The 47,572-nt window shown below is 35.9% G+C and carries 54 protein-coding genes, 1 pseudogene, 1 riboswitch and 1 other annotated feature (1 of these 57 cut by a window edge); of the genes and pseudogenes, 41 read left to right on the top strand and 14 right to left on the bottom strand.

Annotation, left to right across the window (positions count from 1 at the left end; translation table 11 throughout):
* Nucleotides 1-252 precede the first annotated feature (252 nt).
* From JOC77_RS07920 to JOC77_RS21840, 5 genes are all read left to right on the top strand, one after another.
* Nucleotides 253-591 carry a DUF5655 domain-containing protein gene (locus JOC77_RS07920; RefSeq protein WP_204541238.1) on the top strand — a complete coding sequence of 113 codons (339 nt, stop codon included), beginning with the start codon at nt 253-255 and terminating at the stop codon, nt 589-591.
* A 615-nt stretch (nt 592-1,206) separates the two neighbouring features.
* Complete coding sequence (locus JOC77_RS07915; protein ID WP_204541236.1) at nt 1,207-1,695, top strand: BsuPI-related putative proteinase inhibitor; 489 nt, start codon at nt 1,207-1,209, stop codon at nt 1,693-1,695.
* A 1,486-nt stretch (nt 1,696-3,181) separates the two neighbouring features.
* Nucleotides 3,182-3,658: a hypothetical protein gene (locus tag JOC77_RS07910; RefSeq protein ID WP_204541233.1), complete on the top strand. Its 477-nt coding sequence runs from the start codon at nt 3,182-3,184 to the stop codon at nt 3,656-3,658.
* Between the two features lie 169 nt (nt 3,659-3,827).
* Nucleotides 3,828-3,989 carry a hypothetical protein gene (locus JOC77_RS07905; protein ID WP_204541230.1) on the top strand — a complete coding sequence of 54 codons (162 nt, stop codon included), beginning with the start codon at nt 3,828-3,830 and terminating at the stop codon, nt 3,987-3,989.
* A gap of 7 nt (nt 3,990-3,996) precedes the next feature.
* Nucleotides 3,997-4,287, top strand: coding sequence for a DUF4362 domain-containing protein (locus JOC77_RS21840; protein ID WP_204541281.1), 291 nt, complete (start codon nt 3,997-3,999; stop codon nt 4,285-4,287).
* An 82-nt stretch (nt 4,288-4,369) separates the two neighbouring features.
* On the opposite strand, the gene JOC77_RS07895 is transcribed toward JOC77_RS21840, so the two are convergent.
* Entirely contained in the window at nt 4,370-5,191 is an 822-nt protein-coding gene (locus tag JOC77_RS07895; RefSeq protein WP_204541227.1) for an STAS domain-containing protein, read from the bottom strand.
* A gap of 448 nt (nt 5,192-5,639) precedes the next feature.
* Between JOC77_RS07895 and JOC77_RS07890 the strand changes: the two genes are divergently transcribed.
* A complete protein-coding gene (locus JOC77_RS07890; protein WP_204541224.1) occupies nt 5,640-6,017 on the top strand; it encodes a RidA family protein in 378 nt (125 codons plus the stop codon).
* 332 nt (nt 6,018-6,349) lie between these two features.
* Here the strand turns inward: JOC77_RS07890 and JOC77_RS07885 are convergent, their stop codons facing one another.
* The gene (locus JOC77_RS07885; protein WP_204541221.1) at nt 6,350-6,511 is read right to left on the bottom strand and encodes a hypothetical protein; all 162 of its coding nucleotides are present in this window, start codon (nt 6,509-6,511) and stop codon (nt 6,350-6,352) included.
* A 629-nt stretch (nt 6,512-7,140) separates the two neighbouring features.
* Between JOC77_RS07885 and JOC77_RS07880 the strand changes: the two genes are divergently transcribed.
* Together JOC77_RS07880 and JOC77_RS07875 are read left to right on the top strand one after the other, a co-directional pair.
* Nucleotides 7,141-7,488, top strand: coding sequence for a VOC family protein (locus tag JOC77_RS07880; protein WP_204541218.1), 348 nt, complete (start codon nt 7,141-7,143; stop codon nt 7,486-7,488).
* Between the two features lie 302 nt (nt 7,489-7,790).
* Entirely contained in the window at nt 7,791-8,267 is a 477-nt protein-coding gene (locus JOC77_RS07875; protein ID WP_204541215.1) for a GNAT family N-acetyltransferase, read from the top strand.
* A 47-nt stretch (nt 8,268-8,314) separates the two neighbouring features.
* Here the strand turns inward: JOC77_RS07875 and JOC77_RS07870 are convergent, their stop codons facing one another.
* Complete coding sequence (locus JOC77_RS07870; protein WP_204541213.1) at nt 8,315-9,322, bottom strand: IS1595 family transposase; 1,008 nt, start codon at nt 9,320-9,322, stop codon at nt 8,315-8,317.
* Between the two features lie 367 nt (nt 9,323-9,689).
* On the opposite strand from JOC77_RS07870, the gene JOC77_RS07865 reads away from it, so the two are divergent.
* The 7 genes from JOC77_RS07865 (at nt 9,690) to JOC77_RS07835 (ending at nt 14,877) form a co-directional block, all read left to right on the top strand.
* The gene (locus JOC77_RS07865; RefSeq protein WP_204541210.1) at nt 9,690-10,172 is read left to right on the top strand and encodes a DUF2975 domain-containing protein; all 483 of its coding nucleotides are present in this window, start codon (nt 9,690-9,692) and stop codon (nt 10,170-10,172) included.
* A gap of 10 nt (nt 10,173-10,182) precedes the next feature.
* Complete coding sequence (locus JOC77_RS07860; RefSeq protein WP_204541207.1) at nt 10,183-10,404, top strand: helix-turn-helix domain-containing protein; 222 nt, start codon at nt 10,183-10,185, stop codon at nt 10,402-10,404.
* 602 nt (nt 10,405-11,006) lie between these two features.
* Nucleotides 11,007-11,216, top strand: a complete 210-nt coding sequence (locus JOC77_RS07855) for a hypothetical protein (RefSeq protein ID WP_204541204.1) — start codon at nt 11,007-11,009, stop codon at nt 11,214-11,216.
* 582 nt (nt 11,217-11,798) lie between these two features.
* Nucleotides 11,799-12,263, top strand: coding sequence for a hypothetical protein (locus JOC77_RS07850; RefSeq protein ID WP_204541202.1), 465 nt, complete (start codon nt 11,799-11,801; stop codon nt 12,261-12,263).
* A 181-nt stretch (nt 12,264-12,444) separates the two neighbouring features.
* Nucleotides 12,445-13,020 carry a hypothetical protein gene (locus JOC77_RS07845; RefSeq protein WP_204541199.1) on the top strand — a complete coding sequence of 192 codons (576 nt, stop codon included), beginning with the start codon at nt 12,445-12,447 and terminating at the stop codon, nt 13,018-13,020.
* Between the two features lie 264 nt (nt 13,021-13,284).
* On the top strand, nt 13,285-13,782 hold the full coding sequence (locus JOC77_RS07840) for an AAA family ATPase (protein ID WP_204541196.1): 498 nt from the start codon (nt 13,285-13,287) through the stop codon (nt 13,780-13,782).
* 771 nt (nt 13,783-14,553) lie between these two features.
* Nucleotides 14,554-14,877, top strand: coding sequence for a hypothetical protein (locus JOC77_RS07835; protein WP_204541193.1), 324 nt, complete (start codon nt 14,554-14,556; stop codon nt 14,875-14,877).
* Between the two features lie 366 nt (nt 14,878-15,243).
* Here the strand turns inward: JOC77_RS07835 and JOC77_RS07830 are convergent, their stop codons facing one another.
* Complete coding sequence (locus tag JOC77_RS07830; RefSeq protein WP_204541190.1) at nt 15,244-16,686, bottom strand: alkaline phosphatase PhoX; 1,443 nt, start codon at nt 16,684-16,686, stop codon at nt 15,244-15,246.
* 439 nt (nt 16,687-17,125) lie between these two features.
* On the opposite strand from JOC77_RS07830, the gene JOC77_RS07825 reads away from it, so the two are divergent.
* Nucleotides 17,126-17,326 (top strand): twin-arginine translocase TatA/TatE family subunit, encoded by a 201-nt coding sequence (locus JOC77_RS07825; RefSeq protein WP_204541187.1) that lies wholly within the window; start codon nt 17,126-17,128, stop codon nt 17,324-17,326.
* A gap of 99 nt (nt 17,327-17,425) precedes the next feature.
* Nucleotides 17,426-18,178, top strand: coding sequence for a twin-arginine translocase subunit TatC (gene tatC, locus JOC77_RS07820; protein ID WP_204541184.1), 753 nt, complete (start codon nt 17,426-17,428; stop codon nt 18,176-18,178).
* Between the two features lie 213 nt (nt 18,179-18,391).
* Here the strand turns inward: tatC and JOC77_RS07815 are convergent, their stop codons facing one another.
* The gene (locus JOC77_RS07815) at nt 18,392-18,565 is read right to left on the bottom strand and encodes a hypothetical protein (RefSeq protein WP_204541181.1); all 174 of its coding nucleotides are present in this window, start codon (nt 18,563-18,565) and stop codon (nt 18,392-18,394) included.
* A gap of 216 nt (nt 18,566-18,781) precedes the next feature.
* Between JOC77_RS07815 and JOC77_RS07810 the strand changes: the two genes are divergently transcribed.
* The 4 genes from JOC77_RS07810 to JOC77_RS07795 all read left to right on the top strand — a co-directional run bounded on the left by JOC77_RS07810 (nt 18,782) and on the right by JOC77_RS07795 (nt 21,616).
* Nucleotides 18,782-19,183 (top strand): hypothetical protein, encoded by a 402-nt coding sequence (locus JOC77_RS07810; protein ID WP_204541178.1) that lies wholly within the window; start codon nt 18,782-18,784, stop codon nt 19,181-19,183.
* Nucleotides 19,184-19,431: 248 nt separating this feature from the next.
* Entirely contained in the window at nt 19,432-19,641 is a 210-nt protein-coding gene (locus tag JOC77_RS07805; protein WP_204541175.1) for a hypothetical protein, read from the top strand.
* A 238-nt stretch (nt 19,642-19,879) separates the two neighbouring features.
* Nucleotides 19,880-20,221 carry an HIT domain-containing protein gene (locus JOC77_RS07800; RefSeq protein WP_377336914.1) on the top strand — a complete coding sequence of 114 codons (342 nt, stop codon included), beginning with the start codon at nt 19,880-19,882 and terminating at the stop codon, nt 20,219-20,221.
* 582 nt (nt 20,222-20,803) lie between these two features.
* Nucleotides 20,804-21,616: an STAS domain-containing protein gene (locus tag JOC77_RS07795; RefSeq protein ID WP_204541169.1), complete on the top strand. Its 813-nt coding sequence runs from the start codon at nt 20,804-20,806 to the stop codon at nt 21,614-21,616.
* Nucleotides 21,617-21,774: 158 nt separating this feature from the next.
* Here JOC77_RS07795 and JOC77_RS07790 read toward each other — a convergent pair whose 3' ends face one another.
* A complete protein-coding gene (locus JOC77_RS07790) occupies nt 21,775-22,587 on the bottom strand; it encodes an STAS domain-containing protein (RefSeq protein ID WP_204541167.1) in 813 nt (270 codons plus the stop codon).
* Nucleotides 22,588-22,896: 309 nt separating this feature from the next.
* Between JOC77_RS07790 and JOC77_RS07785 the strand changes: the two genes are divergently transcribed.
* Nucleotides 22,897-23,160 carry a hypothetical protein gene (locus JOC77_RS07785; RefSeq protein WP_204541164.1) on the top strand — a complete coding sequence of 88 codons (264 nt, stop codon included), beginning with the start codon at nt 22,897-22,899 and terminating at the stop codon, nt 23,158-23,160.
* A gap of 51 nt (nt 23,161-23,211) precedes the next feature.
* Here JOC77_RS07785 and JOC77_RS07780 read toward each other — a convergent pair whose 3' ends face one another.
* The gene (locus JOC77_RS07780) at nt 23,212-23,610 is read right to left on the bottom strand and encodes a DUF2243 domain-containing protein (RefSeq protein WP_204541161.1); all 399 of its coding nucleotides are present in this window, start codon (nt 23,608-23,610) and stop codon (nt 23,212-23,214) included.
* A gap of 359 nt (nt 23,611-23,969) precedes the next feature.
* On the opposite strand from JOC77_RS07780, the gene JOC77_RS07775 reads away from it, so the two are divergent.
* The 3 genes from JOC77_RS07775 to JOC77_RS07765 all read left to right on the top strand — a co-directional run bounded on the left by JOC77_RS07775 (nt 23,970) and on the right by JOC77_RS07765 (nt 27,290).
* A complete protein-coding gene (locus JOC77_RS07775; protein ID WP_275585060.1) occupies nt 23,970-24,620 on the top strand; it encodes a Type 1 glutamine amidotransferase-like domain-containing protein in 651 nt (216 codons plus the stop codon).
* Between the two features lie 1,221 nt (nt 24,621-25,841).
* Nucleotides 25,842-26,720: a phosphatidylinositol-specific phospholipase C/glycerophosphodiester phosphodiesterase family protein gene (locus JOC77_RS07770; protein ID WP_204541155.1), complete on the top strand. Its 879-nt coding sequence runs from the start codon at nt 25,842-25,844 to the stop codon at nt 26,718-26,720.
* 441 nt (nt 26,721-27,161) lie between these two features.
* Entirely contained in the window at nt 27,162-27,290 is a 129-nt protein-coding gene (locus JOC77_RS07765) for a hypothetical protein (protein WP_204541152.1), read from the top strand.
* 197 nt (nt 27,291-27,487) lie between these two features.
* Here JOC77_RS07765 and JOC77_RS07760 read toward each other — a convergent pair whose 3' ends face one another.
* The 3 genes from JOC77_RS07760 to JOC77_RS07750 form a co-directional block, all read right to left on the bottom strand.
* Nucleotides 27,488-27,838 (bottom strand): hypothetical protein, encoded by a 351-nt coding sequence (locus tag JOC77_RS07760; protein WP_204541149.1) that lies wholly within the window; start codon nt 27,836-27,838, stop codon nt 27,488-27,490.
* Nucleotides 27,839-27,995: 157 nt separating this feature from the next.
* Nucleotides 27,996-28,187 (bottom strand): hypothetical protein, encoded by a 192-nt coding sequence (locus JOC77_RS07755; protein WP_204541146.1) that lies wholly within the window; start codon nt 28,185-28,187, stop codon nt 27,996-27,998.
* A 76-nt stretch (nt 28,188-28,263) separates the two neighbouring features.
* A complete protein-coding gene (locus tag JOC77_RS07750; RefSeq protein WP_204541143.1) occupies nt 28,264-28,638 on the bottom strand; it encodes a Na-translocating system protein MpsC family protein in 375 nt (124 codons plus the stop codon).
* A gap of 211 nt (nt 28,639-28,849) precedes the next feature.
* A riboswitch (cyclic di-AMP (ydaO/yuaA leader) is annotated at nt 28,850-28,988 on the top strand.
* A gap of 501 nt (nt 28,989-29,489) precedes the next feature.
* On the opposite strand from JOC77_RS07750, the pseudogene JOC77_RS07745 reads away from it, so the two are divergent.
* The 3 genes and pseudogenes from JOC77_RS07745 to JOC77_RS07735 all read left to right on the top strand — a co-directional run.
* Nucleotides 29,490-29,693 (top strand): annotated as a pseudogene (locus JOC77_RS07745) (hypothetical protein); the annotation flags it as partial.
* 27 nt (nt 29,694-29,720) lie between these two features.
* On the top strand, nt 29,721-31,067 hold the full coding sequence (locus JOC77_RS07740) for a TrkH family potassium uptake protein (RefSeq protein WP_204541140.1): 1,347 nt from the start codon (nt 29,721-29,723) through the stop codon (nt 31,065-31,067).
* A 23-nt stretch (nt 31,068-31,090) separates the two neighbouring features.
* Nucleotides 31,091-31,747, top strand: a complete 657-nt coding sequence (locus JOC77_RS07735; RefSeq protein WP_204541138.1) for a potassium channel family protein — start codon at nt 31,091-31,093, stop codon at nt 31,745-31,747.
* 345 nt (nt 31,748-32,092) lie between these two features.
* Here JOC77_RS07735 and JOC77_RS07730 read toward each other — a convergent pair whose 3' ends face one another.
* The gene (locus JOC77_RS07730; protein WP_204541135.1) at nt 32,093-32,455 is read right to left on the bottom strand and encodes a VOC family protein; all 363 of its coding nucleotides are present in this window, start codon (nt 32,453-32,455) and stop codon (nt 32,093-32,095) included.
* Between the two features lie 535 nt (nt 32,456-32,990).
* On the opposite strand from JOC77_RS07730, the gene JOC77_RS07725 reads away from it, so the two are divergent.
* The 6 genes from JOC77_RS07725 to lysS all read left to right on the top strand — a co-directional run bounded on the left by JOC77_RS07725 (nt 32,991) and on the right by lysS (nt 39,798).
* The gene (locus JOC77_RS07725) at nt 32,991-33,398 is read left to right on the top strand and encodes an NUDIX hydrolase (protein ID WP_204541132.1); all 408 of its coding nucleotides are present in this window, start codon (nt 32,991-32,993) and stop codon (nt 33,396-33,398) included.
* Nucleotides 33,399-34,307: 909 nt separating this feature from the next.
* The gene (locus tag JOC77_RS07720) at nt 34,308-35,336 is read left to right on the top strand and encodes a serine hydrolase (RefSeq protein WP_204541129.1); all 1,029 of its coding nucleotides are present in this window, start codon (nt 34,308-34,310) and stop codon (nt 35,334-35,336) included.
* A 131-nt stretch (nt 35,337-35,467) separates the two neighbouring features.
* Nucleotides 35,468-35,560 (top strand): putative holin-like toxin, encoded by a 93-nt coding sequence (locus tag JOC77_RS21245; protein ID WP_239558655.1) that lies wholly within the window; start codon nt 35,468-35,470, stop codon nt 35,558-35,560.
* Nucleotides 35,561-35,870: 310 nt separating this feature from the next.
* Entirely contained in the window at nt 35,871-36,185 is a 315-nt protein-coding gene (locus JOC77_RS07715) for a hypothetical protein (protein ID WP_204541126.1), read from the top strand.
* A 473-nt stretch (nt 36,186-36,658) separates the two neighbouring features.
* Entirely contained in the window at nt 36,659-37,660 is a 1,002-nt protein-coding gene (locus tag JOC77_RS07710) for an LLM class flavin-dependent oxidoreductase (protein ID WP_204541123.1), read from the top strand.
* A gap of 319 nt (nt 37,661-37,979) precedes the next feature.
* Nucleotides 37,980-38,246, top strand: a binding site (T-box leader).
* 91 nt (nt 38,247-38,337) lie between these two features.
* Nucleotides 38,338-39,798 (top strand): lysine--tRNA ligase, encoded by a 1,461-nt coding sequence (lysS, locus tag JOC77_RS07705; protein WP_204541120.1) that lies wholly within the window; start codon nt 38,338-38,340, stop codon nt 39,796-39,798.
* Between the two features lie 257 nt (nt 39,799-40,055).
* Here the strand turns inward: lysS and JOC77_RS07700 are convergent, their stop codons facing one another.
* On the bottom strand, nt 40,056-40,253 hold the full coding sequence (locus JOC77_RS07700) for a hypothetical protein (RefSeq protein ID WP_204541117.1): 198 nt from the start codon (nt 40,251-40,253) through the stop codon (nt 40,056-40,058).
* Between the two features lie 379 nt (nt 40,254-40,632).
* On the opposite strand from JOC77_RS07700, the gene JOC77_RS07695 reads away from it, so the two are divergent.
* Nucleotides 40,633-40,914 (top strand): hypothetical protein, encoded by a 282-nt coding sequence (locus tag JOC77_RS07695; protein ID WP_204541114.1) that lies wholly within the window; start codon nt 40,633-40,635, stop codon nt 40,912-40,914.
* A gap of 195 nt (nt 40,915-41,109) precedes the next feature.
* Here the strand turns inward: JOC77_RS07695 and JOC77_RS07690 are convergent, their stop codons facing one another.
* A complete protein-coding gene (locus JOC77_RS07690; protein ID WP_204541111.1) occupies nt 41,110-41,271 on the bottom strand; it encodes a hypothetical protein in 162 nt (53 codons plus the stop codon).
* Between the two features lie 257 nt (nt 41,272-41,528).
* Between JOC77_RS07690 and JOC77_RS07685 the strand changes: the two genes are divergently transcribed.
* The 5 genes from JOC77_RS07685 (at nt 41,529) to JOC77_RS21235 (ending at nt 44,212) form a co-directional block, all read left to right on the top strand.
* Nucleotides 41,529-41,975, top strand: a complete 447-nt coding sequence (locus JOC77_RS07685) for a GyrI-like domain-containing protein (protein WP_204541108.1) — start codon at nt 41,529-41,531, stop codon at nt 41,973-41,975.
* Between the two features lie 432 nt (nt 41,976-42,407).
* Nucleotides 42,408-42,719, top strand: coding sequence for a hypothetical protein (locus tag JOC77_RS07680; RefSeq protein WP_204541105.1), 312 nt, complete (start codon nt 42,408-42,410; stop codon nt 42,717-42,719).
* A gap of 44 nt (nt 42,720-42,763) precedes the next feature.
* Nucleotides 42,764-42,907: a hypothetical protein gene (locus tag JOC77_RS07675; RefSeq protein WP_204541102.1), complete on the top strand. Its 144-nt coding sequence runs from the start codon at nt 42,764-42,766 to the stop codon at nt 42,905-42,907.
* 346 nt (nt 42,908-43,253) lie between these two features.
* Complete coding sequence (locus JOC77_RS21240) at nt 43,254-43,796, top strand: bile acid:sodium symporter family protein (RefSeq protein ID WP_338047199.1); 543 nt, start codon at nt 43,254-43,256, stop codon at nt 43,794-43,796.
* Between the two features lie 104 nt (nt 43,797-43,900).
* Nucleotides 43,901-44,212, top strand: coding sequence for a hypothetical protein (locus JOC77_RS21235; protein WP_239558654.1), 312 nt, complete (start codon nt 43,901-43,903; stop codon nt 44,210-44,212).
* An 813-nt stretch (nt 44,213-45,025) separates the two neighbouring features.
* Here JOC77_RS21235 and JOC77_RS07665 read toward each other — a convergent pair.
* Nucleotides 45,026-45,454 (bottom strand): NUDIX hydrolase, encoded by a 429-nt coding sequence (locus tag JOC77_RS07665; protein ID WP_204541099.1) that lies wholly within the window; start codon nt 45,452-45,454, stop codon nt 45,026-45,028.
* A gap of 1,406 nt (nt 45,455-46,860) precedes the next feature.
* On the opposite strand from JOC77_RS07665, the gene JOC77_RS07655 reads away from it, so the two are divergent.
* Nucleotides 46,861-47,572: the 5' portion of a GH1 family beta-glucosidase gene (locus JOC77_RS07655; protein ID WP_204541096.1), read on the top strand. The gene runs 698 nt beyond the window's last position; 712 of the gene's 1,410 nt are visible here — the first part of the coding sequence; its start codon is at nt 46,861-46,863; its stop codon lies beyond the right edge, outside the window.

The raw sequence follows: 47,572 nt of genomic DNA, 5'->3' as shown, positions 1-47,572 counted from the left end.
CGACCTTCCTCTCCTAGCCGTAAGATCAGTATGGACAGGAAACCCATTTTCATATTCTGTGGTGCAGCAGTGCTGCATGATTGGCTAACGGGTGCATTAGTTTAACAAGGAGAGGGCTGCTGTGGCGGCCCTTTTTGTTAGTCCACTAAGGGAGTATTTAGTTGAATAAAGAAAATGGTAAAATGATGTTAAAAGAGGCAAAATAAAGGTAATACAAGCTAATATGTTATGGAGAAAGAAGGCGAATACAATATGTCAGAAGATGAATTATTCTCAAATAAGGCATCTAATGTTTATGGAATATACTTAAAAATCCTCGATTTATTGAAAGAAATAGGACCATTTGAAATTGAGTTTAAAAAGACTTCAATCCACCTTTTGAATAAATCTTCCTTTGGAGGAGTTCATCCAAAAAAGAAATGGTTAGACTTGAATTTAGTAACAAACCATCAAATTGAACACGAGAAGATTACTAAAATCGAACAAGTATCCAAAAACAGACTTCACAATAATTTTAGATTCTATAGTGTTGACGACCTAGATCAAGAGTTTTTAGCTCTATTAAAAGAATCATATCAATTGATGTGTTAGTTAGAGAAAGAATATTTATTACCAATGAACAGCATTTTCTTAGGAATTATATCTGGTCTAATATTCGGTTTATTATCTGTAATAATAATGCTACCGATGAAATTTGAGGATAAACTTATTGCTATTATTGGTTCATTTATTAATCGTTTTACGATTGGTTTTTTAATATCAGTAACTGTACTTTCTATGTATGGTTGGACAAAAGGAATTTTGATAGGGTTGTTAATTAGCCTCCCAGATGCACTTATCACAAAAGCCTATTTACCAATCATTGGAATAGGAATAATCGGATGGCTAAGGTGGTAGGAAGGGTCGTATCGATAATCTTATTGCACTAACAGGTGCGTTAGTTGAGGAAGAACGACTGCTTCGGCAGTCTATTTTTTTTAAAAAAAGAAGCAGGGATAGAGGAATATCATTTTCACTCTAGAATTAAAAACTAAAGGTGCGTTAGTTGAAGATCCAGCCGGTGTATCGGCAGCCTTTTCCCCATTGATACAAAGTTTAAAGTAGAACCTTAAGAAAGAATCCTAACGTATTTCATTGGCTTCGTTTTTATAGTTGTTTAGAAGGCTTTTAATTTTCCTGATTTTAAGCACTATAAGGAGGGATATCATGAGATATACAGTGTTAGCAGGATTACTTTTAAGTCTGGTTTTAGCAATGGCGGCCTGTGGGACAAAAGGGGTTTCTGATCCTCAAAAGGAACCGCTTAAACAACCGGTTGTAGAGAAGAAAGAGCAGTCTGCAGGTATTGTGGCTGGTAGCATGGAAGGGAGGATAACCGAAGGTAAACATGATTTAATAAATAACAAGAATTCCTTCACGTTTACCGTGAAAAACCAAACTGAAAAAGAACAATCTTTCAAATTTCCAAACGGATTTTCCTATGATTACATTCTAATTAAAGAAGGAAAAAAAATTGAGCAATATTCAGAAAATGTGAGGTCCACTCAGGCAATCCGGAACCTGATCATTCCAGCAGGCGGGGAAAAAAATTATGAAGTGACTTTTGAAAATCTTGAAAAAGGTGAATACATGATTGAATTCATCTGGCAGGGCGACAAAAATATCCGTGCGAGCATGGCATTTAACGTAATTTAAAGGACATCAAAATTCGTGTCCTTTTCTTTTATTAAAAGCCCTTTTTCTCTACTCCTCTTTGAAACAAATAATCAGAGTTTACCTGCTGATATTTTTCATCGCTTTTGAAATAGGTGTGCCGGAATGGTGCCGAATTTTCTCTCACGAATAAAGTTACCCCTCATCATGGTCAAGAAAAAGAGGTGGGCTTAACCGGAAGCACAGTATCAGCATTGAGGATTCTAGCCATTTTCATTCTCTGTGGTGCAGCTCTGCTGCATGGATGGCTAACGGGTGCGTTACCTGAAGAGTGAATCGCTGCTTAGACAGCTTATTTTTGTTGGTTCAATAATAAAGTAGATGTTGGTTAGTTCAAAAAAGGCTGCTATGGCAGCCTTTTCGGTGTTATAGGGAACAGCATAGTTGAACCACGTTCCTTTTACTTGGTAATTTGAAATCGTCTTGTAAGGTACCTACAACAGCATTTTGATACATGAAAAGAGAAGTGATGGAAACCGTGGTGCTCATGACGGAAGGCGGAGTTTACGGAGATTACGACGAAGTTGAAAACGATTGAGGTGTTTACGGAACCTGCGACGAAGATTGAAACGGCCGACTTCACCACGACCCAATTCGTTAGACATATAAATCACCTCCTGAATACTTATGTATTAGACTATTCAGTTTTAGATCTTACGATTGGACAAGCATCTAAGACAACAACAAATTGTTGACTTATTCTGTTGGCTTTTTAAGTGCATAGTAGAATGATATTGGGTTATAAAAACGTCCTTCCTCAACTAACGGGTACCTTAGTTGAGTATGATGAGGGTTGATAAGGTACCCTTTTTTATGCCAGGATCGGGGTATTGAAGGAATCTGATGCTTGCGTGCTGTTAAGTAGATAACAAGTGAAAAGGGGAAAGATTGGATGAAGGATAAGGGGTGTATGTTCAATGGATAGGCGAAAACAGGTAATCATTCTTATTACTACTCCCATGAAAATAAAAACTGGAAAAAGGCATACAAAAATAGACAAGAAAAACCAGTTTTTAAAAAGAGGACCGGCCTTATAAAAGTTAGATATAAGATTGGTTGTACATGGCTTGAATTCAGGCCCTTCTCGTTGGAGTAAAATAAGTGCAACTGGAGCAACAACCAGAATTAGGATTTATCTCCCATGAGTGCTACCGATTTAGGGTGCGACAGTCGGTGGTACACCGTGGCCGCCCCCGTCAGACTTACGGGATGGCTCTAAGGCACCATAGTTCATAGACCTTCTTCTCCAGCATTAAACAGTATAGTCTGCACAGCCCATTTTCATTCTCTGTGGTGAATCGCTGATCTGTACGATTTATGGATGGCTAACGGGTGCGTTAGTTCAAGAAGAAGTGTGCTTAGGCAGCCTATGGGGGGAATTCGGCACTAAGAATTTTTTAAAAGGAGTAATTGTTTTTAATGAAGAATAATATATACTAAGAGATTATGAAAGTGGTGAATTCCGGCTATGTTGAGAAATACTGTAATAGCATTCTTCATTCATATCTTTACTGGAGTTATTATTTGGTTGTCGGGTAATTATTTTTATGACTTTGTCTTTAATAAGTATCAGAGTAATGCTGTAATTATGAATAGTTATCTTTTGTGTGTATCAATTATAGGGTTAACTGTTTACTACATTCTCGGTAGAAAATTATTAAGGTTTCAAGGATCAAAGCTAAAATCATTACTCTCAGTTTCATTAGTATCACTAATTGGATTCATTATAGGTTTGTATCTCATTATTTTTACCAATGACGGATGGGACTGGATAATGTATATACTATATAATGCTGCCCTTCACCCAGCAATGATGGTAATTGCAAATACTAAGTATGCGTTGTGGCTATCTATATTGCCAAGCCTTTTTATGTGGATGGGGATTGTACATAAGGAAAAATCTAATATGCTTAGTCAGGTGCAATTTTTTGAGGAGCAACTTTAGGAAAGGTTAAGTAATAGCTGGTTTCAACAAAAGGGTGCGTTTATCAAGAAGGATTGGCTGCGGAGGCCGCCTTTTTGTGTTGTTCCTCAACCGGGAAGGTGTGAAGAACAGATATGTAGAAACTTATAATTATTCATAACGTGATATAGGGTAAGAAAGGAGTGGGTTTATGAATTTTAGAAAGGGATATTTAAGTATAGTTGTAATGTTACTAATTTTAGTAATAGGCTGTTCCAAATCCCCAGTTGATAATGTAGAAGAACAATTCAGCCCAGCACAAACAGACATAGTAAGCCATCACGATGGTATTGGGAATTTAACAAAAGCTTAAAGAATTTATACAAAATGTAAGTAAAGGAAAAGAAGATAAAATACGTGTAGTCTCCTACACAAAAGAAGGAGACCCAATTATTAGTGATCTTTCTTATAATGGAGAGATCCTTGAAGTGACAAGGGATACTTCAAGAGACAATTATGGAGATAATACAATTAAAACACATCAGTGTAAAACCATCGAAGTGATTAAAAATAAGAACAACCAAGATGAGTACGTTTTAACGGGATGTTCCGGCAATACCTTACTTTTTAGGAGTAGAAAAGAAGAGAATAATCAACTGTTGAGAAGTTGATTTCATAACAGGAGTATAAATACATTAATGACAGTGGAGGATACAAAAAAAGACCGCTTACAAACGGTCATTTTATGTTTAGTTAAAGATATTGCTTTAAAGTTTCCTGGAGTGTACCTTTTGTTTCTGCCTCTTCTTCAAAACGGACTCCCGAATGCACCATTTTTCTTACAAGTTCAGGACGAAGACCAGTAAGAACCGTTTTGCAGCCCATCATTTTAACCCCAGCCAATATCTTTTCAAGATTATTTATGACATCTCGTTCCATCATGGCAATACCGGAAAGGTCCATAACCAGTGTCTGAATTCTTGAATCAGCTATAGCGTCTAAAACCTTTTCTTCAATTATTTCAATCCTGTAGGAGTCTACGGTCCCAATTAGCGGCAGAACGTAAACGTGATCGTTTACAGGAATAATCGGTACTGACAAATGTTCTACCATTTCTCTTTGTTTATAGTACATTGTATCTTTATATTTTGTATAGTTAAGAAAAAAGTTGTTAAGGAACTTGTCAATCTGATCGTTGACGTTTTTTTCCATTCCGTAAAATTCTGCACGTTTATTCGTAATATTTTTTTCCTCGTCGAGAATAGCTACAAAATGCCAAAAAGTTCTTCTGATCGCTTGTACCCACTCTAATTTCAACTCGAGTGTTAATGCGTGCTTCGCCCAAGCGATGCCTTCCTGCTTAGCGAATGCAATTAACTCTTCATCTTTTTGATCAACTACGTAAAAAATCAATGTCCGAGCATTTTTTAACAAATCAATATTTCCTTGACTTAAAATATCAGTAATTCTTGCCGAGACATTTACTGCTTCGGAAAGCAATTTGTCCTCAAACGTTTCCCCGTTTTCTTTAATAAAGGACTTTAATTCGTTGCTCAGTGTCTGTTTTGTTTCCATTGTCGATACTCCCCTTTGAAGTACTTCAAAACCGTAAATTTATTATATTATTGTGTCTCTAATGATAGTAATTTTATACTTACTTTAAGTTTTGGAAAAACCGACAATTTATAAAGGACCTACACAATCGTTAATAAAAGAGGGGGCTATGGGAATTAAATTATTAAATTGACATTTCCTAAACGTTATTATTCCCTGTGGAGCAGTATTGATTTTGTGCTCAATGACGGCTAACGGTACATTAGTGAAAGATGAGGCTCGCTACGGCGGTCTCTACCTAAAAATTCGAGAGAGTTTATTTACTAATGGCTGCGTTAGTTGAATAAGGGTGGCAGCTTATGCAGCCCTTTTCTTTGTTTTTATTAATATCTATAGCTTATATATTCCATATACCTAAAATATCGTCATATATCTATTTTTTTCCATATATCTAGAGGAGGAGTTTTATATGTCAAGAAAGGCTTTTAGTGCATCTGGTGCTGTTGCTGTTGGTCCTTACTCACATGCAATTGAAGCAGGAGATTTAATATTTCTATCTGGGCAAACCCCAGTAGACTCACAGACTGGAAAGCTTGTAGAAGGTGATATTGTTGAACAGACCAATCAATGTTTTAAGAATCTTTTCAATGTATTGGATGCAGCAGGTTTAACTCCTGATAATGTTGAAAAAGTGAATGTATTCTTAACTGATATGAATAATTTCACAGCAATGAATGAAGTTTATTCTAAACAATTTTCTGAGCCATATCCTGCTCGTACAACTATAGGTGTGTCATCCTTACCTCTTGGTGCACAGGTTGAAATCGAGATGATAGCTAGAAGATAATTCAGGTAAAAAGGGCTCTAACAAAATAGCTAGAGCCCTCTAAAATCTTTCCTTCTCTCAACACTACTAATCCTTGAAATACATTAAGATAGTTACGTCGTAGATGCAATACGTGCCTTATATCCAATTAATTTTCAAGATATTGATTAACTTTCTTTGTTCAACTAACGGGTGTGTTAGTTAAATAAGGTTGGGCTGCTAAGGCGGCTCTCCTTACGAGTCAATAAGTCTTTTGGTAGACTACTATAAACAAAAAGCAGAGCGACCTAGTAAGTCACTCTGCTTTTTCTTACTCCTCTGCATTGATTACTTGCATTCCAGACTTATTTGGGTCAAAGTCCATGTTCAATGTCTTTTTTGGAATTTAAAACATATAGGTTGTATCCAGTTATTTCTTTTTTCATTTCTTTAATCTGATAACTTTTTAGCTTGTTTTTAATTGGAATTCTTGCTGATAGAGGGAACTTATAGTTACCGTTTTCTTTACCATCCATAACTTTACCTCTTAGTACAGGCGAAGTAGCTACTCCAATGTATTCAGCAGTCTTAGATGGAATTTCAGACACGAAGTACTAGGGGATGCCTTGCTGAATAAAATTATACAGTTTTTTGCTAAATACATATTCTATTTTAAGCTCAAGTTCATTCTTTGAAGAAACGTTAATCTCGAATTGTGAAACATAAAAGTTTGGTGGATTGAATCGCTCACGAAGAACCACAGACTCAGACTACTGCATCTCCTGACAAGCCAGATGAAAAAAATGATTATGTCACTCTTTTCCACAATTTATCAATCGTTAGTTGAAGAAAAAATTCTAATTATACAGGAAATATCTGTTAGTTTGCTGGGTTTTTTTTGAAATGGGTAGCAGCCCTTGTTCCAATCGTATAAGGAAAAAATTTCGGAATTCCTTTTACTTTGACATTACAATTGACATCATTTTTATGATGGGAAATAAGTATTGTACAATTAAAAAAGAGTGCCAAAACTACTGTCAATTTAGTGCCGTTTTGAGTACCAGTCTTATATATCCTTCTTCAACTAACAGGGCAGTTTAGTTGAAGAAGGAACTTAACAATAATCAAAAACTAAAAATTTAAAGACAGACAGGAGTTAGATACGATGATAAAAGGTTTCGGAGGAATATTTTGGAGAACTAAGAATCTTGATGTTATAAAAAAATGGTACAGTGAAGTGTTGAAGATTGAAATAGAAAAATGGAATGGGACTGTGATTAAACCCCAATTAGGAAATGAGACTATCTTTTCTTTCTTTACCGAGAATGACAGTTATTTTCCAAAAGAACAACAAGTGATGTTAAATTTCAAAGTACATAATCTAAACGAGACTATTAAGCATCTTGAACATATTGGTGTACCTCTTGAAAAGAAAAAAGAGATTAGTGAATTTGGAAAGTTTATTTGGATTAAAGATCCTGAAGGTCGACTGGTCGAGCTTTGGGAGAAATAGCAGGTTGTGATCATTTTCAATTAAGCTAACGGGTACGTTAGTTGAATAAGGATAGTGCTGTTGTGTCGGATCTTTTTGTTGTTAAATTAATGGTCAGGTTAGTTGAACAAGTTATAAAAATTGAATAGTTTAAAATTAAAGGGCATTTCTTTGTAAAGGAATGCTCAGGCTGTCGACAAAGTCGACAGCTATTTTTTAATAAGGCTGTTTTCGTAAAGTTTGTTGTTTTTAAGAAGGTATGTTGATTAATCTCAAAAATAACATATAATGGTAGAAACAGAAGGGCTTTAGGAGGATATATTATGTCGTTGGTATTCAGAAAATCAACAATGGAAGATATAGATATTTTACTTCCAATTCAAAAAGCATCGTTTCAAGAGGACTTGGAAAAATATGAGGACTTTGAAACTAATCCAGCTTGTGAAACATTTGAGAAGTTAGCGGAAAATATAAAAAAATATTATCACTTTACAATTTTGGACGGAGAAACAGTTATCGGTGCAATTGATGTAAGAGGTAATAATGAACGTATGCACATTGATAAAGTGTTCATTTCTCCTTTATATCAAAATAAAGGAGTTGGTACTGCCGCTATTCAGTTTCTAGAAGAACAATTTCCAAATGTGAAATTATGGACTTTGTATACCCCTTATTTAAGTTTTCGTAATCACTATTTTTACGAGAAATTTGGATACAAAAAGACCAAAGAGGTACAACTTACGCCTAAGTTAATTTTATTTAAATACGAGAAATTACCAGGTGTCCTGATGTCAAAATAGCAACCCCATTAGAAAGTATGTGGGGCCATCAATCGGGTGGTCCTTTTTTAATTTGACCTTAATAATTCCACTGTTGTTTTGTTTGATTTCCGGCACGCCGAAATAAGCATTTGCTCCACTTGTTTTTCATAGGATAAATGCTTGTCTAATTCAAGCCATCGAAACCAGTACAGGTAGTTATCAAGATATTTGGTTGCTACACCTTGAAACCTTCTAATCCAGGTTTTCAATCGACTATGGAAGTTATTTACGTTCTGAACGTGAAAAATTCCCTTCTTTACACGTTGCTTTTGGTGTTCATTGATGGGTTCGTGTTGTAATCCTTTTAGTTTGGCGAACTTCTTATAATTCGTCGCTGTATCTGTGCACAGCAAAGATTTCGGGTCTATATATTTCCCGATAGCAGCGTCAATTTCTTCTGCTTTAACACGCCCAGTTCCAGCTTTCACTGCAATAATATTGTTATTACGGTCTTGTGCTACAACAACGGCAATTTTAAGGTCAGAAATCCCTCTCTTTTCATCTGGAGTCTTACGTTTCTTAGGCTTTCGATGTGTTACCACTTTCCCTTTCATAGACTCACGAAAGAAAGTTTCGTCACTTTCAACAATACCTTGAAGTTGATTGAAATCTAATGAGCGTAACGCGTTCAGAATTTTATGTCTCCAATAGAAAGCAGTGGAGATGTGGATTTTTAGGCGTTTAGCGATTTTAGGTAAGGTATAACCCTCCACCATCATTTCCATATACTTCACCCATTTTTCAGGGTATCTTGAGCCTGAAAATGGAGTGTTAGTCATATCGTTGAAGGTTTTACCACAATCCTTACATAGATACCGTTGGCGTGTCTTATATTTGCCGTTACGCTTAACAGCAGTGCTTCCACAATGAACACAAGCCATTCCAGATGCAAAACGGTTTTCACGAATATCTTTCAACAGTTTTGTAATTTTACTAGGTTCATCTGGAAAAAGGTCTTGTTTCATCGCATTAAACAATGCTACCCGTTCCAATTCAGTTAATTCGCCAACCTGTTCGTAAACATCTAACCACATTATTTGAACGCCTCCAGACCGCATTATATCAATACTCTATTATTATGGTCAAAAAAGCAACAATCTATGCGAAAACAGCCTTTAATAATATTTAACCCTCAATATATAGTGCTTAACTTTAGAAAAGCCACCATATATACAAGAAATAAATTGACAAACCTCATTTTTCGCGACAAAGTTTGTTTGAAATTGATTTTGTCTACACTCTGGGCATTTCTTTGTAAAGGAATGCTTTTTATATTTGTCTGAAATTTAAAGGATATTTTTACAACAATAATAATATAATAAAGGACAATAACATTTTATTGTAAAACGATAAATAGCGTGTTAAAATCAAAAAGAACAATAAATAAGAGAGGTGCTTTTTATGAAACGAGGTTCAACAATCTTTTTAAAAATAGCTGTTTTTCTGATTGGAGCTCCAGTTTTTGCTTTATGTGTATATGGGTTGCCTATGATAGTTAAAGACGCAGGAGAAAGTAATTCGGAGTTCGCTTATGTACTATATGGTATTGTAATAGTTATGTATGTAGCGGCGATACCGTTTTTCGTTGCATTGTATCAGGCTTTTAAACTTTTAAGTTATATTGACAAGAACAAAGCATTCTCGGAAATATCTGTAATAGCACTAAAAAATATAAAATATTGTGCAATCACAATCAGTGGCTTATTTGTGGTTGGTATGCCATTCTTCTATATCTTTGCGGAGTTAGACGACGCCCCAGGTGTCATATTGATTGGAATGCTCTTTATTTTTGCTTCAATGGTTATCGCAGTCTTTGCTGCTGTTCTCCAGAAACTTTTGCAAGAAGCGATTAATATAAAATCAGAAAATGATTTAACGGTCTGAGGTGAAAACAATGGCGATTATAATCAATATTGATGTGATGCTGGCTAAAAGGAAAATGAGCGTAACAGAACTTTCGGAGAGGGTTGGAATAACAATGGCTAACCTTTCTATTTTGAAAAATGGAAAGGCGAAAGCAATTCGATTATCAACTTTAGAGGCGATTTGTAAGGCTTTAGAATGTCAGCCTGGAGACATTTTAGAATACAAAAATGACGAAGACACTCAAGGATAAATAGTGTTCATTATTCCTGTCTTTTCTTTTTACGATGACAATAAAAGACAACAAAATTATTCAATTAACGGGTGCGTTAGTTGAAGAACACTGGCTGCTGCGGCAGCCCTTTTTGTTGTTCATCTAACATAGCAGGTTAGTTCAACAAGCTGCACTCCAGTGAAAACAACAGTTACACGTGGGTAATATAAAAAGAAATATAACTATCCCAACCTTTTAAGAGAGGCGAATAAAATAAAGGTAGAAATAGCTAGGGTAATAATCTGGGCTCTCCATCCATTCGCAAAAGAATTCTTCATGGGCAGACTAGAGATCAGGCAGTCTTGTTGAAGAAGGAACTGATGATGTTGTTAACGAATAATAGTTATATTACACAAAAACCAAAATTAATTGAGGAGAGTAAAGAAGGAGTTAAATGTAAGGGATATTAGATATATAAAGGAGCGGGGTTTATGAAAGTATGAAGGAGCTAGTATACCAGGTTTAATTGCCCGTCATCGACCAGCTGCATACGATATTGTGTGAAATTATTTGTTCTAACCGAATCGGATATTACAAGAAAAGTAAAATAAACACTTTATAGCTGAAAAGGAGCGAGCATTATGTTCTGGTTATGGATTGTAGGTTTTCTAGCTGCTGTATTTGGGGTTACGGGAATTGCTAATTACATTCATAAGAAAGGCAATTCACATTTGCCAGATGTTGATAAAGGAATCAAGAACGCTTCAAGTGCACAGCAGACTTATACTGAGAGTGTATTACACAATGCTAAGAACGACCACTTTGGTGGGTTCGGCGGAGGCGGCAATTAAATATTGGAATACAAAAAGCAACTGTCCCCTTTTTAGAAACAGTTGCTTTTTCTTCCCATGAAAATAAAAACTGAAAAAAGGCAGAAATATTGACCCGGAAAAACTAGTTTTTATAAAAGGCTGGGCCTCATGAAGTTAGATATAAACTGGGTGGTATAGCGTGGCCGCTCCCGTCAGACTAACGATTGGGCTCTAGGCACCATAGTTCAAAGACCTTCTGCTCCAGCACTAAAACAGTATCCTCTGCCCCGCCTATTTTCATTCTCTGTGGTGAATTACTGGTTTGTGCGATTCATCGGTGGGTAACGGATGCGTAAGTTGAAGAAGAAATGGCTGCTTCTGCAGCCATTTTTACTTCTACCAAGTTACATACTTTGTGCCATAAATAAGGCGGCGAAAGGGGTTCATTATATAAATGAAATACTGATATGTATGTGAGGGCTTGGAAAGTGGAGGAAGTTTGGAAAAGGATCGAGTTGGTCCTTTTCTTGATGTAGTTTTCACTTCCAAAAATTAATAATAGAAATAAAATTTGTTATTCTCTATACTTAATCAGGAGATTAATAGTAAAAGGGGTCCATCATGTATATCTGGAATATTAACGCACTAGTTACTGCATTACGTGAAAATACGCTCAGCGAGAAACAAAAGAAGAATTATCAAATTACATTTTGGATATTGACAGCTTTGACTATATTGTCGTTTTCCATAGTGATAAGCCCATCTACGATGAATACATACGATTTGATCGATTTGATTTGCTTTCTTGCCATCAATGCGGTAGGAATTTATATATTGTTTCAGATTCACAAAAAGGGGCACAAAAAAGACTTCTTTCTGCCTTTCTTTAGTTTGACGATTCCAATCTTTCTAAGGACAACCTTACTTTCCATCGGAATGAATATCGTTGGGTACTCTTACATCCTTTTCTTCGCACCTTATCATTCAATGGAAGAAACCAATTTAATCGATATTATTATATCCATTATTGTTGAGGTTATATTTAACATGATGATGATTCATTATTTTAAAAGGATATATAACTAGTAAGCACCTTTTTAAGGTGTTTTTTTGTTGTCTTAACCGAACAGAATGAGTGTGTAACCCAGACATACTTGAGTAAGCGGTGTTGCTCCGGCGCTTATTTATGGGTGCTAAAAGGATGTACGACAGTATCCCTTGAAGATGCTAAACTATAGTTAACGATTAACACTATACGGGGTATGATATGAGAATAATATTAGCGGCGAATGAAGAAGTGGATAAGCTTCATTCTATATTTAAAAAATTTAATACACAATTATTAGAAGAACCAGAAACACTATATCCTTATGGCGGAATTATAGATGTGTATGATCGTGTTCTTACGGAGCAAGAGGCATCAACTCTCTTACAATTTCCGCAGCACAATAAAACAAATGGTCCTAGATTCATAAGTGCCTTTATGCAACTTTTTCATAATAGTGATGTGTATGTGCTTCTGAATAAAAAAGAGTTCAGTAAGAGCGAGATCAAACAAAAATTAAGCTCCTTAAATAAAACAGAGGCAAGTCATTTCAGAAAATGGTTTTCCACCAATAAAGGAATTTACAAAATAGAAGATGAGGAAGCCCTAAAATTTTTTGCGAACCTGTCCATACATGAAGTGTTTTTTACAAACTTCTTCTTTCCTTCTCTGGAGACAGTCATAATCGGGAATTACGACTTATCCCTTCCAATTTATTGTAAGACTTCAGGGAACTTTGAAATTTGTAAGGAAATAATTGAAGAAAACGGCTTATTTATTAGAGGAATGCATTGCTAATTCGAAAATTTATAGGGCGTCATTGATTATTGATATAAAAGACAAAGCAGGGGGAAGTCCATGAAGAAGTTTAATAAGAAAATGACTTAGGCATAAACAGTATTATCAGCTTTTATTTTGTCTGGTAGTTACTATAGCTTGTGTAATTTCTCCGTACTGATTTGCGGGTGCGTTAGTTCTATATTGAAAGAATCAAAGGTAAGATAATGTTGTTTTAAACAATAGAAGATTATATACCAATTAGGAGACGTAGGGGGGCGGACTGTGGAATCTAAGCTAATTATTATTCGAGGTAACTCTGGCAGTGGAAAAACGACGATCGCAAAAAGTCTTCAAAACCAATTTGGAAGAGGGAACCTCTTGGTTTCTCAGGATAATGTTCGTCGTGAAATGTTGAAGGTTCACGATAGAGAAGGGAACCTTTCAATTAATTTGATTCGTCAAATTACCGAATACGGTAAAGGTAAGTGTGAATATGTCATTCTGGAAGGAATTTTAAATAAAAACCTCTATGGTGAAATGCTGAATAACTTAATCTGCTTATATAACGGTAAGGCATATACATATTATTTTGATTTATCCTTTGAAGAAACAGTTATACGTCATAACTCTCGTTCGAAAAAGGTGGAATTTGGAGAAGATTCTTTACGTGCCTGGTGGAATCCAAATGATTATCTTGGCGTGGAGGGAGAAACAATTTTGACTAATGATTTGTCACAGAACAATGTATTGAAACTGGTTTTAAATCAACTGCAAGAGTAATTATTCTGATTAAATAATTTTATTTTTCAACTATCGGGTGGTCCGATAGTTATAATTGCCTGAGCTATAAGAAAATAACCTAATAAATCCCTCATAATACTCTCCTGTTGCAGGCCATTTTCCTAAGAAAACTATCTATTTTATTATGCAAAAAATTCTCATTGCTCCAAAGCTATTTTATATATCACTCAAAGACAAAAGGCCAGTTCAATTCAGGGTCTAAATATATACCTTCAGTAGATCTCAAGATTATTTATATGGATTATAAAGTCTTTGAAACGGGTGCGTTTGTTTAAGAACAATGGCAACTTCGGCAGTCATTGTTTGTTGTCCCACTTACTGGCAGTTAGTGAAAGAATAGAAAGAATATTATTAGAAGAATTAGATACTATTAACAATAAATGGTATTGGCATTTGAGTTTGTACTAATCAAATTAAAAAACATAAAATCTATGTAATTCTTCATGGAAGAAAATAATTTAATTGTTAGTTTTGTATCTGATAAAGACTAACGAAATGAATAAAGCATGAGACGGATTTTATCTGCCTCATGCTTTTTCGATTTCAACTATGTCTAACCATTCCAATATGTACTTAAACTAAAGGGTGCATTAGTTGAAGAAACAGCTGTATAATACCAAAACAAAAAATAGTCTTCAGTCCGACACATCCAGCCCAAATTAATATTACAAATTCGGAGTCAATTTAATCGATTCATTTTTAATGGTAATACTAAAAGGTATATTAATAAGATGAGTAAGGAGCGAAACGATGCCACGAAAGCCTGCACAAACCAATGAAGCGGCGGATAATGAAAAAGTTGTTCAATTGGCAAATAATCCACAAAACAAGGATGAAATCGGTAACCTGGCTAGTATGTTAGCATCAGTATTGGATTATCTGTCAGATGATGAAGTAGAAGAGATAGATATCGAATACATTTTGGATAAGACGGAAGGTCTTCGAGAATGGTGGGATCAATATCAAGAAAGCAACAGAAACCTAATTGAGGAAGAAATTAGAGAATCTCTAGGTGAGCTGTCTTTAGAAGAACTTCAAAGGATCCGTGAACAGATAAAAGAAAAACAGGTTTGAGTGTTACCAGATAACAGCTAAATCAAACTAACTATTTTCTGGGTAATGATATGATTTATAGGCGGAACTGCGTTTTCCTGGTCTATTACACAAACGAAGTCTATTTTCATGATAGTTGAAATAAAACATTATTTGATAAATATTTTACACTACCAAACCATATTCGTACTAAATGGAGACCAAAGAATAAATCACTTAAATCTGCAAAGCTCGGTTTTACAATTTAATTCTTCCAGCCTTATAGTAAATGAAACATTAGAACCTTTATTATGTAAATACCGGAGGAATAAAAATACCTATTAAACTTCTTCAGGGAGGTTTTTTCTGCTTCATAATTGTAAGTAGAAAAACCCTCCCTGTGTTTAATTAAATCTTTAAACCATGGCGCTCAAATGCAGCTGCTTCAAGAACAGAAATGCCCTGGTTTTCAGCAAATTTAACAAGCTTGTCCGAAACCTGTGGTGCGAAGTGTTTTGAAGGTGTCGCGTATGACATTTCCCTAGCACGGGCTGAGTTGCTGCGTGCGAATGGACCCCAGATGGCAAAGGTTTTCCCAGGGCTTTGAATATTAACAAAAAGGGTCTTTCCGTCAGGTGAGAAAATAGGACCTGCCAATTCAGATCCGCTGAGACGGTTGCTGGCAAAAGGGTAGATCTCGCCTTCTGGAGTGATCCCCATAATTCTATCGTTTCCAGATCCATCTTCAGCGAACCAAAGATCGCCCCATGGCGTCATGCAAATATTATCCGGAGATTCCATTTTTTGTGCATCTGTTGCTTCGTAGAAAAGCTCCAATGTATTTGTTGACGGTATGTAGCGGTAAATGCGTCCGAGGTTTTTTGCGCCGGCAGAGCTGTCGTCAAACCAGAACACGCCCGCTTGGAAAAACGCTCCTTCAAGCTTTTTGAACTCTATGCAGCCTTGTGCTTTAGCATCCTCCCGACATAATTCGGGATTCAATTCCTTCCACACAATTCCTATTTTTTGTCCGGTTTTGAACGTGCTCGCCGAAGGGGAAGAGATCTCCTCTATGGCAGCCGCATACAATTTCCCGCCTTTTTGCAAGGCACCCGGTTTCTGGGTGGTGTCATTTGGGATAAAGCGATACAGATAGCTAGGCGTTGCATCCTCTGTCAAATACACATATCCTGTCGCCGGGTCAATGGCGCATGCCTCATGGGAGAAGCGGCCCATATCCTTAATAGGAGTTCTTGACATCTCGTTTTCCGGGTCCTGCGGGTCAACTTCAAAAACATACCCGTGTGTCGCAGTACGGGTTTCTTCACATGTCAGCCATGTGCCCCAAAGAGTCGCTCCTCCAGCGCAGTTTCTGATTGTTCCTGAAGATGTTACATATTCTTTAATTACGTTACGGGCATTATCAATAACTAGTGTAGTTGTGCCGCCTGCTGCGGCCGGATCATAAGGGTTTCTCCCAACTACCGGATGTTCTGCACCTGAGGACAATTCGTGATTGCGGACAAGGATAGTAGTATTTTTTGGACCCTCGAAAGCTGCCATCCCATCAAATGCACCTGGAATAGCTGTTCCATTTGTCAACTGGCCGCCTTCTTCAGAGATAATTTTGTAATGAAAACCTTTGGGAAGATCCATAATTCCATTGGGATCAGGAACTAAAGGACCATATCCGCCAGCCCCGCTGGCTGGATTATTGGAAGCGTCTGCCTTTACCGTGGAACCGATTGACAGAATCCCAGTAGAGCCGAGTGTCAGGGCAAGTGTGCTCATTCCTCCAGCTTTTAAAAAGTCGCGTCTGTTAAAGCCATTTTTAGTTGTTAGATTTTCCATTTGGTCGTTTATCTCCTCGTCAGTTATTTTTAACAATTCTCATATTAAATTGAAAATATTAAGTTTAAATCCAAGTTTTGTAACGGCTGGGTTAAAGTTCGTGAAGAAATTGTAAAATGATTTAGAATAGACTGAATAGAAAAAGGAAAAAGGAAAAAGGGGTCCGACTATTTACGTAATCCATAAACATTCCATAGTGTGACGCTCGTTTACTCCATAGAAACTGGGATACTATCTTTCTCAAAATTAATAATTTATTTACTATTTTTTACACTGGCTTAATTAACATTTGGTCTATCCTTCACTATAATCAATCTTGAGATCAGGTGTTCACGCGCGTAGGAATCTACATCGGGATATCACCACCTGATGCACTCGCTATGGGTCTTAATGGATTGGAGTGTACCCTGCATTAAAAAATTACATAGGAGGTAATGTCATGCTTCAAAACATTGGAATTCCTGGATTGATTCTTGTTCTTGTGATTGCACTAATCATTTTCGGCCCTTCCAAATTGCCTGAATTAGGCCGTGCCGTTGGTTCCACATTAAAAGAGTTCAAAAAATCAACACGTGACTTAGTATCAGATGATGAACAAAAGGCAGAAGGATTTCTAGAAAAAGGCAAAAAGACAGTTTAAACTTCAAGCTTAAGATGTAAGTGGAGTCAAGCTTACATCTTCTTTTAATTAGACTCTTTTGAACCACTTCTGCTGGACTACTTAACTGGAGGTATTAGAATGCAAAACAAAGATATCCACCTCATAGAACATTTAGACGAACTCCGCCAGCGCATCATTAAAACATTATGTGCGTTTATCTTCTCCCTCCTTTGCGCGTTTATTTTTGTCCAGGATATCTATGCATGGTTAGTCAGGGATTTAAATGGAAAGCTCGCAATCTTAGGTCCGAGTGATATTTTATGGGTTTATATGACATTATCTGGAGTATGTGCTCTGGCAGCTGCTATTCCGGTCGGGGCATTTCAAACATGGAGGTTTGTTGCGCCTGCCCTCAACAGCGAAGAGCGAAAGGTAACACTCCGATTTATCCCGGCATTATTTTTGTTATTCATTTTGGGAATATCATTTGGCTATTTTGTGTTGTTTCCTATTGTACTGGGATTTTTAACAAATCTAACTGCCGGTCAATTCGAAACATTCTTTACTGCCGAAAAATATTTTGGGTTTATGATCAACATAACCCTGCCTTTTGGATTTTTATTTGAAATGCCGGTCGTCGTTATGTTTTTAACAAGACTGGGCGTTATTCATCCAGAAAGGCTGGTAAAAGCAAGGAAAATTTCTTATTTTGCTTTAATAGTCGTCTCCATTCTCATTACACCGCCGGATTTTATATCTGATATTTTGGTCATTATACCCTTGCTGGCTCTTTATGAGATCAGTATCTCTCTTTCCAATTTTGTTTATAAAAAAAAGCTGAAGGCCGAGAAGGTGCTGCAGGATGAAGGTCTCAGCGATGCTGCGGTTTAGAAGAATGCTTGAGCAACTTTTATCTGCCCTTGGAAAGCCAGCTTGCCGACTGGAATGATAAGTTTAATAAAACCGGGGCTGCTGCAACAGCCCCCTTTTTTTTCACTAAATGGCAGGTAAGTGATTAGTAGAAACAACGCTGTATTTGGTTCTTAACAGAACAAAAGAGACCTCAATAAAGGTCTCTAAAGATGCTTGCAATTTTTACTAGCTTTATTGCCCTCCACCCGAATAACGGTTATCACCCATCGTATGATTGGTATCCTCACCAGGCTTAGCGTTAGGAGTTATTGGTTTATGGGGATTGTTATTAATTCTCTTACGTGTCCAATCAATAAAAAGGGCGAGTACCAAAATACTGACAACAGCAACAATTAACCAAGTCACGCAATCACTCTCCTTTAATAAAGGACAACATTTAAATCCATATACGAGGATTTTATTCTATAGACTATGCCACTGGACGAATATACTGCTCATTAGAAGCATTATCAATCCTTCTTCTAAAACTAACGGGTACGGTTTTTGAAGAAAGGATTTCTTTTAAGTTGGTCATTTATCCAGATTAATCGCTAGAGCTGTTTAAGTAGGAGGTAGAATTTATTGCAGCAATATACAGGATTTTTCGTAACGTTAGCTCTAATTTTTATCATCGTGTTTTTCAATAAATATTTATTTTGGTGGGTTAAAAGCATAATTGCTGCTTATTATTTGGTAGTTTCCTATTTTTTTATCAAAGTTAAGAACAAAATCAATAAGGAATATGAAGATGTTCTTCCTGTTCCTGATAAATATTGGGATAAGAATTCAGAATGGGTTGACACTATAACAAGGTATCTTTTTTTACCTTTGGTTGGTATCTTAATCTTCATTTACTACAAATGGTTTAACAGTGTTCATTCGAAAATGGCTAAGATACTTATTTTATTGAGCTTAATTCCGACGGCTATTCTATTCTTGATATTTAGTTTCTTTTTTTCTTTTGCCTATGGATACAGACCATAAATAGTGATTGGTTAAACCTCAATCAGGTCAGCTAGCAGAAGCAAAAGCAATACATATAGCAAGGGTATAATGAACAAAAAACAAAGATCAAAGTAGCTGATTAGTTTAATAAGATACCTTCCATCTGTTTAATTGAGTGCCAGCTCATGTTATAATAAGGAAATTAGTAAAATTACGACTTTTACTTGTAATTGAACGGATGCCAACAAAAGCCTCCGCATAGCGATAAAATATGGAGGTGTAAGAGAATGAATAAACGATGGACAATTGGTAAAATTAACGAATTTGTTGAGAACAATTCGGAAAGTAAGTTGCTAACAACGGAATATCACGGTTTTTCTCAAAAGTTACTATTTAAATGTGCATGTGGCAGCAACTTTGAAAAAACTTTTACGAAATTTAAAAATAATAACCAACGTAAATGTGACATATGTCAACCGCCACAAGCGGCACGATAACGTATAGCGAATAAACAAAGTGCCAATTTCTATTAAACAGAAATGGCACTTTGTTTATTTTTTTTAGCAATTAAAAGTGGATTTTACTAAAGGGAGGATTATACAAATATTCCTTCTTAACTAAAGGGTGCGTTAGCTCTGTTTCCTGGATGGAAAACTGGCGGTTTGTTGAAGAAGGATGTCTTTGGCAACATGTAGAATATCTAAAAAGAATCAAGATTAATGGAGGTTAATGATAGTGTGGAATCAATATGAAGATTTTTATTGTGATGAGGTTTTAAGTGGAAATACACCTGTGAAAAAGGTTTTAGAAACGGACAATGTACTTGCTTTTTATCATACTCGTCCTTTTTATGAAGAACATATTGTAGTAATACCGAAAAAGCATATCTTATCTATAATAACTGTTCAACAAGAAGAAAAGAAAGTAATGGAGGAAATCTTTGGAGCTATACAGGAAGTTGCTGCGAAAATGAATACTAAGTTTGGTGCATGTACGGTTTCCACTAACATTGGGGAATATCAAAGCAACAAGCATATGCACTGGCATATTCACTATGGTAATCGGATTAGAGACTAAAATAAGCCGGGGGAGTATTTAGGTAATGAAACAGAATAGCATAGTATAGGACTGAATTGTGCTAATGAGCAGAATAAGACTAAGGACTCCTTATTGAGGTTATAAAACATTAGTCAAGAAAACCACCAGGTACCTACTTTATAAATGAAATTTGTTTTTGAGATGATGATGGAGTTCAATTCGAAGACCCCGATCATGAAGGATGAGCTAATATTCCATCCTTAAGGCAAGCACAAAAAGACATTTAAGAATCTGGTGCAAAAGAATTTTAAAAGTTAAATATACAAAAAATCCTTGAAACACAGAAGAACGAGACTTGATTGGAATAAATTAATTTAGGGTTGTTATTCTTTGATATTAGTAAAGCTGTGACTAGTTTGCTAGAAAATTTAAAAGCATCTTAAAAGGACACCAAGGAACGTTTATATCCTCTCAATAAACGTGGTGTTGATGCTTTAAATATTTTTTATCCTGGGATGAGCCATTATGGAGAACATTATTTCATTTTCAATAGGGTTTGAAAGTAGTGTGCTTTTTTAATTTTTACTCTTATTATTATATAAAAGACAAAGGGTGTCGGGAATGTCTAAAACATTAAAAAAGATAGGTAAACATTTCGCTGAAAATGCGGATTCACTTGCTATAGAAGTTGTTGAGGCCGTTCTCTCTAGTTTGGACCTAAAAATTTCTAATACAGAAAAAGATCAGGCAATTAAAATGTATGAAGAACTTTTCGGTTTTCTGGGAGGCTCTGTTGTTGAAAAAGATTATCTAGGAGTACCAGACATTATCTTGGAATGGAGTAAGAAAAATGCACAATCCCAGGTAGGCGGTCGAATTTCGGAGATCGTACTCCGTTATTCTCCTACAAGAGAAGTTTTAAATGACTTAATTACAAAGCTTAGTATTCAATATGAGCTTTCACTAAAAGAAAATGCCTCAGTAATAAAACAAGTAAATAAAATTTTTGACTTAAGTCTAAATGAAACTGTACTTGCCTTTGAAGAGCTTTCGGATAAGCATAAAAAAGAAGCCCAAAAGGAATTAGCAGAGCTGTCAGCTCCTGTTGTTCCAATTAAAGAGGGAGTTGCCATTGTGCCTCTAATTGGAACTTTTGATGAGTATAGGATTGCCTATCTTGGTAATAAAGTACTTCCAAAGATTGTTGATATGCAAGTAAGGCATCTAATTGTAGATTATTCGGGGGTTTTAACGCTGGATATAGAATTTACCCATTCCCTTAGTCAACTTGGCATGGTGTTAGAGTTGTTAGATATAGAAATTATAATAACTGGAATGACTCCTCAATTGGCACAGATTATTGTTCAAAGTGGCATAGATGTTGGAAAAACAAGGTACTTTGCTAATTTGAAACAAGCATTAGAAAATTTATAGTTGGTTATCGTATTTTTATATTTTGAAATTCAACAAGATGAGTAAAAATATAATATCGTAAGTAAAGGGGGCACTACAGATTTATCTTCAAATATACTATGGAAGCACAGGGTAAAGTGTGTTGTTTACCAGCGGTGCCATGTCAATTAAGATTACAACTATTTCTTCTTTTCCAAGACTTGCTGAACGTTGCTGTACGCTTGTACATCTGCAATATTGATTCCTAATTGTACAGCTGTCTGTGCTAAGGCCGGTCTTATCCCAGTAATAACAGGTGATATTCCCAACAATTTTAGTATATCCCTAATTTGAAAAAAGTGCTGAGCAACGAAGGTATCAAAAACATGTATTCCTGAAAAGTCTATAATTAACATGTTAAGGTCTAATCTCGCTACCTTAGGTATCACAGTCTCCATAATATAAGCAGCCCGATTCTCATTAAAATCGCCAATAAAAGGTAAGACTGCGACCCCTCTTTTGATGGGAACAATGGGAGCAGCAAGTTCTAACATTTCCTTTTCAATGGCCTTTACGGACTTTTCGGTGATTATTGAAGAGATTCTAGTGATATTTCGTATGATTTCATCAAAAGTATAAACCACTTGGTCGTTTACAAAAAATATTTCCTCTAACGGAAGTTTCTGAGATATACACCTCTTTCGTATCTCTTTTAACAAACCTAATCGAAAATTACATAATAAATCGATGAGTTCTGTTTGGGTTGACCCCTTGTTCAATGAGTAGTGGTCTATGGCAAAAGAGAAATTTATCTTTTTTCGATCTGATTTACTTAACCTTAAACTTTTGGAAATATGACTGATGAGTGCGACTAATAGATCTTTATATTTATTGGTTTCTTCATCTTTCAAAGTTAAGCCCATTTCTACGATAGCTTGCTCTAAAAGTACATCTGCTATATTATTTTGGTCGGCGTCTAAATAATTTGTTACCTCTTCTACAGTCCTGACCATAGATATCTCTCCTTTAAGGATTTCATGTTGGAATTTAAGGTTAAAAAAGAAATAATTAGCGATGGGGTTTGATTAAATATACCCATGTTATAACGCCTGAAACTTGTTATAAACCATATGGGCGAGTGACTTATCGCGAGTAGATAAAGAGTGAGACAAAAGCCTTTTATTCAAATTCCTGGGAGTAGAGGTCCGGCTTACTACTTGTGGTGATGGCGATATTATGTAGATATTTCGATAGCAGGTGCTGAAGATCATGCGTACACGGTTGAGCAGACAAACAACATTGCAGTAAACAGTAAGAACGGGGTGTCTAAAGTCATTGGTAGCGAACCACTCAGTAGCACTCAAACGCCCGAAGAAGTTAATTCTCTTCTTGCTGTACATTTTCATATTGCTACTAAGAATCATTCACACAATGATTTAAAAGTAAGTGAAGCATTGATTGCACTGAATAAGGTATTAGATATACGGGAGCTGAAGGGTAAAACGCTCCTTTTTATTCAAGTAAGGGGTGTAAGAGTTGAAGATGAGGAACGATGCGGCGGTCTTTTTATTAGCGGAAAAGGATAGGATGGAATACTTGAGAAAACGCTCAAGATTTCCATCCTCTTCTCTAATTTTTTAAATTGTAATATTTTTATTTATATTTTCTTGTCTTGATAACAATTTTTCTTGTTTTATCCCAAAATATACTATAACTATGCCAAACACAACAAAAAGCGGTTCAATCCAATTTGCTTCCGGTCCCATTGTAATTCGGTGGAGTTTAAAAATCCAATGAAAAACAATGATATCAAAGCTTAAAAATAATCCTGTAGCCACTGTGAATCCATTAAAAAAAGCTTTTGAAAAGTAACGATAAAAGAAGAACATTAAAACCAGAAGAACTAAAACACCAAAAAAGACTGCACCAATTCGTCCGGCTGGTGTTTCGGCTTTCAACCCAACAGCAAAGGCATCTATTAAGTGAAAAAGAAAGTCTGTTAGAAAAAATCCAGAAATTGCCCCAATTATTTTCATTTAAATTTCCCCCGTTAAAGTTGTACTCCTTAAGAGATAATAAATCTCCAATAAATATTAAAGTAAGGCAAACGTTTCTGCCCTAAAAGTTAATGACAATCATTGAATAACACCTTAAATTTTACACCTATAATAGTAACACACTTTTACTACTCATTATTTAGGAGGAGTTATTTCATACCATTTTTCTGAAGTTACATATAATGTACTTTAACTATTGGATGCATTATTCAAGAGTGAATGGCTGCTTCGGGGATTTTTCTTTGTTTCACTAACGGGACAGTTTAGTTCAAGAAGGAATTTTAATATCTAATATCGAATTATTACCCAACTATTGAAAAAAGGGTGAGGTGCTCTTAATGGGGAGGTTGTTCTTTTATAGTGATCAAGTCACTGAATCTCCTGGTAATCGGAGACTGGATAATATAATGTTCGCAGGTCTGAGTCCCGACAAGATTAAGATGGGCTATGTCCCTTCTACGGAAGATAAGAAGAAGAAGTATTTTAATACTAAAGTTCAATATTACGGCCATTACGGGTTACAGAACATAATGTTTATCGACCTATATAGTGAATTTGATCCATTGAAAGTTAAGGAATTACTTAGTTGTGACATCATTCATCTTTCCGCAGGTAACCCAATTCAACTTAGAAGTGCTATCAAAAATCGTAAGATGGAGAACGCTTTATGGGATTATTTTAATCAAGGGGGAACCATTATAGGTGTTAGCGGTGGAGCGGTCCAATTAGGAAAGTCAGCAAAGTTATTTCAGTTGTTTACTGGAAACCATAATAATGAGGATTTAGATACGTTAAATTTTGTAGATTTTGATTTCTTACCGCACTACAATCGTTGGAATGAAGATTTCAAACAAGATGTATTTAAATTCTCTCAAACAACTGGAACAACGATTTATGCTGGGAATGATGGAGAGGGACTTATTGTAGAAGACGGTACCATCAAAAGGATAGGAAACGTTGTTAAGGTCCGGGATGGAAATATATGTTGATTCTTAGTGAACCCTGGCCTAAGCTGGTGATCTATTGAAGATTACAGCTTTTTTATTGTTCTACTAAGGGTCCGTTCGTTTAAGAATGTATGGTTGCTCCGGCAGCCTTTTTTTGTTCCACTAACGACAAGTAAGTTTGTACAAGGATGATATACTGAATTCATAAACGGCAGGCAATACGATGGAGAATACTCAAATAATGGTCATTATTTCAATTTGATTGGAGTTGAATTTCTAGTCAATGAAGTATCGGATAAGTTAGGCATAGAGCCTCCTCTCACTTAAAGAAAGTTGAACTCATTGTCAGGAGTAACTCTTCGAAAGTATCGTCTGCCAAGCCTATTTTCATTCTCAGTGGTGAATCAATAATTTGTGCAATTAATGGTGTCCTACGTGGCGTTAGTTGAAGAAGGGGGGACTGCTGTTGCAGCCCCTTTAGTGGTCAAGGAATGAGTGACTAATACATAAGGTCTACTATTTAGAGATAATTAAAAGATATAAAGAACTTGGGTAAGGGGTAAAGATGAAGAAATATTTTTCGCTAAACTTAATTTTGTTTATTGTACTATTGGCAGGAACCACACTTACAATATTTATAATATATAAGGATATTGATACTCCGCTTTCTCTTAAAGTTATTATAGGATATGTAATTTATCTTTTCTATATGGTTTGTTCTCCATCTTTCTAGTTATTGCGAATACAAGGAAGTTAAACTGGATTCAAATAAGAAAAAGGCTTTTTACGTTTATTAATTGGTTTATTTCTTTAAGTGCGGCAAACTATTTTATTTATTACTTTTTTAGACGTTCGGAAATGGATGTTTGGGATTTAGGTATTCCTTTAGGTGTATCCTTTGGATTAGCTTTTTCTGATTTAATGTCTTGGAAAAAGAAAGACTAAGCATTGATGTTTTTGCTAATAAATCCTTTACTGAATAAGGATGAATACCTTTTTGTTCTATTACTAAAAGGTGGGTTAGTAGAATAACCGGTGGAAATGTAATTTATTTTTTTAAATGGTTCTTATAAAAAGCACTTCTATTCTGAAGTGCCTCGTTTTTTGGGCAAATTAGCTTATATAATCTAGTATCGAGATAGTTAGAAGGAACTGCTTTATGTAAACATCTTTCAGTTTTCGTTAAGGTTTTGTTAATGTCATTGTTTTATGTGATTTGTACGTTACCATAGGAATTGAAATGAAAATTAGGAGGATAACGCTATGAATAAATGGTGGATAACGATGTCTTTAGCAGTTGCTGTTGCTATGCCTTACTCATCATCAATAACTGCTTCTGCAGAACAAGTTAAGAAAGAATCCAAAGTTGTAGTTCCACTAGCAAAAGCTCACGCACACAACGATTATGAGCACACTCGTCCTTTATATGATGCACTGGATCATGGGTTTACAAGTGTAGAAGCAGACGTATGGCTAAAAGACGGTGAATTGCTGGTAGCCCATGACGAAGAGGATGTAAAACGTGAACGGACACTTAAGTCACTTTATTTAGATCCGCTTAAGGAAAAAGTGAAACAAAACAAAGGTTCTGTTTACAAAGGCGGTACAGATTTCTTACTGTGGATTGATGTTAAATCAGAAGGCAAAACTACATATGAAGAAATTGATAAACAACTAGCCGAATATAAGAAAATGGTTACAAAATTTACTAATAAGAAAGTGAAGCAGGGGGCTGTTACAGTCATTATATCTGGAAACCGGGATCGTGACTTGATGGAAAGCCAGAAAGTACGTTACGCCACATTCGATGGCCGAATGAGTGACCTGGGATCTGAAAACAATAATGAATTCATGCCTGTAATAAGTGACAACTGGACGAAAATTTTTACATGGCAGGGGGCTGGTGAGATGCCCCAGGCAGAACGCGAAAAGCTAGTTCATATTGTCGAAACGGCACATGAAAATGGCCAAATGGTTCGTTTCTGGGCCACTCCAGACATGGCCTTACCAAACCGTGAGGCAGTCTGGAATGAAATGTTAAAAGCTGGAGTAGACCTCATTAACACAGATGATCTTCCTGCTCTGCAGGAATATCTGCTTAAAAATGACCCAAACCCTACGAAACAGCATATCAAGTGGTAATAAGGCAAATCCCAATAGTTATAGTAATGAATCTTAATTTTTACTTGTATCATTAAACCAGACCAGCCCTTTGCTTAGTGGAAGGGGTTATCTGGTTTATTTTTTTGGAAATTCATTATCGGCATTTAGGTTTAGGTTTTTAATATTCTTCAACTAAAACGAAGGTTAGATTGAAGAGAGAATTTCATTGTTTAGCCAGTTGCTTAATCTAACATACAAAAGAAATTTATTATTTGAAGTGAATGGACTCCCAAAATGTACCTTCCAATTTGCAAACTAACGGGTAGGTACTTGCAAGAATGGGGCTGCAAACAACAATAAACCAGCTGCTAAACGGTTAAAATTTAAGATTAAAACTATAAGAAAAAGGTAATATTAATGTAGAGGTTTTTACACGAACGGAGAATAATATAAAATTTCAATATGGAAAGGAGAATCTACTTGTTCATAGAAGATAGCCCCTTTTTGTCTGATGAATTTTTAGATGAATTAGCTAAAGAGATTAACCAACAATTTGGAGGCCCCATTGAGGAACAAAATGGTGAGCCGACAAACAGCGATATTGATTAATTTACACATTATATGGTTAATGCAAGACATATATATAAATGAAAAAAACCAACACCAATGGTAAGGGCTTGCACGGACTGGCTTAATTACTGTAAAGACAAGGGAATATACGTAAAAGTATACTTTAATCTGTTTAGTTTCCTGCCACGGAAGCATAAAAAAAGCCCATCCGTATTCACGACAGGCTGTAATTTACTTCAATATGCATATTTGAACAGACCATAATACAATGGACCGAGCAGGATGATGATGGTGCCAATGACAAAAAGGTACCGAACCCCTTTAGGCATTTCTTTAAATTCTTGATGATCGCGACTCTTGTAAAAGCCGAAGGCGACATCCCAAATGATTCCTCCAACAAACACGACTTTCCATACAAGAGGAGTAAAAATCGGCGTTTCAGTAACATATCCGAAAAGCCCAACCCAAGTAATGAGAGAGATAACAAAGTCCAACTTGCCAAAAATGGTTTTGTCTCCCTTGATTAAAAAACCAATCGCTGCCGTGCCTAATATCCCTAAATAAATATACCAAAATATTTCTGACATCACTTAATTCCTTTTCTGTTAGATGTTTCTATTTTAATTCCTATAGTAGTAAAAGAAAAACTTTTATATTTGAAAATAATACAAGGATTGTTCTTATTTTCTTTATTTGAATAAGAAAAGTTCCAATCCAGCTAGAGATAGCTGGTTATTATAATTTTCACCTTTTAAATGAAAACAATTTTAACAATGCCGGCTTTTTCTTATCAATGATCTTTAACTCATTCATTAGTAATCTATGCTCATGATCTGCAATCCATTTCTTTAAATCATGTTTATCATGACAAGAGGTAAAGTATGTTTCTCCATTTTTACCTACACCGTTGATCACATATCTAGAGGTATTCCCCATCCTGTCCACCCCATTTTCTAATATAAAACGCCATTTGGTATGCTAACAATTAATTAAATATCATTCAAATTTAGATTCAGCAATGGACACCTAAAGATTTTTCCAAATCTTTTTCGATAATGAATACCTCTATTCTTTCTCCTGTTTTAGTACTAATATCACTGTGTGATGAAAGAACCCGGCACCCAGTTAGATTTTGAACAATATGTTCATATTCTTCACTATACATTTCGCGAAGGACCTGCCGCATCTGCTTAACGAGCTTTTTACCGGAATCATGACTCACAAGATGCTTTTCTTCCACAGTAAGAACTCCCTTAAAACGGATGATAATCATATCATTTACAATATATGTTTTAGCTTCCTGCGGGCCCCTGCCTATAAGGTCACGCTGGAATTTAATAAAGGCAGAACTTATCTCAGCCTCAAGTTTCTTTTTAGGATGTCCCATATGTTCTCCCCTGTTTCTTGAAAATCTAGAACCTATCATAATGCCCTTCTACAATTTTTGTCAATGTGCTTTATTAAAACTTAACAAAACTCAAAACAAGTACATGTCATGTCTGTTTTTGTAATGAATTTTTATAGCAATGTTTATTAAAAGGCAAAAATGGGTTTACAAATAGTAAATATGAAGAGTAAGATGTTTTCATAAGATATCAATTTAATACAGGCCCAATCTCATAGAATTGAGAACGGAGGATCCACTATTAGGGGTTAATTCTGCGACAGCAGAAGGGATGAAAGCTCTTTCGCCATCCTACCCGTCAGCTAACTTCGTCGGCTAAAGCGAAGGAGGTCATAAGACCGCCTTACATCAGGGGGCTTTTTTGTTATTCCTTTATAGCAAAATAGCAGTCTGATATATACGCAGGTCTTTTTATTATGCGTATGAATGAAAAGGTTTCTTGGAAGACAGAATGCAAAGAGGGCTGAATAGCCTGCTGGGCGTTAAGTAGACCAATGATTACTTTTTCTCCAAGTCCATGTTTGTTTTTCCATACTTAATGTACCAATCTACGTTCATTGGCACATTAATTAGGTATGGCTCGGCAAACATAAAAGGAGGAAAGTAGCATTTGGTCTTTTTTTATTCCCTGTGTTCAGCCGAAAGGATTGGAATAAATAATAAACGAAACGAAATAGTATTTTTATTTTTGGGGACTGGAGATGAATTCTGAAACGGCAATGGTCCTTAGTATCTTTCTAATTACGTACGCTATTATTATTTCAGAAAAAATTCACCGGACGATTATTGCCTTAAATGGCGCCATCCTGATGACTGATTCGGTATATTCAATCTTATGGTGGAGCATGTCACTGGGAGCCTGCCTCGGAGGCAATGGAACATTGATAGGAGCGAGCGCAAACCTAATTTTACCTGGTCTGGCTGAGAAAGAGGGACATACAATATCATTCATTAAATATCTGAAGATCGGATTCCCTTTCATAAACATTTCTATCGGAATATCAACGGTGTATGTGTATCTCGGGTTTTTGTTATAATCAAACTGTTTTTTATAGGAGATTACGATGAAGAAAATTAGAGACTATTTTGATCCTCCAAAAATTCTTGTTCTAGGCTTTGCGGCTTTAATTCTTATAGGAGCTGTTTTGCTAACCCTTCCTAACGCAACACATGACGGAGAGGGGCTGTCGTATTTAAATGCTTTGTTTACTGCTACATCGGCAACGTGTGTAACAGGACTTGTGGTCGTGGATACAGCAGATACTTTCACCACATTCGGCGAATTAGTCATTTTAACCCTCATCCAGATTGGTGGATTAGGATTTATGACATTTGCCACCTTCTTTGCTTTCCTTTTGGGTAAAAGGATTTCGTTAAGAGACCGGCTGGTTCTTCAGGAGGCTTTAAATAACATTTCCATTTCGGGAATTGTGCGTCTGGTCAAAAGGGTCTTAATATTTACTGGTATTATAGAGGCGACAGGTGCCGCTATCTTAGCGATTCGGTTTTCTTTGGATATGCCCATTGGAAAAGCTATTTATTGGGGGATATTTCACTCTATATCGAATTTCAATAACGCCGGCTTCGATTTAAATGGGGAATTTCGAAGCCTTACACCATATGTCGACGATCCGGCCGTAGTCCTGACCGTTTGTGCACTCATAACATTAGGTGGAATTGGGTTCATCGTGATGAATGAATTGTATGAATACCATGATACCCGCCGTCTTTCAGTGCATACAAAGGTGGTTTTACTAACCACGCTGATTTTGACACTTGGCGCAGCTATCCTGATCTTCTCATTTGAATATGGGAACGCAAAAACGCTTCAGCCTTTGACTTATACAGGAAAAGTATTGGGCTCCTTGTTCCAGGCGGTCACACCACGAACCGCAGGAGCCAATACATTGCCAATTGGTGACTTAACGCAATCAACTTTGTTCCTGATCATCTTCTTGATGTATATAGGAGCAGGTCCCGGTTCTACTGCAGGCGGAATTAAAATAACGACCTTTGCTGTACTATCTGCAGCTGTTTGGTCCCAAATTAAAGGGAAAGAAAATGTTGTTATGTTTCGCCGCCGAATTGTTATGGAAACCATTTTCAAAGCACTCACTGTGGCAGTAATAGGAATGTTCCTTGTCATGGTCATAACCATGCTTCTTACAATTACTGAAGGGGAACGACAGAATTTCATTGTCTATCTCTTCGAAGCCACCTCTGCATTTGGCACGGTAGGTCTTTCCATGGGATTGACCCCTGAATTATCGCCTGTCGGTAGAATGATCATTATTTTTACGATGTTTGCAGGAAGGTTAGGACCTCTAACGCTTGCTTATGCTCTGACCATGAGGCGGAAAGGGAATAAAGATCCTATCGGCTATCCAAAAGGAAAAATCATGATCGGTTAATAAAGATTGAGGAGTTAATGGATATGGGAAAGCAACTATACGCGGTGATTGGATTAGGAAGGTTCGGTACAAGTGTGGCTGAAAGATTATATGATGCTGGACAAGAGGTCATGGGAATTGATATAAACGAAGAACGAGTACAAGATGCTGAAATGGTTGTTACTCATGCGGTGGTCGCAGATACAACAGAAGAAGAAGCACTGATGTCAATTGGAATTCGTAATTTTGATGCTGTTATTGTTGCAATCGGAAATGATATGCAATCAAGTATCTTAACAGTTTTGCTTTTAAAGGAATTAGGAGTTAAAAAAGTAATAGCGAAAGCCCTAAGTAAAAACCATGGGCTGCTATTAGATAAAATAGGAGCAGACTGGATTATCTACCCTGAAAGAGATATGGGTGAAAGAGTCGCCCATCAACTTCTGTCACCGAATGTGTTAAATTTTATTGAGCTTTCAAAAGAGTATAATATAGAAGAAATCAGAATTCCCTTGAGTATGACAGAAAAAAGTCTGCGAGAACTTGATGTGCGTGCAAAATATAATCTTAGTGTTATCGCTATTGTGAGTGATGGTGAAATTATTGTCTCTCCTTCTCCTGAGCAGATTATTCACAAAGGAGATATGCTGGTTGTCATTGGAAACAGAGAGGATCTAACGGTATTTTCAAATTTAAAATAACACTTTAACTTTCCAAAGAAAAGAAACCCTTCTTGTTGATGAATGACTTTTCTGGTGCATAAGTTGAACCCGAGAAGATAGATTATATATTTTCCTTGTTTAGACAATTCTTGACTATAGTTAGCTGTAGATAAAGATATACAACTTGTTTATCCATTACGCATTAAGAATAAATTTTACTATTCATCTAAAAAGGCTAAACATTCTAGACTCTTTTCTGTCACATCTCCAGCAATGGAGTCAAAATTACATTTACCCCTCTTTTTCTTTTTGAACTAAAGAGGCAGATTAGTAAGTAAAGAATAAAAAAGCAGATTCATTATATGATTGAATCTGCTTAACACTTCATTGTTTTAACAAGAACTGATTACCGTCTTCATCTTTAAATTGAACAAATGTACCCCATTCCATTTCTTGTGGTTCGCCTAAAAATTCAACGCCATTAGCTTTTAATTTTTCATATGTATTTGCAATATCATCACACTCGAAAACGATGGAAGCCTTCATATTTTCAGACCCTTGCATCATAGATTTTGGATAAATAACTAAGCGAGTTTTTACTCCTTTAGGTGCAACTTCAAGCCAATTTGCATTAGGTCCCATAGGATGGTCAGCCATTATTTCAAACCCTACTTTTTCACTCCAAAAAGTCTTTGCTTTTTGTTGATCTTCCACATAAACTGCAACTGTTCCAATTTGCTTAATCATAATAAAACCTCCTAATGTAGTCATTCATCTTTTAATCCTATTTTCATTTTAAACTAATTGGTGCGTTGATCCAAGCAGGATAAAACCTAGTTTGTGAAGAATTGTACTAAAACGAAAAGGTGCGTTATATCAACAAGAACAGACAGTTAAGGCATCTTCCTAAAATCTATTATAAAAAAAGTTATGAATATGCTAACGGTATGGTTGATTAACCAAGACTCAATCACTGAACGAAAAGAAGGGAATGAATATTTAATTTTGGGTAGAGAAACAAACTTAATAAATGGAATTCCTTATTGCGCTCAATGTATGTTTGTATGGAGAAAAGAGGAGAATGAGTGGAAATTATTGAGAGAATATATTGAGTTGGAAAGGTAAGTTAATATTAAGCTAACGAGTGCGTTGGTTGTAGTACATAATGGCTGCTTCGGCAGCCTTTTCTTCTTTTGCTAAATGGAAGTTGCGAGCAAAAGAAGGTGAAAACAATATCATATCGAATGAATTAAGTATCCTATACTAATGTGAGGTCTAAGATATGCGAACACCAAAACATATTGTGTCAGCAGCTACTATCGTAATAAATAAGGAAAAAGAAATTTTGTTAATTAAGGGGCCCCGAAGAGGTTGGGAAATGCCTGGTGGACAGGTTGAAGAAGGAGAATCCTTAAAGAACGCTGCTATCAGGGAAACAAAAGAAGAAAGTGGTATTGACATTGAAATTACAAAATTTTGTGGAATTTATCAAAATGTAAATGAATCTATATGTAACACATTGTTCTTGGGTATACCTGTTGGAGGAGAGCTAACGACCTCGCCTGAAAGTTTGGAGGTAGGTTTTTTTTTAATTGAAATGGCTTTAGAAATGGTAACTTGGAAAAATTTCAGGCAAAGAATTGAATATTGTTTAAATGAAGAACTCCATCCTTTTTATATTGAATTCTAAGATAGAGCTCCTTGAACTATCGGATGCGATGCGTTATTTGATCACGCCATTTGGCGGTTTTTCTCATATTGATCTAACCGGGGCAAACTTATTACTCCAGAGATAGGGAAGAAATTCTTTCTGTAGGCAGTTTGGGAAAGGTACCTTCACAGATAGTGAAAATATAGAGAACGTAAAATTAAAAGACGGAACAACTGCTTACTGGAGGATTAATGAAAACGCTAATGATGGGAAAATTTTATACTGGACTGAGGAAAATGGGACACTCTATTAAATTATGATTATGATGCCATGGGATCGGCAAATACGTACAGTAAAGAAGATTTAATACAAATTGCTAATTCATTAAAATAAGTGGAAGTTAAGTTAAAGTCTCTTCTTCTAATAGATTAAAATAAATGGTGAAATAGAGTGGTATACGGTTCCAAGCGACGTACAGGTGAATTTAGTACGTCGCCTTACTCCCTTAAGGGCATTTCCACAGCCCGATTAGACATTAAATCTTGTGAATACAAAAAAGGGACCGGCCTAGGTTCCTTTTTTCTTTTGGAGTGATCGTTGAACCTGTCATCAAAATAAGAAAAAATAAAGGACTTTCAGCTGCGTTTCCTGAATTTATTAGAAATTGAATACTTTTTTACTTATGTAGGCCACCATTTAAAAAAGCGAGGAATTAATATAGAGTACAACACTTCAAAAATCAGTGGAAGTAATGATTACTTGTCATGACCAAAAGGTAGCAAATAGTATAGCTGAATTCTATGGAGGATGGGATGAAGTTAAGGGGGAAACTAATTCTCAATTGTTTCTAAAACTACTAACGGGTACGTTAATTGAAGAAGTTGGGACAGCCCTTTTTGTTGTTCCACTAACAAATTATTCTAAAGAGGTTAATTGGAGGAATTTTAGGTGAACAGAGACTTGGTAGATCGAATTACAAGAATTCAAGATGAAAATGATTTTTCAGGTTCGGTATATGTAAAGGAAGGAGAAAAAGTTCTTGCTGATATAAGCTTTGGATTTGCTAATCGTTCTGAACAAATAAAAAACCAAAATAATACTCGATATGGTATTGCATCAGGAAGTAAACTTTTTACCGCAATCTCTATTTGCCAACTTGTAGAACAAGGAAAAATTTCTTTTCATTCTCCATTAAAGAATTGTCTTGATATGAATTTTCCCTATTTTGACAATAGCGTAACTATTCATCAATTGCTGACACATACTTCTGGGATACCAGACTATTTTGATGAGGATATTATGGATGATTTTGAGGAACTTTGGATTCAGAATCCAATGTATCATATAAGGCAGTTAAAAGACTTTTTACCATTATTTCAAAATGAATCTATGAAATCTCCAGCCGGCAGAGGATTTCATTACAATAATGCAGGGTATATTTTGCTAGGATTGGTCATAGAACAAGTAAGCGGACTGGCTTTTAGTGAATACGTAAAAAAATATATATTTGAAAAAGTCTCTATGGATTCTGGTTATTTTGAGATGGACTCCCTGCCGGAAAGAACTGCACTAGGATATGTTGATCATGCAGATGGAAAGTGGAAAACAAATGTGTATTCGCTGCCAGCAAAAGGCGGTTCAGATGGTGGAGCATATGTAACAGCGAAAGATATGGTTAGGCTATGGGAAGCTTTAATGAATGATCAATTATTAAATAAAGAGATAACTAATCAGTTACTCACTCCTCACACTAGAGTTGATGATACCACCTCATATGGCTATGGTCTATGGATGAAAACCGAGAAAAACAGTGTATCAAAATATTTATTAATGGGATATGATCCAGGAGTAAATTTTCGTGCTGTATTTTATCCCAATACATCCCTCAAGATTATAGTGTGCTCAAACAATTCTGGAGGAGCGTTTGACATCATTTCTGGGATTGAAGATGAACTAATTAAGGAGAAAACCTTATAAAGAAGAAAGTTAAGAACTATACGAGCCTAACTGATTATTTATGGGTAACGGGTCTGCCCCTTTTTTTATTTTTTGTCTGTATAGGACAAACTTGGATCTGGGAAGGCTTATTGTAAGGAGGCGGTTTATAAATGGTTACTTTTGAAGCATTATCTCTGATGCTGAGCTTTGGGATGTTTGTAATCGCTATTCTGGACTTTAAAAATAATAACAAGAATTCCTGAACACGCTAAAGAGCGTGTTTTTTTATTTGATAAATTCATTTGAATTGCCCCGACCCTTTTTCAGGCGATAAAGCCTCTCCTAGTCCACAGATTTTTTCGGGAGGATTTTTTTTCTAAAAAAGGTTTTGGGAATAATGCTATTAATAAAGAGTGGGAGTCCTCACAAAAAAAGATTGTTGTTCGACTAACAGGGAAGGCTAGTTCAATCACCATAATGTTAAAATATAGAAATAGAAGGAGATGAAATCGGGTGTTTGTATTCCCATAAGAAAACGAATTTCTATCTTTATTTGGTTGTCAACCTGTATTATTGGATAACACTTCAGCTGATTTGCCATTTTATTATAATGAAGCATCATATCAATTTGCTTATGGAGAGGAACACTTTCTTGTTAAAATCTCTCCCTCCTATAGAGAAGTGAAAGTTCAAGTAATCCAACAGCCATCTAATAGATTATTATCACTGCTGGATTTAAAACGAGTTGAAAAGTTTGAAATTATAGCTGATAAAAAAGACCATTCAAGTGTCCTTTTAACGGTTGTTAATGATGACTCCCTACAAACAATTGAGCTGGACTTTAAACCGAGATTTAAACTTATTTTTAAAGAACATTTTACTGGGTAAGGTGGCTTCTTGTTCAAATGATGGTGCGCGATGTTCTTGGCTGAGTATGGAACTAATGTATGAAATCGGAAGATGGGGAGATTTAGTACTGGGCCAATGCTGATTACCAAGAAATTATTGAACCAGAAAAGACGGTTTACATTGGTTCCTTTTTAAATGCATAGGATAATACAAACGATGGAATGCCAGAATAGTGAAGAGGCATTTAGCCGAAATGGGTAGAATGGAAACGGAATGTTACAGAATATCATGAGGGATACAAGACCCGATTATTTAGATTACCAGAGATGTTTTGACTACAGACTATTTTAAACATAAAATTCCACAAAAAAGTGATCGTCATTTAAACCTGTACATTCAAAAAACTACCACCCAAAGATTGAGGTTGATTGACGTTCTGAGCATACCAGTTTGTTTCTAAACCGCTAATTGATACTATAGTGATATATCTTGATTTTAGAAAGGGAATAGAAATGACAAAATTACATATACCCGTTTCTGTCTTAAACCTTGCCCCAATTCGTCAAGGGCAGGAACCTAAAGATGCAATTGATTCGATGGTTGATTTAGCACAATCTGTAGAGGAAATGGGATATAAACGGTATTGGATTGCAGAACATCATAATACCTCTACACTTGTAAGTTCAGCTACCTCTATTTTAATAAAGCATACACTGGAGCATACGAAAACCATCCGTGTTGGTTCTGGCGGGATTATGCTGCCTAATCATTCTCCATTAGTCGTTGCCGAACAATTTGGAACAATGGCTGCCATATATCCAAACCGTTTGGACTTAGGACTTGGAAGGGCACCCGGTACCGACATGAAGACGGCGAGTGCGTTAAGACGTTCACAATATGATTCTGTGTATACATTTCCTGATGACGTCAATTCCTTGCTTACATACTTTGGGCCAGAAGAAAACCAAGGTTTTGTCAAAGCGTACCCAGGCGTTGGCACGAAAATTCCTTTATATATTTTAGGGTCATCGACAGATTCAGCATATTTAGCGGCTGAATTAGGGCTGCCATATGTGTTTGCATCACACTTTGCACCTAGGTACATGGAGGAAGCCATCTCGATTTATCGTAATCGATTCAAGCCATCTGAATACCTTGATTCTCCATATATGATGGTTTGTTTAAATGTAATTGCAGCTGAAACCGATGAAGAAGCGAAAAGGCAATCCACAACGATGCAGCAATTCTTCCTGAATGTTGTCCGGGGTTCACAGAACCCATTGCAGCAGCCAGTTGATAACATCGATAAAATATGGAGTCCACAAGAGAAAGAAATGGCGTCCTCAATGACCAGTGTAACGTTAATGGGAAGTAAAGAGACAGTAAGAGCACAGTTAACAAATTTCCAAGAGAAGTATGCGGTAGATGAAATCATGGCTGTATCCTATATCTTTGATCCCGATATGCAAAAGCGGTCTTATCAAATCTTTAAGGAAATTGTTGATGGAAAATAAATAAGTTGAGAAACAAATCTTGTGACTGGAGACAAGATTTGTTTTTTTTAGCCCTCCTTATCTAAAAATTGCAATGATATTTTCAAATCAAGCCACAAATTCAATTCATCTTTAACTACCAGGTGTTATTATAGAATCAATAAACAATGTAGGACCAGTACGTGCGTTAGATTACTCTCTTGGCTGCTACGGACGAATTTTTGTTTTTAAACTAATGATGCTTGGTTGTAAGCCACATAAGTTGACCAAGAAGAAATAACGTATGTAAAAACAATTGACAAAACCATTTAATTCCATTAAAATTTTTAAAAAAACTGAATACACGGCTATGAAGAGAAGAGTAATTTCGATTTATTATTTCCAGAGAACTCCGGTAGGTGAGAAGGAGCAATAATGATCTTAATGAAAAAAGACTTGGAGCTTCGCAGGGATCTAAGGTAGTTTTCTTAGTGATAATGCGGCGGGTTCTCCCGTTATAGAGGTAGGGTATAATCAATTATTATATTGCCGTACCCGAAGAGATTGATATGGTGACATATCAATAAACTGAGGTGGTACCACGACGATCATAACTCTCGTCCTCAAGATGAATAATCTTGGGGGTGGGAGTTTTTTTGTTGGAATAAAATATAAATTTATTCTTACTAGCGGTCATAAACTAATTGGAGGGGAAAAGAATGAGTAATGAACAAACTACTCGCAGAATAGAGAAATTGGAGACTCTAAGATCCCAGGGAGTTCCAGTATATCCCGAAAGATTTTCTACAAACTATGAACTTTATGAAGCATCACTACTTGAAGATGGTACATCTGCTGTTCGTGTTGCTGGAAGAATAATGGGGATTAGAAATTTCAGTAAACTGAGTTTTATTACTATATCGAACATACAAGGGAGCTTACAGCTTCTTTTGAAAAAAGAAGAAGTTGGAGAAATATCTTTTAGTCAATTTCATAATTTATTGGATATTGGTGATTTTATCGGTGTTGAAGGCAAAATGTACACGACCCAGACAAACGAGAAAACACTGCGTATTGAGAGCTATGTATTTCTCGGGAAAGCATTACGGACTCTTCCAGAGAAATGGCACGGGTTAAGCAATATTGAACTTCGATATAGACAACGCTACTTAGATTTAATGATCACAAAAGACACTCAAAGTCGTTTATTGGCTAGAACGCAAATGGTACGTGCCATTCGGAGGTACTTTGAGGATCATGACTTTTTAGAAGTAGAAACACCTGTCTTACAGCATACCTCATCGGGAGCAATAGCTAAACCTTTCAAAACTTTTCATAACTCTTTAGACATAGAATTAAATTTACGAATTGCCCCGGAAACCTATTTAAAGAGGTTGATTGTAGGTGGTTTTACCAAAGTATTTGAATTTGCAAAGTGTTTTAGGAATGAAGGTATTAGTCCTCAACATCTTCAAGAATTTACAATGGTTGAAGGATATGCTGCATACTGGAACTACGAGGATACAATGAAATTAATGCGTGATATGGTCCTGTTTGTTCTTGATCAAACATTTAATACAACGACCATTACTATACAAGGTCAAACAATTGATTTTTCATTAGAGTGGGACATTGTTTCATTTAGAGATTTAATTTTAAAAGACACAGGGATTGATATAGACCTTTATCCCGATGTTAAGGATTTATATCAAGAAACGATGAAAAAAAATATAGATTTAGAGCATTTAGAGGTTGAATCTTTGGGGAGAGGTAATTTTATTGATCTTCTTTATAAGAAAATGTGCCGGCCTCAAATTGTAAAGCCGACTTTTTTAATCCAGCACCCTATCGATTTATCTCCACTAGCTAGAGCTAATGATCATAACCCTGCGCTCACAGACCGTTTCCAATTAGTGGTGAACGGTGCCGAAGTTATAAATGCCTATTCTGAGTTAGTTGACCCGCTTGAACAGAGAAGAAGGCTTGAGGATCAAGCTCTGCTTAAGAGCAATGGAGACTCAGAAGCTATGGAGATGGATGAAGATTATCTAATAGCTATGGAATATGGGATGCCGCCAATATCAGGCTGGGGGTTTGGTATTGAACGCTTGTTAATGGTTTTAACTGATAGTGATACCATAAAAGATTGTGTTTTATTTCCTTTGACTAAAAAACGATAGAACATAGAAAAATAATGATTTTTTTAGTGATAGAGAATGATTTGCCTATCATTCATCTCCTATACTAGGCAAGTTCCTGATTTAACTAATGGGTGTGTTAGTTAAGAGGTAACAAAAAAACAAGGTGCTATAACCACCTTTTTCAAATTAATAAAATAAGCCCCGTTCCTTTAGGAAGGGGCTTTTTACAAGGAGGAAATAGCTTGCTATTTATTATTTGAAACTGCTATATAATTTATACAACTAATTTTTTGCGTTTAAGTTAATTCGGTTTCTTGGTACGAGATAGTTCCGGTATTCTTTCCCTGTGAGTCTATAAGTATCTGCCCATACAATCGATAAAGTTCTCTATACATACCTTCAATATTATCAGAGACGATTACCACCTGGAGAGCTTCACTATGTCCCAGAATATTTACGATAAATCTTTTTCTTTTCTTAATTACACTTTTCAAAGGAATCCTCTCCATTCTCTGATGGTCCCAAAAGTCTGTTTTCAAATAGTACTAAAGATATACCCGGGGATTTAAACTCCAAACATTAAATTGTAATCTAATTGTAAATATTTTTTTCGTTTACTTCGACAATCATGTCAGTCGATGGACCTTCCAAATATCTCAGTCGGGCAAAAAGTTTTTATAAATAGGAAGTTCATTTGATTTTTGTGCTTCAACGGGTGCGTTAGTTGAATTACGGTATGACTGCTTTCGGCAGAGTCAGAACTTTCTAATCAAAATTAATCATAATTTCGCGACAGGCAGGTTAATTGTAAAGGGTATTCGTTAGAATTGTAGAATACTATCATATTCTTATAAATTAGAAGGTGCGAGTCTAATGATCATTAGATTAAAAAAAGCATCGAATGCTGATGCACAAACGATTATTAAAATTCAAGTTAAGGCTTTCATGCCATTGTTAGAAAAATCTAAGGATTATCATACAAATCCAGCAAACGAACCAATTGAAAGAGTAATTATGAGGATCAATAACCCGGACGGAGGGTTTTATAAAATATTAGCTGCTAACAAATTAGTATGTGCCATCTGTGTTTTTTGCTCTGATTATGTATGTACTAAGCAAGATAACAAGCTTAACCTAAAGTTATCCACGAGATGAAATTTATTAAGCGAACGACAATTTACTCTTAAGACGAAGGGAGATTACAGAGTTGCTGTGTTAGCTTTTTTTGTCTTAAATATCTGGTGGTTTGGAATTGGAGAAATTAATTCACAGAAGAAATGTGTTATTAAAAATTACCTATATTATTTAGCACATTTCCTAAGCGGAAACCCAGGAACAACTAGTAAGATTTTATATCTCCCTGTTCTTCTGCTGTTCCACGTTTCCATCTTGGTGGACTGAGGTTTCATTTGTTCCTGTCTCTGTTTTATGGTTTGGTTGAATGCCATACGGATTTGTACTCCAAATACTATATTTAACTGTATCCGGTAGATATTCATCTTTATTAGACATTTTTTACACTCCTCTTATAATGGATAAAATATACTAATTATTGGTTCAAAACTAATTAATCAAGTTCCAATAGGTCATATTATTTGTTCGCACATTTAATTTATACGGATTGTCTTAATACTTTAGGGTCTTTTTTGCAGATTAGTTTTATTAATATAATTATAAAAAAAAGGATTTCAATGTATTGGAAGAGAATTGGAATATGGTTGGTTATAAAAGCGGGTGAAAATATTTAAGGGGTATATGGAGGGGTAATGATGGAACGCAAAATGGTTAAGAAGCATTTTAAAATAGTTGGCATAAAAGGGAGCGGGGCCTTTGCTGATTTTGGTACTGAAATTCCAAAACTGGCACAGCAAATCTCAATCCGATCAGGCGAAATTAAAAATCGTTCGCAAACTGAAATAGCACTATTTGAACCCAAAAGGGATGACAACCATTTGGAAGGTCAATATTATGTAGGATTAATTGTGAATGATATTGTAAGGGAAGTCCCTTCAGGAATGAATTATATTGAAACGGCTCAAAATTATGTGACAACTAGGGGGAAAATAACTAATATAGGTAACCTACATTCCCAGTTATCAAAGTGGGCAGATGAACAAGGTTATAAAAGAGACCTCGGATCTCATATCGTTGAAACCTATCATCCAATGGAAAATGAAGAGGAAGAGGTAGAGATTTATTTACCAATCCATTCATAAATTTTAGTTGCGGACCATCCTCTCGCTTCAAAGCAAGGTTGCTCCGGTGGCTTTTGTTCTTGAACTCCCATGAAAATCGTTGGTCATGTTCATGAGCCTTACCCGCTTATGGATGACCTGTATTATGAGACAGTAAAAAGGAATCCAAAGGATTATCGAAGGGGGTTCTTTTTTGTTTTTGAATCCTATAAAGACTTCATTCGAACCGCGGGGTTGGCTTAGGCAAAAAGGAAAATACGCTTTATTCTCGAATAAGCTATTCATGTATGAAAAGAACAAATGGGGGCATTAACCATTTATCAAAAAGACGGTCGATTGGCAGAGGTTATTTCTCTCACTGATTACCTATCTATAGGGGAAAGCCAAGAAGTAAAATAGATGATAAGAGTAAGAAGTTATGAGTGATAAGTCTTTTTGCTGAAAGGTGGAAATATGGAGTATCGAGGTTTAATAGGAAGTTCCTTTCTCCATGGAATGTTATGGTTTACTGGATGTGAAAAAACAGAGACCATACAAGATGACCCTGTACCAAAATCAGCACCTGTTATAGAGACAACAGAAACTACGGATGAAGTATCATCTGGACGAATAGATTTACACTTATCAAGGATTGTTCATGATGAGGTTAATCATCAGCATGAATTCACGTTCACGGTTAAAAATGAAACGGGAAAAACACAGAAAATCACTTTTTCCGAAGGCTTGTCCCACGAGATTATATTAAGTAGTGATGGAAAGAAATAGATCAATATTCAGAAGCATTATCAGGTCAAGTCAAAAGGGAGCAAATGTTAAAACCTAATGAACATTACGAGTACAAAGCAGGGTTTTCACAGTTAAAAAAAGGTACATATACCATTGAATTTACGTGGGGAGCAGATCAGAACGTACGTGCTGTCCATCAATTTGGTGTCAATCCGGGTATAGAGTGAGGATGGTTGCTTGGGCAGTTTTTTTCGGAAAAAATAGAATTTTCTATATTCCAGCAATGTACCCTTAATGAAGATAATCTGATTTATGAGCAATCAACCACCATGGCTGAGCTGTATTTTCAAACATTATAGGGATAGGCGAAGAATCGTTAAAAACGATTCTTTTTTGCGTAATTGGCATGGTGAAACTAACCGGAAAAGCATTCATTTAAAGAAAGGGAGGACATAACTGGTATTAGTAGAGTACGTAATTTGAGAGAGGAAAGCAAACCTTTGTAAATAGTTTAAACAGAATGATGGGTGTATACTGTACTCATGGGAATTAATTAAGGGAGAAGGAATCGAAGTGTTATACAGTTTAAATAAGCGGCTTCAATCCTTGATGCCGATTTTGACACCTTTAAGTATAGTAGTAGGTGTAATGTTTCAAGATATTGGCGGGCGTCTTTTATTTCTAGTTCCTTGGCTATTTGCATTTATGACATTCGCCAGCAGCCTGAATATGAACGTTAAAGATGTTAGAAATTTTTCTAAATACCCTGGGAGTATATTGTTTAGTATTGCTTTTTTACATATTATCATGCCAGTCTTGGCTTATTTTATATCAACTGTGATCTTTGACAATCATTTGCTGACAATTGGCTTTGTTATATCCGTAGCTATACCAACAGGAGTTACAAGCGTTATTTGGGTGAGTATGACTCGAGGCAATCTTCCTCTATGCTTATCGATCATTTTGATTGATACACTGCTATCACCACTCATTATGCCAGCTTTACTGCATATTGTTGTAGGAGAAACAGTTAATATTAATACATCCTCACTAATTTTTGATTTGCTATGGATGATTGTATTGCCATCGGCAGCAGGAATTTTGTTAAATGATTAACCAAAGGAAATATACAAAGGACACTTGGTAAAAACCTTGCTCCATTCTCTAAGCTAAGCTTATTTGGCATTATCCTGATTAACAGCAGTGCAATTGCTCCTTATTTGAAAGAAATTACGTGGGAACTCGCTGGTGTTATTCTGCTTGTCTTCTTCCTTGCAGGATCTGGCTATGCACTCGCTTTAATAATTGGCCGTTTACTTTGGAAAGACACTTCTATTGTAACCACCTTTGTTTTTGTCGGCGGCATGCGGAATATTGCTCTTGGCGTCATTGTGGCAACTACCTATTTTCCTGCCAAAGTAGCAATGCCTGTTGTATTCGGTATCTTATTTCAACAAGTATTAGCTTCCTTATTTAGTAAAGTTATAGAAAAACATCAGGTAAACTATATAGCAAAATATGAATCATATTAAAACCGCTGACTGCTTTGGCGGCATATTTTCTTCTATTATATACACTACAAAGAACCCGAAAAACGGCTAAACGTATAAGATCAGGCTAAATTGAGTTTTGTCGCATGAACTAAATCTGTGAAAATAGTGAGTGCTGTGGCAAGCCTTTTTCCTTTAGCATAGATTCAGATTAGTTAAAGAAGGGATAAGTGCTTACATAGGAGAATTAGTTTCTAAAGGGTTTTGAGACTAAAATTTCGGGGGCGATCATATGCGGTTTAGAATTATCTCATTATTACTAATATGTGTCGTTTTTTTAAATGGATGTTTTAACAACAGTGAAAAACCCTTCTCCATAAAAATACCAGATATCCATGAGTATAGTATCTTATATATTCAAGGTGTTGATGAAAATAGTGTCATAGACCGAATTAACCAGCAAGTACATAACGGACCATACAGTAATAAAACAATTTATTAACAAGGTAAATGAAACAGAAGTTATTAAGCCCTCCGGTAAAGTAATCATGCAAAAAGCTAAAGAATTAAATAGCCAAGGGAATTATATATTTGTCCTATCCGATTCAAAAAATATGGATAATAAAACCTATTGTATGAACTTCTTCAAAGATGGGAGTATCCAGTTTCAGCGGCAGGATAAAAAAGAAATAATTTATGTATCTAAGAAAACACATCCAGAACTACTCAAGAGTGTAAAGTCTTCCCTGAATATTAAGTTTTAAGGGGAATTATTAGAGGAGTGTTTAGCAATCAACAAAAACAGCTCCTGAAATGGGGCTATTTAATGAGCCCTCCACGCATCTAAAATGCATCCTAAGATTCTGTGATTTTTTTGATGACTTCTTCTAGAGTCTTATTCATGTTGCTAGTCACATACTTTTCTTTGTCAGAATAGGAAATATACATGTATCCATCCACTTCTGGTACATCCTTTTTTGTATAATAATGAACAAAGGTCGATGTGCATGTAAAACTGGATGTGATAGGGAGAGGTTCTTTAATACACAAAAAAATATGCAGATTCTTTTTGCTGGTATAAGGAAATATGCCGAGATCAACAAGATCGCCTTCTGTTAAGACCAAGCCTGTTTCTTCTTTCGTTTCCCGAATGCAGGCAATAATCGCTTCTTCTCCTTCATCGATAAGACCTTTTGGCAGGTCATAGTGTTTTCCTCCAGTTGCGTGGCACACCAAAAATTTTTCGCCATCTGTTAAAAACAATGCTGCTGAAACTTGTTTCATTCTATCACCTCTCTTTTAGTATACCCATGGAAAAATGATTTCTTCTGCAATTACACATTTCTTCACTATGACTTCGACAAGGAAATGGCGCCTTTCTAAGAATAATCAGTGTGGTTAAATATTTACTCACTCTGCTCGAATCTGAATGTAGTCCGTACAAAATAAAATTTTAGAATACCTGAAATGTAAACCGCAGATGTATTAAATAAAAGATTTGAATGATAACCAGACACTGGTTTTATTGAACTCATGTTAACCGTCTAAAAGACCATCTTGATTAGGTGGCGTTAGTTGAAGAATATGGGCTGTTAATGCAGGTTTTTTTGCATTAGTCACCGTGAAAATGAATTTAGTTAATCCTAATGCGTCAGTATCTATTTAACCAAGGTACATGAGCCGGGTAACGAGGAAATTACCTTTTATCGTTCATTTAGCATCGACCGTAAATGAAAAAATTAACCGGGGTCCCTTAGTTGGAAAAGTCGTTCCACTGGTTACTACATATTGGGCGAAAAAGGCACAGAAAAAAAGTGTGGAAGCTTCTTAGAGTTCCAAGTCTATTTAACAATAAAAAAAGCAAACTGAAATTTCCAGTTTGCTTTTTTTATTAGATATTTTTAAGTAATGGAGAGGTTTTTTTAAAAAATTATGGGATGGTGAAAAAACAGCAGATTCTACCTATAGGAAGCCAAAGGTCCTTCAAAATATACGATTTGAGAAAATCGAATATGCAAAGAACGATCTTCTACATTTATTTGAATATGGCCACCGCAACACCAGCATTTATACCTTCAATTCTCCCTGCAGTCGTCATTACAGCTATTCTTTGACCCTGATGCCTGCTTAAATGTTGAACAAACACAGGTTCTAGATGCGTTATATATTCTTTCGGCTGGGGAACTCCTGCAATAGGATATATTGGAGAATGAACTGTCGGTAATTGATTAATATAACCTGGCTGGTCAATAGGATACTAAACCGCGTGTGGCTGGTTCGAATACATTATACATCACCCCTATAAGAGCGTTTATATTCATAAAGCTATTCCGGAAATCAAGATCCACACATGCAATGAAACGTCAATTAGAGGGGGTAAGATAAGCTTTTGGAAACTACCGGTTGCGTCAATATAAGAACTAGAATAACCTTGATAGATTTTGTTTCTGACTTTGGTCTACAAATGACAAAGCTTCATTACGTACCATTAATTTTTGGTCAGTATGGCAAGTATTAAAGGTATTTATTTTTGGTTATTCAACATCACAGCCGATACTATCTTTACGATGGTACGAAGTTTAATTAGGCACATATTGAAAAAAGGTTTATAATAACAGTAATAATTTGTACCAATAAATTTAATACATAACCATGAATATAATAAATAGGCACATACTGGAGGGTTTATTATGAAGTTCCCTTATGATTTTTTATTCGGAGCAGCTTCTGCTTCTTATCAAATTGAAGGAGCATGGAATGAAGACGGTAAAGGAATAACGAATTGGGATGTTTTCTCAAAGATTCCGGGGAAAACGTATAAGGCTACAAACGGTGATGTTGCCATAGATCATTATCATAGATACAAAGAAGATATAAAGTTAATGGCAGAGATGGGACTTGAATCATATAGATTTTCCGTTTCTTGGGCACGTATATTGCCGACAGGTGATGGCGAAGTCAATGAAAAAGGATTGGAGTTTTATAACAATATCATTAATGAATGTTTGAAGTATGGTATTGTTCCATTTGTTACTTTATATCATTGGGATCTGCCACTGACGCTTGAAGATGACGGAGGGTGGACGAATAAGCGGACAGCTGAAGCTTTCGTTAAGTATGCAGAAATCTGTTTCCGGGCATTCGGAGACCGCGTTAAGCATTGGATAACCTTCAATGAAACCGTTATGTTCTGCGGATTAGGTTATTTAAAAGGTGCACACCCGCCTGGTATTCAAAATGATGAGAAGAAATACTTTCAAGCCACACATAACGTGTTTTATGCACATGCCAAAGCAGTCGAAGTCTATAAAAAACTCAATCATTACGGAGAAATTGGTATTACCCATGTGTTCCTACCAGCTTACAGCGTAGATGAACAGCAAGAGAATGAATTAGCTGCCA

This window comes from Peribacillus deserti (assembly GCF_016909175.1).
GTDB lineage: Bacteria > Bacillota > Bacilli > Bacillales > DSM-1321 > Paraperibacillus > Paraperibacillus deserti.
Note: the sequence above shows the minus strand (reverse complement) of the source record. Positions and strands in the feature narration are given on the sequence as shown.

Excerpts from the sequence above, each read along its gene's own strand:
- JOC77_RS07915 (WP_204541236.1), top strand. The coding sequence starts at position 1,207 with ATGAGATATACAGTGTTAGCAGGATTACTTTTAAGTCTGGTTTTAGCA.
- JOC77_RS07665 (WP_204541099.1), bottom strand. The coding sequence starts at position 45,454 with ATGAAACAAGTTTCAGCAGCATTGTTTTTAACAGATGGCGAAAAATTT.
- JOC77_RS07880 (WP_204541218.1), top strand. The coding sequence starts at position 7,141 with ATGATAAAAGGTTTCGGAGGAATATTTTGGAGAACTAAGAATCTTGAT.
- JOC77_RS07795 (WP_204541169.1), top strand. The coding sequence starts at position 20,804 with ATGTCTAAAACATTAAAAAAGATAGGTAAACATTTCGCTGAAAATGCG.
- JOC77_RS07805 (WP_204541175.1), top strand. The coding sequence starts at position 19,432 with ATGAATAAACGATGGACAATTGGTAAAATTAACGAATTTGTTGAGAAC.
- JOC77_RS07750 (WP_204541143.1), bottom strand. The coding sequence starts at position 28,638 with ATGGGACATCCTAAAAAGAAACTTGAGGCTGAGATAAGTTCTGCCTTT.
- JOC77_RS07760 (WP_204541149.1), bottom strand. The coding sequence starts at position 27,838 with ATGTCAGAAATATTTTGGTATATTTATTTAGGGATATTAGGCACGGCA.
- JOC77_RS07725 (WP_204541132.1), top strand. The coding sequence starts at position 32,991 with ATGCGAACACCAAAACATATTGTGTCAGCAGCTACTATCGTAATAAAT.
- JOC77_RS07680 (WP_204541105.1), top strand. The coding sequence starts at position 42,408 with ATGGAGTATCGAGGTTTAATAGGAAGTTCCTTTCTCCATGGAATGTTA.
- JOC77_RS07865 (WP_204541210.1), top strand. The coding sequence starts at position 9,690 with ATGAAACGAGGTTCAACAATCTTTTTAAAAATAGCTGTTTTTCTGATT.
- JOC77_RS07910 (WP_204541233.1), top strand. The coding sequence starts at position 3,182 with ATGTTGAGAAATACTGTAATAGCATTCTTCATTCATATCTTTACTGGA.
- JOC77_RS21245 (WP_239558655.1), top strand. The coding sequence starts at position 35,468 with ATGGTTACTTTTGAAGCATTATCTCTGATGCTGAGCTTTGGGATGTTT.
- JOC77_RS07675 (WP_204541102.1), top strand. The coding sequence starts at position 42,764 with ATGTTAAAACCTAATGAACATTACGAGTACAAAGCAGGGTTTTCACAG.
- JOC77_RS07895 (WP_204541227.1), bottom strand. The coding sequence starts at position 5,191 with ATGGAAACAAAACAGACACTGAGCAACGAATTAAAGTCCTTTATTAAA.
- JOC77_RS07690 (WP_204541111.1), bottom strand. The coding sequence starts at position 41,271 with ATGTCTAATAAAGATGAATATCTACCGGATACAGTTAAATATAGTATT.
- JOC77_RS07875 (WP_204541215.1), top strand. The coding sequence starts at position 7,791 with ATGTCGTTGGTATTCAGAAAATCAACAATGGAAGATATAGATATTTTA.
- JOC77_RS07870 (WP_204541213.1), bottom strand. The coding sequence starts at position 9,322 with ATGTGGTTAGATGTTTACGAACAGGTTGGCGAATTAACTGAATTGGAA.
- JOC77_RS07710 (WP_204541123.1), top strand. The coding sequence starts at position 36,659 with ATGACAAAATTACATATACCCGTTTCTGTCTTAAACCTTGCCCCAATT.
- JOC77_RS07740 (WP_204541140.1), top strand. The coding sequence starts at position 29,721 with ATGAAGAAAATTAGAGACTATTTTGATCCTCCAAAAATTCTTGTTCTA.
- JOC77_RS07695 (WP_204541114.1), top strand. The coding sequence starts at position 40,633 with ATGATCATTAGATTAAAAAAAGCATCGAATGCTGATGCACAAACGATT.
- JOC77_RS07905 (WP_204541230.1), top strand. The coding sequence starts at position 3,828 with ATGAATTTTAGAAAGGGATATTTAAGTATAGTTGTAATGTTACTAATT.
- JOC77_RS07845 (WP_204541199.1), top strand. The coding sequence starts at position 12,445 with ATGAGAATAATATTAGCGGCGAATGAAGAAGTGGATAAGCTTCATTCT.
- JOC77_RS07730 (WP_204541135.1), bottom strand. The coding sequence starts at position 32,455 with ATGATTAAGCAAATTGGAACAGTTGCAGTTTATGTGGAAGATCAACAA.
- JOC77_RS07775 (WP_275585060.1), top strand. The coding sequence starts at position 23,970 with ATGGGGAGGTTGTTCTTTTATAGTGATCAAGTCACTGAATCTCCTGGT.
- JOC77_RS07685 (WP_204541108.1), top strand. The coding sequence starts at position 41,529 with ATGGAACGCAAAATGGTTAAGAAGCATTTTAAAATAGTTGGCATAAAA.
- JOC77_RS07860 (WP_204541207.1), top strand. The coding sequence starts at position 10,183 with ATGGCGATTATAATCAATATTGATGTGATGCTGGCTAAAAGGAAAATG.
- lysS (WP_204541120.1), top strand. The coding sequence starts at position 38,338 with ATGAGTAATGAACAAACTACTCGCAGAATAGAGAAATTGGAGACTCTA.
- JOC77_RS07735 (WP_204541138.1), top strand. The coding sequence starts at position 31,091 with ATGGGAAAGCAACTATACGCGGTGATTGGATTAGGAAGGTTCGGTACA.
- JOC77_RS07790 (WP_204541167.1), bottom strand. The coding sequence starts at position 22,587 with ATGGTCAGGACTGTAGAAGAGGTAACAAATTATTTAGACGCCGACCAA.
- JOC77_RS07855 (WP_204541204.1), top strand. The coding sequence starts at position 11,007 with ATGTTCTGGTTATGGATTGTAGGTTTTCTAGCTGCTGTATTTGGGGTT.
- JOC77_RS07850 (WP_204541202.1), top strand. The coding sequence starts at position 11,799 with ATGTATATCTGGAATATTAACGCACTAGTTACTGCATTACGTGAAAAT.
- JOC77_RS07885 (WP_204541221.1), bottom strand. The coding sequence starts at position 6,511 with ATGGATGGTAAAGAAAACGGTAACTATAAGTTCCCTCTATCAGCAAGA.
- JOC77_RS07920 (WP_204541238.1), top strand. The coding sequence starts at position 253 with ATGTCAGAAGATGAATTATTCTCAAATAAGGCATCTAATGTTTATGGA.
- JOC77_RS07780 (WP_204541161.1), bottom strand. The coding sequence starts at position 23,610 with ATGAAAATAATTGGGGCAATTTCTGGATTTTTTCTAACAGACTTTCTT.
- tatC (WP_204541184.1), top strand. The coding sequence starts at position 17,426 with ATGCAAAACAAAGATATCCACCTCATAGAACATTTAGACGAACTCCGC.
- JOC77_RS07825 (WP_204541187.1), top strand. The coding sequence starts at position 17,126 with ATGCTTCAAAACATTGGAATTCCTGGATTGATTCTTGTTCTTGTGATT.
- JOC77_RS07890 (WP_204541224.1), top strand. The coding sequence starts at position 5,640 with ATGTCAAGAAAGGCTTTTAGTGCATCTGGTGCTGTTGCTGTTGGTCCT.
- JOC77_RS07835 (WP_204541193.1), top strand. The coding sequence starts at position 14,554 with ATGCCACGAAAGCCTGCACAAACCAATGAAGCGGCGGATAATGAAAAA.
- JOC77_RS07830 (WP_204541190.1), bottom strand. The coding sequence starts at position 16,686 with ATGGAAAATCTAACAACTAAAAATGGCTTTAACAGACGCGACTTTTTA.
- JOC77_RS07770 (WP_204541155.1), top strand. The coding sequence starts at position 25,842 with ATGAATAAATGGTGGATAACGATGTCTTTAGCAGTTGCTGTTGCTATG.
- JOC77_RS07755 (WP_204541146.1), bottom strand. The coding sequence starts at position 28,187 with ATGGGGAATACCTCTAGATATGTGATCAACGGTGTAGGTAAAAATGGA.